Here is a 56540-nt window from a genome sequence, read left to right as displayed (position 1 = left end):
CGCGCAATGGCAGCCAGGTGTCGATGTGGCTGCAGAACGCCGGCTATGTGTGGGTGCCCTTCATCCTGCTGAGCACCGTGGCCTGCTGGTTCGGCATGAACGACCTGCGCGAGGCGCGGGCCTCCTTCGCCGACCAGGCCGTGATCTTCAAGCGCAAGCACAACTGGCTGATGTGCTGGCTCTACATCGGCACCTTCGGCAGCTTCATCGGCTACTCGGCCGGCTTCCCGCTGCTGATCCAGAGCCAGTTCGCCGGCATCAATGCGCTCAGCTATGCCTGGCTCGGGCCGCTGGTGGGCGCCCTCGTGCGCCCGCTGGGCGGCTGGCTGGCCGACCGCCTGGGCGGCGCCCGCGTGACCTTCTGGACCTTCCTGCTGATGGCCGCCGGCGTGTTCGCGGTGCTGCACTTCCTGCCGGGCGCCGGCCGCGCCGGCAACTTCACCGGCTTCCTGCTGTCCTTCCTGCTGCTGTTCGCTGCTTCGGGCATCGGCAACGGCTCCACCTTCCGCATGATCCCGGTGATCTTCCTCACCGAGCGCCAGCGCTCGGCCGGCCCGGGCGCCGCGGCGCAGGAGCAGGCCGTGCGCGAGGCCAACAAGGAGGCTGCCGCCGTGCTGGGCTTCAGCTCCGCCATCGGCGCCTATGGCGGCTTCTTCATCCCCAAGAGCTATGGCAGCTCCATCGCGATGACCGGCGGCCCGCAGGCGGCGCTGTACCTCTTCATCGCCTTCTATGCCACTTGCGTGCTGGTGACCTGGTGGTTCTATAGCCGCAAGAACGCCCCCATGCCCTGCTGAAAAAAAGAGAGCCCCGCCATGAGCCATTTCCTCGACCGACTGAGCTTCTTCTCGCAACCCACCGAGGGCTATTCCAACGGCCACGGCCTCACCACCGGCGAAGACCGGACCTGGGAGGACGCCTACCGCCAACGCTGGCAGCACGACAAGGTGGTGCGCTCGACCCACGGCGTGAACTGCACCGGCTCCTGCTCGTGGAAGATCCACGTCAAGGGCGGCATCGTCACCTGGGAGACGCAGCAGACCGACTACCCCCGCACCCGCGCCGATCTGCCCAACCACGAGCCGCGCGGCTGCGCCCGCGGCGCCAGCTACAGCTGGTACCTCTACAGCGCCAACCGGGTGAAGTACCCCATGGTGCGCGGGCGGCTGCTGCGCCACTGGCGCGAGGCCCGCACCCGCCTTGGCCCGGTGGAGGCCTGGACCGAGATCATGCAGGACCCCGCCAAGCGCCGCGACTACCAGGCCCAGCGCGGGCAGGGTGGCATGGTGCGCTCCAGCTGGGACGAGGTGAACGAGATCGTCGCCGCCGCCAACACCTACACCATCAAGCAGTACGGGCCCGACCGCATCATCGGCTTCTCGCCCATCCCGGCGATGTCGATGGTGAGCTACGCCGCCGGCAGCCGCTACCTGTCGCTGATCGGCGGCGTCTGCATGAGCTTCTATGACTGGTACTGCGACCTGCCGCCGTCCAGCCCGCAGACCTGGGGCGAGCAGACCGACGTGCCCGAATCGGCCGACTGGTACAACTCCACCTACCTCATCGCCTGGGGCTCCAACGTGCCGCAGACCCGCACGCCGGACGCCCACTTCTTCACCGAGGTGCGCTACAAGGGTGCCAAGACGGTCGCGGTGACGCCCGACTATGCCGAGGTCAGCAAGCTGGCCGACCTGTGGCTGCACCCCAAGCAGGGCACCGACGCGGCGCTGGCGATGGCGATGGGCCACGTGGTGCTGAAGGAGTTCTACTTCGAGCGCCGCTCGGCCTACTTCGACGACTACGCCCGCCGCTACACCGACCTGCCGATGCTCGTGATGCTGCGGGAGCACACGCTCGATGACGGCCGCACCGTGATGGTTCCCGACCGCTACCTGCGGGCCAGCGACTTCAACGGCCGCCTGGGGCAGGACAACAACGCCGACTGGAAGACGCTGGCGGTGGACGCGAGCGGCAAGGTGGTGCTGCCCAACGGCTCCATCGGCTTCCGCTGGGGCGCCGAGGGCCGCCCCGACGCCGGCAAGTGGAACCTGGAGGACAAGGAGGCCCGCCACGACCAGCCGGTGTCGCTCAAGCTGTCGGTGCTGGAAGGCCGCCAGGCCACCGAGGTGGCGACGGTGGGCTTCCCCTACTTCGGCGGCATCGAGACGCCGCAGTTCACCGCCAGCCCGCAGGGCGGCGAGGTGCTGCAGCGGCGCGTGCCCACGCTGCGGCTCACGCTGGGCAAGGACGGCGAGCCGCGCGAGGCGGTGGTGGCCACGGTGTTCGACCTGCTGGCGGCCCACTACGGCATCGACCGCGGCCTGGGCGACGACGACCTGCCGCAGGACTACGACGACGACAAGCCCTACACCCCCGCCTGGCAGGAGCGCATCACCGGCGTGCGGCGCGAGCAGGTCATCCGTGTGGCCCGCGAGTTCGCCGACAACGCCGACAAGACGCGCGGCAAGTCCATGGTCATCATCGGCGCGGCGATGAACCACTGGTACCACTGCGACATGAACTACCGCGGCATCATCAACCTGCTGATGCTGTGCGGCTGCATCGGCCAGAGCGGTGGCGGCTGGGCGCACTACGTGGGGCAGGAGAAGCTGCGCCCGCAGACCGGCTGGACGGCGCTGGCCTTCGCGCTCGACTGGCTGCGCCCGCCGCGCCAGCAGAACTCCACCAGCTTCTTCTACGCCCACACCGACCAGTGGCGCTACGAGCGCCTGGGCGTGGAGGAGGTGCTCTCGCCGCTGGCCGACCGCAGCCAGCACGGCGGCAGCATGATCGACTACAACGTGCGCGCCGAGCGCATGGGCTGGCTGCCGTCGGCCCCGCAGCTGCAGAGCCATCCGCAGCGGCTGGTGCGCGAGGCCGAGGCGCGCGGCGTGGACCCGAAGGAACACGTGGTGCGCTCGCTCAAGGACGGCTCGCTGCGCCTGAGCTGCGAGGACCCGGACCATCCCGACAACTGGCCGCGCAACATGTTCGTGTGGCGCTCCAACATCCTGGGCTCCTCGGGCAAGGGGCATGAGTACTTCCTGAGGCACCTGCTGGGCACCCGCCACGGCGTGCAGGGCGAGCCGCTGGGCGCAGGCGACGCCAAGCCGTCCGAGGTGGTGTGGTACGAGCAGGCGCCCGAAGGCAAGCTCGACCTGCTGGTGACGCTCGACTTCCGCATGAGCACCACCTGCCTCTACTCGGACATCGTGCTGCCCACCGCCACCTGGTACGAGAAGAACGACCTCAACACCTCGGACATGCACCCCTTCATCCACCCGCTGTCGACCGCGGTGGACCCGGCCTGGCAGGCCCGCAGCGACTGGGACATCTACAAGGGCTTCGCCAAGGCCTTCTCGCAGGTGTGCGTCGGCCACCTGGGCGTGGAGAAGGAGGTGGTGCTGACCCCGCTGATGCACGACACGCCGGCCGAGCTGGCCCAGCCCTTCGGCGTGCAGGACTGGAAGCGCGGCGAGGTCGACCTGATCCCCGGCCGCACCGCACCGCAGATCACGGTGGTGGAGCGCGACTACCCCAATACCTACCAGCGCTTCACCGCGCTCGGGCCGCTGCTGGAGAAGGCCGGCAACGGCGGCAAGGGCATCTCCTGGAACACCGACGACGAGGTGAACCAGCTCGGCGACCTCAACGGCCGCGTGCGCGAGGCCGGCGTGACACAGGGCCGCCCGCGCATCGAGACCGACATCGACGCCTGCGAGGTGGTGATGATGCTGGCGCCCGAGACCAACGGCCATGTGGCGGTGAAGGCCTGGGAGGCGCTCGGCCGGCAGACCGGCCGCGACCATGTTCACCTGGCGCTGCACCGCGAGGACGAGAAGATCCGCTTCCGTGACATCCAGGCCCAGCCGCGCAAGATCATTAGCTCGCCGACCTGGAGCGGGCTGGAGAGCGAGAAGGTCTCCTACAACGCCGGCTACACCAATGTGCACGAGCTGATTCCCTGGCGCACGCTCACCGGTCGCCAGCAGTTCTACCAGGACCATGCCTGGATGCTGAGCTTCGGCGAGGGCTTTGCCTGCTACCGGCCGCCGGTGGACCTGAAGACCATCGCCGACGTGGCTGGCCGCAAGCCCAACGGGCACCAGGAGGTGGTGCTGAACTTCATCACGCCGCACCAGAAGTGGGGCATCCACTCCACCTACAGCGACAACCTGATGATGCTGACGCTCAACCGCGGCGGCCCGGTGGTCTGGCTCAGCGAGGACGATGCCCGCGAGGCCGGCATCGAGGACAACGACTGGATCGAGCTGTTCAACACCAATGGCGCCATTGCCGCCCGCGCGGTGGTGAGCCAGCGCGTCAACCCCGGCATGGTGATGATGTACCACGCGCAGGAGAAGATCGTGAACACGCCGGGCTCCGAGATCACCGGCCAGCGCGGCGGCATCCACAACTCGGTGACCCGGGTGGTGCTCAAGCCGACGCACATGATCGGCGGCTATGCCCAGCTGAGCTACGGTTTCAACTACTACGGGACCATCGGCACCAACCGCGACGAGTTCGTGGTGGTGCGCAAGATGCGCCGGGTGGACTGGCTCGACGAGCCGCTGTCGCAGGCAGCCCCCGCTTGAGGCCGCCCCGCTGCGACGCACACCCCACGGAGAACGAGTCATGAAAGTACGCGCACAGATCGGCATGGTGCTGAACCTGGACAAGTGCATCGGTTGCCACACCTGTTCAGTGACCTGCAAGAACGTCTGGACCAACCGCAAGGGCATGGAATACGCCTGGTTCAACAACGTCGAGACCAAGCCGGGCATCGGCTATCCCAAGGCCTGGGAGGACCAGGACCGCTGGCATGGCGGCTGGGTCCGCAAGGCCGACGGCAGCATCGAGCCGCGCCAGGGCGGCAAGTGGAAGCTGCTGATGAAGATCTTCGCCAACCCGGCGCTGCCGCAGATCGACGACTACTACGAGCCCTTCACCTTCGACTACGAGCACCTGCAGTCGGCGCCCGAGATGAAGACCGCGCCCACCGCGCGGCCGCGCAGCCTGATCACCGGGCGGCGCATGGAGAAGATCGAATGGGGCCCCAACTGGGAGGAGATCCTCGGCGGCGAGTTCTCCAAGCGCTCGAAGGATCGCAACTTCGACGAGGTGCAGAAGGACATCTACGGCCAGTTCGAGAACACCTTCATGATGTACCTGCCGCGGCTGTGCGAGCACTGCCTGAACCCGGCGTGCGTGGCGTCCTGCCCGTCGGGCTCGATCTACAAGCGCGAGGAAGACGGCATCGTGCTGATCGACCAGGACAAGTGCCGCGGCTGGCGCATGTGCGTCTCGGGCTGCCCGTACAAGAAGATCTACTACAACTGGCAGACCGGCAAGGCCGAGAAGTGCATCTTCTGCTACCCGCGCATCGAGGCCGGCCAGCCCACCGTGTGCTCCGAGACCTGCGTGGGCCGCATCCGCTACCTGGGCGTGCTGCTGTACGACGCCGACCGCATCGAGGCGGCCGCCTCGGTCGAGCACGACCGCGACCTCTACCCGGCACAGCTGGGTCTCTTCCTCGACCCGAACGACCCGAAGGTGATCGCCCAGGCGCGGGCCGATGGCATCCCCGAGGCCTGGCTGGAGGCGGCCCGCCGCAGCCCGGTCTACAAGATGGCGGTGGAGTGGAAGGTGGCGCTGCCCCTGCACCCGGAGTACCGCACGCTGCCCATGGTGTGGTACGTGCCGCCGCTGTCGCCCATCACCGCGGCGGCCAATGCCGGCCAGCTGGGCATCAACGGCGAGATCCCGGACGTCAACGAGCTGCGCATCCCGGTGCGCTACCTGGCCAACCTGCTGACGGCCGGCGACACCACGCCGGTGGTGCGGGCGCTGGAGCGCCTGCTGGCCATGCGCGCCTACCAGCGCGAGAAGCACGTGGAAGGCCGCGAGAACCTGGCCCCGCTGCGCCAGGTGGGCCTGACGGTGGACGAGGTGCACGACATGTACCAGATCCTCGCCATCGCCAACTACGAGGACCGCTTCGTCATCCCCAGCAGCCACCGCGAGTACGCCGAGAACGCCTTCGACCTGCGGGGCGGCTGCGGCTTCTCCTTCGGCAACGGCTGCTCCGACGGCAGCAGCGAGGCCAGCCTGTTCGGCGCGGCCAGGAAGCGCACCATCCCCATCAAGGCCCAGCTGTGAAGGAGACCGGCATGACCCCCGACGCTGTTGCCTCCCCCGCGCCGCAGCGCGCCACCTGGCGCCTGCTGGCCCGGCTGCTGTGCTATCCCGATGCCGCGCTGCGCGAGGCCTTGCCCGAGCTGGGCCGCCGGCTGGCCGCCGAGGCGGCGCTCGACACGGCCCACCGCGACGCGCTGCAGGCGCTGGTCGACGAGCTGGCCAGCGGTGAAGCGCTGGACATCGAGGCCGCCTATGTCGAGCTGTTCGACCGCGGCCGCGCCACCTCGCTGCACCTGTTCGAGCATGTGCATGGCGAGTCGCGCGACCGCGGCGCGGCGATGATCGACCTCGGCCGGCTGTATGCCGAGGCGGGGCTGGACCTCGGGGCCGGCGAGCTGCCCGACTACCTGCCGGCCGCCCTCGAATTCGCGTCCACCCAGTCGCCGGAGATCGCGGCCGGCTTCGTCGGCGAGTTCGCCCACATCCTCAACGCCCTGCACGCAGCGCTCGCCGCGCGGGACAGCCGGTACGCCGCCGTCGTGGCCGCCGTGCTGGCCCTGGCCGGGCAGGTCGTCGAGCCGCAGGCGGTGCAGCGCGAGGAAGCGCTGGACGCCGCCTGGGAGGAGCCGGTGGCCTTCGGTGGCTGCTCCTCGCAGGGCCAGTCGCGGCCCGGCACGCCGCAACCCGTTCATTTCGTCCGGCCCGCCGCACGCGCGGTGGGGCCTGTTCCAGGAGTCTGACATGAGTTCCCTCGAGCACTTCCTGTTCGGCATCTATCCCTACATCGCGCTGTCCGTCTTCCTGCTCGGCAGCCTGCTGCGCTTCGACCGCGAGCAGTACAGCTGGCGCAGCGAGTCCAGCCAGATGCTCAGCCCCGGCCTGCTGCGCTGGGGCTCCAACCTGTTCCATCTGGGCGTGCTGGGGCTGTTCTTCGGCCATGCGGTCGGCATGCTGACGCCCAAGGCGGTCTTCCACGCGCTGGGCGTGACGGCGGCACAGAAGCAGATGCTGGCCATCGGCGCCGGGGGTGTGCTGGGCTCGCTGTGCCTGGTCGGCCTGCTGCTGCTGATCGTGCGGCGGCTGGGCAACGAGCGCCTGCGGGCGGTCTCGCGGCCGATGGACTACGTGGTGCAGTTCTGGCTGCTGGCCACCTTGCTGCTGGGCCTGTCCACGCTGCCGCTGTCGGTGCAGCACAGCGACGGTGCCACCATGCTGCAGCTGATGGGCTGGGCCCAGTCCATCGTCACCTTCCAGGGCGGCTCGGCCGGCTTGCTGCAGGGTGTGTCGGCGGTGTTCAAGCTGCACATGTTCATGGGCATGACGCTGTTCGCGATCTTCCCGTTCAGCCGGCTGGTGCACGTGTGGAGCGGCTTCGCCTCGGTGGGCTATGTGCTGCGGCCCTACCAGCTGGTGCGCAGCCGGCGCCTGAACCTGCCGCGTGAAGCGGCGCCGGCCGAAGCCGCGCCAGCGGCCGCTGCCCCCAGTGCGCCGCCTCTGGCGCCGGTGGGCTCGCGCAGCGTGCAGGGCGCCTGAAGGGCGGGGAGATGCAGATGGACAAGCACATGATCGAGCCACCGAGTGTCAACGGCGTGCTGTTGCTGGCCCCGGACGAGAGCCTGGATGTCGAGACGCTGCGGCAGCGCGCCTGCAGCGAGCTGCTGCGACAGGCCGCCATCGACGCCGGCCTGCTGGCCGCCGACGACCCGCCACCGAGCGCTGGCATCGCCAGCGAGGCGGCCTCCAGTGCGATCGAGCAGCTGCTGGCGCAGCAGGTGGTGGTGCCCGAGCCCTCGCAGGAGGCCTGCCGGCGCCACTACCTGGCCCAGCCCGGCCGCTGGCGGCAGGGCGAGCGGGTGCAGGCGCGCCACATCCTGTTCGCAGTGACGCCAGGGCTGGACGTGCAGCGGCTGCGCCGCCATGCCGAGCAGGCCCTGCTGGAGCTGCGCAGCGAGCCGCAGCGTTTCGGCGAGCGGGCACGCGAGCTGTCCAACTGCCCGAGCGCCGCCGATGGCGGCCAGCTCGGCTGGCTGGTGGCGGCCGACTGTGCGCCGGAGTTCGCGCGCGAGCTGTTTGGCCATGCCGAGGTGGGCGTGCTGCCGCGCCTGGTGCACAGCCGCTTCGGCCTGCATGTGGTGGAGGTGCTGGCGCGCGACCCGGGCCAGGTGCTGCCCTTCGAGGCGGTGCAGCCCGCGGTGGCGCTGGCGCTGCGCCAGCAGGTGGAGCTGGCCGGCGTGCGCCAGTACCTCGCCTTGCTGGCCGGCCAGGCCCGGCTGCAGGGCGTGGACCTGGCGCAGGCCGACACACCGCTGGTGCAGTAGCGATCGGCCTCGGCCATGGACGACGACCCGCTGCTGCAGCGCCTGCGGCGCTTCCACACCGACAGCTTCCCCTCGCATGCCACCCGGTTCCGCGAGCTGGTGGACCAGGGGCAGCACCCGAGCACGCTGTTCATCGGCTGCTCGGACTCGCGGCTGCTGCCCCACCTGCTGACCGGGGCCGGCCCCGGCGAGCTGTTCATCGTGCGCAACGTGGGTGCGCTGGTGCCGCCGCACGACGGCCTGCACGGGCTGCATGGCACCGCCGCGGCCATCGAGTTCGCGGTGCTCAACCTGGCGGTGCGCGACATCGTCGTCTGCGGCCACACCCATTGCGGCGCCATGCGGGCGCTCTACGAGGGGGTGCCCGAAGCGGCCCGCAACCTGCAGGCCTGGCTCGACATGGCACGCGAGGCGGCCCTGCCGGTGTGCGTGTCGCCCGAGGCGCTCAGGCGCACCGAGCAACGGGCGGTGGTGCTGCAGCTGGAGCGGCTGATGGGCTACCCGATGGTGCGCGAGCGGGTGCTGCAGCGGCGGCTGTTCCTGCATGGCTGGCACTATGTGATCGAGGACGGCGAGGTGCATGTCTTCGACGTGGCGTCCGGCCGCTTCCTGCCGGCCTCGCAGGCGACACACAGCGGCACCGGCCCCTACCGCGACCTGGACGGCGATGCAGGGGGCCTGTCGTTCAACGAGATCGACGCCGCCTTCGGCCCGATCGCGGCAGCGCCCTGAGCCACCGGCCTGCGGGGCACGCGCGCGAAGGACGTCGCGCCCGGCCTCCCCCGGGCGAGGGGCGCGGTCGCGCTGCGTTTGGCTGGAGAATGCGACCCGCGCGGCTCAGCGCCGCCAGCCCGGCAACGCCCGGGCCCCCGCAGACGCACCGCCAGCCGGCGACGGAGATGAAGATGAGCAGGACCGCAGCGACACCCACCCCGGCCGGCTGGCGCCGCCAGGCCCGGCCCCCACGCTTGAGCGCGACCTGGGCGGTGGCGGCACTGCTGGCGCTGCACGCCGCCGGGCCCGCCGCGGCGGCCCCGGCGGGCGCCGCCCAGCTGGTGCATGCCACGGCCGCAGGGCTGCCGGTGCTGGGCGAGCCCGCCGGCGAGGCCGGCGACTACCTCGCCCTGGCCTGCGACGACCAGGGCTGCGCCCTGGAGCGCAGCACGGTGGCGGTGGTGAAGTCACCGGCCCTCCGAGATGCCGAGGGCGAAGACCTCGGCCCCGGCTACCGGGTGCTGCTGAAGCACCCCAAGCCCGTGCTCGCGCTGCTGCGCGGGCTGCCGGGCCTGCAGGAAGGGCCGCTGCCCACCTGGCACCTGAACCGGCGCTTCCTGCGTTCGACGTCGAGCTTCGTGGACAGCGGCAAGCGGCTCTTCAAGGGATCGGTCAAGGTGCCAGGCCAGCCGCTGCTGCTGCAGGGGCACTGGGACAAGCCGGGCCACCAGCCGGGCGCAGCACCGGAGCAGCTGCGCTGGGAAGTGACCCATGGCGGATACGCCACCACCGTCTCGACCGTCGCGGTGGGCGGGCTGTTCGGCGCCGAGGGCATTCCCGGCGCGCAGGACTACCTGCTGTGGGTGGGCGACCTTGACCGCGACGGCCGGCCCGACCTGCTGGTGCGGCCACAGGAAGGCGCGGAGGGCAGCCTGCTGCAGCTGGACCTGCACCTCGGGCGAGACCGCCAGCCCGGCAAGGCCTGGAAGCCGGCCGCGAGCTATTTCTGGGCCGCGCCCGAAGGCATCAACTGAGCCAGGCCGCAGTGCCGGCGCGCTCGCGCTGGCGGGTGCCTGTCTGAATCCTCATTGCGCTACATCAAGGCCCTGCCCCTGGCAGGTCGTCAGCATGGCGGCAGCTTTACTGTGCCCGCTTGCCATGTCTTCGTCCCTGATGTCCGCCCCGTCCCGTTTCATCGATGCTGCGCTGCAGGCCCTGCTGCAGCGCAGCGGCCTGGCGCCGCTGAGCCTGGGCGGCCGCACGCTGCTGCCCATCGTGCAGGGCGGCATGGGGGTGGGCGTCTCGGCGCACCGGCTGGCGGGCAGCGTGGCCGCGCTGGGCGGCGTGGGCACCCTGTCGGCCGTGGACCTGCGCCGCCACCATCCCGACCTGATGGAGCAGACCCGCGGCCTCGGTACCGGCCAGGCGGCCAAGGATGCGATCAATGCCGCCAACCTGGAGGCGGTCGAGCGCGAGGTGAAGGCGGCGCGCGAGCGCTCGCAAGGCCGTGGCCTGATCGCCATGAACATCATGCGGGCGGTGAGCGACTATGCCGCCTATGTGCGGCGCTCGCTGGAAAGCGGTGTGGACGCCGTGGTGGTTGGTGCAGGCCTGCCGCTGGACCTGCCCGATCTGGCGCAGGACCATCCGCAGGCGCTGCTGGTGCCCATCCTGTCCGACGCACGGGGCGTGCAGCTGGTGGTGCGCAAGTGGGAGCGCCGCAAGCGCCTGCCGGACGCCATCGTCATCGAGCATCCGCGGCTGGCCGGCGGCCACCTGGGCGCGGCCAAGATCGCCGACCTGAACGACCCGCGCTTTGACTTCGAGCAGGCCATTCCCGCCTCGCTGGCCTTCCTGCGCAGCGCCGGCATCGAGCGGGAGATCCCGCTGGTGGCTGCCGGCGGCATCCGCAGCCACGAGGACATCCGCCGCGTGCAGGCACTGGGCGCAGCCGCGGTGCAGCTGGGCACGCCCTTCGCGGTCACCGAGGAAGGCGACGCGCATCCCGAGTTCAAGCGCGTGCTGGCCGAGGCACGCGACGAAGACCTGGTGGAGTTCACGAGCGTGGCCGGGCTGCCGGCGCGCGCGGTGGCCACGCCCTGGCTGAAGGCTTACCTGGCCATCGAGCAGAAGCTGCAGGCGGTGGCCCATGTGAAGGCCCGCTGCACCAAGGCCTTCGACTGCCTGGCGCAGTGCGGCCTGCGCGATGGCCTGCAGGGCTGGGGCCAGTTCTGCATCGACAACCAGCTGGCCGCCGCGCTGCGCGGCGACATCAAGAAGGGCTTGTTCTTCCGCGGCGCGGGGGCGCTGCCCTTCGGCTCGCAGATCCGCAGCGTGCGTGAGCTGCTGGAGCGCCTGTTGACGGCCGGCACGCCCGCGCAGCCCGCCTGAGCGCGGAGCCCCTGCGATGGCAGCCGCTGCCGGTCCCCTGCCGGCCCAGGCCCGCCCTGGCTGGCACCCGCGCTGGCTGCTCGCGTCACCGCACCGCCTGTGCTTCGCTGCCGGCTCGGCCATGCTGAGCGTGGCGGCGCTGTGGTGGCTGCTCGCCCTGGGCTGGCCATCGGCCTTGCCGGAGCGCTGGTACATCGCGCCCGGCCTGGCTCATGCGGTGCTGATGTGCTTCGGCTTCATGCCCTTGTTCTTCGCGGGCTTCCTGTTCAGCGCCGGGCCTCGCTGGCTGGCGCTGCCGGCACTGCGCGCGGCGGCCTTGCTGCCTGGCGTGCTGGCCTGCCTGCTGGGTTGGGCGGCCTTCCTGGCCGGGGTGCACCTGGCGGCGCCGCTGGCGGCGGCCGGCCTGGCCGGCGTGGCGCTGGCCTGGAGCCATTGGTCGCGGCGCTTCTGGCGGCTGCTGCGGTCCAGCACGCGGGCCGACCGCACCCACGCCCGGGTGATCGCCGCTGCCTGCAGCGTCGGCGGCGCGGCGCTGTGGGCGGTCAGCCTCGCCGTGGCACTCGGCTCGCCGGCCCTGGCCGAATCGGCCCTCGCGCTCGGGCTGTGGGGCTTCCTGGCGCCGGTCTACCTGGCCGTGCTGCACCGGCTGATCCCCTTCTTCACCACGCTGGCGGTGCCCTGGCTGGACGCCCGATGGCCGCGCTGGCTGTTGTGGAGCTGGCTGGCCCTGCTGGCGCTGCAGGCCCTGTTCGCACTCGGCCGGCAGGCCGGCTTGCCGGTGGCCGGGCCGGCGGTGCTGCTCGATGCGGCCGGCGGTGGCCTGCTGGTGGCGCTGGCGGTGCGGTGGAACCGGCTGCCCGGCGGCCGGCTGCGCCTGCCGCTGATGCTGCAGTCCGGCGTGTTGTGGCTGGGCCTCGGGTTGTGCCTGCAGGCGGGCTCCCTGCCGGTGGGGCACCTGCCGCCCGGCCGCCTGGGGCTCGCCCCGGCCGCGCTGCATGCGGTCACCATGGGCTTCTTCGGGTCGGTGTTGCTGGCCATGGTGAGCCGCATGGCCTGTGGCCTCGGTGGGCGCACCGTGGTGGCCGACGACCCGCTCTGGCTGTTGTTCAAGCTGCTGCAGCTGTCGGTGTTGCAGCGCCTGCTGGCCACCTGGGCCGGCCCGGCCTGGCTGCTTTGGGCAGCGGCGACCTGGGCGGTGGCGGTGTTCGCCTGGAGCATGCGCTACCTGCGCTGGTATGGCCGCCCGCGGGCCGACGGCCGGCCGGGCTGATGCTGCGCCGCAGGCCGGCGCTGCACGAGCCCACCGGCCCGGCCGGGGCGCGCGGGGCAGGTAGCGACGGCACCCGGCAGCCGCGCCGCCGGAGCTTGACCCCCCGCAATGCCGCCGGCCCGGGCGCTCACTACAGTCGCCGCATGCCAGAACAAGCCCCTCTCCGCGACACCGAGCGTGCGCCGCGCAAGCCGCAGCTGGTGTGCCCGGCCGGCTCCCTGCGTGCCCTGACCCTGGCGGTGGATGCCGGTGCCGACGCGGTCTACCTCGGCCTGAAGGACGCCACCAACGCACGCAACTTCGCCGGCCTGAACTTCGACCTTGGCCAGGCCCGCGAGGGCATCGCCCACGCCCACGCCCGCGGCGCCCATGTGCTGATGGCGCTCAACACCTTCGCCGATGCCCGCGAGCCCGAGCGCTGGTGGCGTGCGGTGGACCATGCTGCGGCCCTGGGCGCCGATGCCCTCATCTGCGCCGACGTGGCGGTGCTCGCCTATGCCCATCGCAAGCATCCGCAGCTGCGGCTGCACCTGTCGGTGCAGGCCTCCGCCACCACCTACGAGGCCATCGAGTTCTACCGCGAGCGCTATGCCATCCAGCGTGCCGTGCTGCCGCGGGTGCTGACGCTGTCGCAGGTGGGCCACCTGCTGCGCCACAGCAGCGTGGAGATCGAGGTGTTCGGCTTCGGCAGCCTGTGCGTGATGGTGGAAGGGCGCTGCGCCCTGTCCTCGTATGCCACCGGCCAGTCGCCCAACACGGCGGGCGTGTGCTCGCCCGCCTCGGCCGTGCGCTGGGAGGAGGGGCCGCAGGGTGTCGATGCCCGGCTCAACGGCGTGCTGATCGACGTCTACGCGCCGCACGAGCCGCGTGGCTACCCGACCCTGTGCAAGGGCCGTTTCGAGGTGGAAGGCCGGCGCGACTACGCCATCGAGGAGCCCACCAGCCTCAACACCCTGGCCGTGCTGCCCGAGTTGATGCGGCTTGGCGTGGCGGCCATCAAGATCGAAGGCCGCCAGCGCAGCCCGGCCTATGTGGAGCAGGTCACGCGGGTCTGGCGCGCGGCCATCGATCACTGTGCCAGCCAGCCCGGCCGCTTCAGCGTGCGTCCCGAATGGACCGCCACGCTGGGGCGTTTCGCCGAGGGCCAGCAGCACACCCTGGGGGCCTATGACCGGCCCTGGCGTTGATGAAGGCAGAAGCACCCCGATGACCCCGCGACAACAAGCCCCCCGTCTTTCCCTCACCGTCGGCCCGGTGCTGTACTACTGGCCGCGCAACAGCCTGGTGGCGTTCTATGCCGATATCGCCGATTCGCCGGCCGACACCGTGGTGCTCGGCGAGGTGGTCTGCTCGCGCCGCCACGAGATGAAGCCCGACGACTGGCTCGACCTGGCCCGCGACCTGCGCTCCGCTGGCAAGGAAGTGGTGCTGGCCAGCCAGGCCCTGCTCGAATCCGAGGCCGAGCTGCGGGCCACCCGCCGCCTCGCCGCGCAGGACGACTTCCTGGTCGAGGCCGGCGACGCCTCGGCCCTGCGCGCGCTGGCCGGCCGGCCCTTCGTGCTGGGGCCGCACATCAACATCTACAGCCACCCGGCCTTGCGCGAGTATGCCCAGCTGGGCGCGGTCCGCTGGGTCGCGCCGGTGGAGCTGTCGCTCGAGTCGCTGGCGCTCATCAATCCGCCCGGCGCACTGGCGGTGGAGACTGAGTGCTTCGGCTTCGGCCGCCTGCCGCTGGCCTTCTCGGCGCGCTGCTTCACCGCCCGGCACTACCGGCTGAGCAAGGACGAGTGCGCCTTCCGCTGCATCGAGCATCCCGACGGGCTGCTGCTGTCCAGCACCGAGGGCGAGCCCTTCCTGGCGCTCAACGGCATCCAGAGCCTGTCGGCGGCCCAGCACTGCCTGCTGGGCGACGGCCCGGCCCTGCGCGCGGCCGGCGTGACGCGCCTGCGGCTGTCGCCGTGTGCGCAGGGCTTCGGCCAGGTGCTGGACTGCTTCGACCGGGTGCTCAACCGTGGCGAGCCGCTCGCTCCCGCGCTGGAGACGCTCGACGCGCTGGCCTTGCCCGGCGGCCTGGTGAACGGCTATGCGCACCGGCGGCCCGGCCTCGAGTGGAGCCAGCGCACCGACCACGCGGAGGCTGCGCTGTGAGCGCCGCTTCGCTGCCCTCGGGCGCGGCCGGCCTGCCGGTGCCCCAGGTGGTGCGCCGCCTGGTGAGCCGGCTGCCGGTGCAGCCGCCCTCGCTGGTGCTGGCCGCGGCGCTGGACCGCCTGCTGCGCCCGCGGCTGCCTGCCGACGTGCTGCCGCTGTTGCAGGGGCGGGTGGTGGAGGTGGCGGTGACCGACCTCGGCCTGCGTTGCCGGGTGCTGCTGGCGCCGGGTGGCTTCCGGCCGGCTGCGGCCGGCGGCCCCTTCGTGCTGCGCATTGCCGCCAGCAGCACCAGCTACCTGCGCCTCCTGCGTGGCGAGGACGATGCCGACCGCCTGTTCTTCGAGCGCGCGCTGGTGATGGAGGGCGACACCGAGTACGGCCTGGTGCTGAAGAACACGCTGGACGCCATCGGGCCGCTGCTGGGCCCGCTGCCGCGCTGGTGGAGCGGCGCCGGCGGCTGAGCCGGCGGCCGGTCCTGCCGCTCAGGGGGCCGGCGCCGTCGCCAGGTTGGCCAGCCGGGCTTCCAGCGTGGCGTACAGCGCGTCGGCCTGCGCCGGGTCGAAGTCGGTGTGGTACTGCTTGCGCACGCCCTGGCGCCACAGCTCGACGTGCAGCGTGGGCTGCAGGCCACGCTGTGCCAGGCAACTGCGGGTGCAGGCGAGCACGCAGCCGTCCAGCGCGACGATGGGCCGTCCCTCGGCCGCTGCCTCGCGCGCCTTGCGCACCAGGCTGGGCACATCGCCGCCGATGCCGGCGATGCACGACATCTCGGCCCGGCCCGCGCGGTCGAGCCGCAGGGCCAGCGAGTTGCAAAGCTGGGCCGCGCTGGAGCAGCCCGAGCAGGCATAGACCAGGGGCAGGGCGTGGCGGTCGTCGGACATGTCGGTGCAGCGAGAGGGCAACGGTCGCCGAGCATCGCGCGCCGGAGGCCGCGGCGGGTTGCGCGAACGCAAGGGTGTGGCGGGCAGGCGCACCACCGTCAGGGACATCGGCGACCCTCCTTGCGGCAGGACAGGCACGAAGGTACACCTGTTCAGTGATGGCCGGGGCCGCCTGACCCAGGTCAACGGCCGCGGCGCCCCTGCCGCCTACGCTGCCGCCCCAGCACCACTCAGCCGCTTGCCACCTCATGATGCTCACCGACACCCCATCTTCCTCCACCACCACGCTGGCCCCGCAGCCCATCAGCGAAGAGGTGCTGATCGAGAAGTACGCCAAGGGCGGCGAACGCAGTGCCGACGAGGTGCGTGCCCGGGTCGCGCGCGCGCTGGCCGAAGCCGAGGCGCCCGAGGTGCGCGCCGAGTGGGAGCAGCGCTTCCTGCAGGCCCAGCAGCGTGGCTTCGTGCCGGCCGGTCGCATCAACTCGGCCGCCGGCACCGAGCTGAGCGCCACGCTCATCAACTGCTTCGTGCAGCCGGTGGGCGACTCCATCGCCCAGCACGAAGACGACCATCCCGGCATCTACACCGCGCTGACCGAAGCCGCCGAGACCATGCGCCGTGGCGGCGGCGTGGGCTACGACTTCTCGCGCATCCGCCCGCGCGGCGCCTGGGTCGGCAGCACTCAGTCCAGCGCCTCGGGGCCGGTGAGCTACATGCGGGTGTTCGACCGCTCCTGCGAGACGGTGGAGTCGGCCGGCTCGCGGCGCGGCGCCCAGATGGGCGTGCTGCGCTGCGACCACCCGGACATCGAGGAGTTCATCCATGCCAAGGACAGCGGCGACCTGCGCAACTTCAACATCTCCATCGGCGTCACCGATGCCTTCATGCAGGCTGTGCAGGCCGATGGCGATGTGGAGCTGCTGCACCGGGCCGAGCCCTCGGAGGCGCAGAAGGCCGCCGGTGCCTGGCTGCGCGGCGACGGCCTGTGGGTGTACCGCCGCGTGCGTGCCCGCGCGCTGTGGGACCAGGTCATGCGCTCCACCTACGACCATGCCGAGCCGGGCGTGCTGTTCCTCGACCGCATCAACGCGGACAACAACCTCAGCTACTGCGAGACCATCGCAAGCACCAACCCCTGCGCCGAGCAGCCGCTGCCACCCTATGGTTGCTGCTGCCTTGGCTCCATCGACCTGAGCCGCTTCGTGCAGCAGCCCTTCAGTGCCGAGGCGGCCTTCGACATGGCCGGCTTCGCCGAGGTGGCGCAGGTGGCGGTGCGCATGCTGGACAACGTGCTGGACGTGACGCACTGGCCGCTGCCGCAGCAGCAGGCCGAGGCCCGCAACAAGCGCCGGGTGGGCCTGGGCTTCACCGGCCTGGGCGACGCGCTGGTGATGCTGGGCCTGCGCTACGACAGCGAGCCGGCCCGCGCGATGGCCCGCCGCATCTCCGAGGCGATGCGCGACGCGGCCTACGAGGCTTCGGTGGCGCTGGCCCAGGAACGCGGGGCCTTCCCGCTCTTCAATGCCGACCTCTACCTGAGCCGCGGCACCTTCGCCTCGCGACTGCCGGCGGCGCTGAAGGAGCGCATCCGCAGCCATGGCCTGCGCAACTCGCACCTGCTGTCGATCGCGCCGACCGGCACCATCAGCCTGGCCTTCGCCGACAACGCCAGCAACGGCATCGAGCCCGCCTTCAGCTGGACCTACACGCGCAAGAAGCGCATGGCCGACGGCACCTTCAAGGAATATGCGGTGGAGGACCATGCCTGGCGCCTGTACCGCCACCTGCACGGCGGCGACGCACCGCTGACCGACGCCTTCGTCACCGCGCTGGAGATGAGTGCGCAAGCCCACCAGGAGATGGTGGCAGCGGTGGCGCCGTGCATCGACACCGCCATCTCCAAGACCGTCAACGTGCCGGCCGACTATCCGTATGCCGACTTCCAGGACCTGTACCTGCAGGCCTGGGCGTCGGGCCTCAAGGGGCTGGCCACCTATCGCCCGAATAGCGTGCTGGGCTCGGTGCTGAGCGTGGAGCCGGCGGCGCGGCCCGAGCCGCTGGGCAGCCAGGACCCCAATCGCCGGCTTGCACTGGAGCGGCTGCCAGCGCCGGTGCTGGCCTCACTGCGCTGGCCCGGCCGGCCCGACCTGCCGGCCGGCAACCCGGCCTGGAGCTACATGATCCGGCATGCCTTCGGCGACTTTGCGCTGTTCGTCGGCGAGCTGCCTGGCGAAGGCCCGCAGGCCGGCCGCATGCTGCCCTTCGAGGTCTGGGTCAACGGCGCCGAGCAGCCGCGCGGCCTGGGCGCGCTGGCCAAGACACTGTCGATGGACCTGCGCACCAACGACAGCGCCTGGCTGCGCCAGAAGCTCGATGTGCTGGCCACCGTGGCCGAGGAGCGCGCCTTCGACATGCCCTTCCCGCCGCACGGCGAGCTGCGCCGTTTCCCTGGCGTGGTGGCCGCGGTGGCGGCGGTGGTGCGCTGGCGTTGCGAGCAGCTGGGCGTGTGGCGCGACACCGGCGGCCCCGCCCCGGCCACGCCGGTGCTGGATGCGATGTTCAGCCGCGACGAGCCGCGCACCGGACCGTCCGGCACGCTGGCCTGGGCGGTGGACATCGACAACCCGGCCAGCGGCGAGAGCTTCACGCTCACGCTGAAGGAAATCACCCTGCCCGGTCCCGACGGCCAGCCGGTGACCCGGCCCTGCGGCATGGGGCTGTCCGGCAACTACCCGCGGGCACTCGACGGCCTGGCGCGGCTGCTGTCGCTCGACATGCGGGTGGTCGACCCGGCCTGGATCGGCATGAAGCTGCGCAAGCTGCTCAACTACGCGGAGCCGCTCGGCCACTTCCTGGCCTTCGTCCCCGGGCTGCCCCACGGCGAGCGCCGCCAGCAGGTGTGGCCGTCCACCGTGGCCTACCTGGCGCGGCTGGTGATCCATCGCTACGCGATGCTTGGCGTGCTGGACGAAGCGGGCTTCCCGGTGCGCGAGATGGGCATCCTGCAGGCCCCGCAGGCCGCCGTCGAGACCGGCGCCGGCACCCCGCCGCTGGCGGGCGCCGCCTGCCCGGAATGCGGTAACGCCACCGTCATCCACAAGGACGGCTGCGACTTCTGCACCGCCTGCGGCTACACCGGCAGCTGCGGCTGAGGCCACGGCCGGGGCGGGCGCCCCGGCGGCTCAGGCCAGCGCCGCTTCCGGCACCGCGGCGCTGGCGGCGGCCACCGGCTGCGCGGGCCGCTGCCGGAGCAGCAGCGGCGCCAGCTCTCCGGCCGGGCGGGCGCGACTGAACAGCCAGCCCTGGTACTGCTCGCAACCCACGTCGTCGAGGAAGGCCAGCTGCTCCTGGGTTTCCACGCCCTCGGCAACCACGGTGAGCCCCAGGCTGTGGGCCAGGCTGACGGTGGCGCGCACGATGGCGGCGTCGCCGGCGCTGTGGCACATGTCGTCGACGAAGGCCCGGTCGATCTTGAGCTTGTGCAGCTTGAAGGTGGTGAGCCGGCTGAGCGAGGAATAGCCGGTGCCGAAGTCGTCGATGGCCAGGCTCACGCCCAGGGCGGCGAGCTGGGCGAGCACGGCTGCGGCGGTCTGCGGATCCTGCATCACCGCGGTCTCGGTCAGCTCCAGCTCCAGCAGTTCGGGGGGCGCCCCGGCGTCGCGCAGCGCGGCGCTGACGCGCTCCACCAGGTCGTTGAGCCGGAACTGGTGGGCCGACAGGTTCACGCTGACCAGCACGGGGGTGCCGGCGGCACACCAGGCCGCCACCTGGCGGCAGGCCTCGCGCAGCACCCATTCGCCGAGCGGCAGGATCAGGCCGCTGGCCTCGGCCACCGGGATGAAGCGGGCCGGGCTGATGGGGCCCAGCGTGGGATGGGTCCAGCGCAGCAGGGCCTCGACGCCGAGCACCGCGCCGCTGGCCACGCTCACCTGCGGCTGGTAGTGCAGCTCCAGCTGCCCCAGCTCGATGGCCCGGGCCAGCCGCTGGCGCAGCAGCAGGTCGTCGTCCAGCCGCGCCTGCATGTCGTCGGAAAACACCCGATAGCTGCCGCGCGCATGTGCCTTGGCCTGGTACATCGCGATGTCGGCCTGCCGCAGCAGGGTGCCGTCGTCCTTGTCGGCGCCGTCGGCCGCCCACGCGATCCCCACCGACACGCCACCCGCCAGCTCGTAGCCGTCCACCGCCACCGGCGGCGCCAGCATCGCCAGCACCCGGCGCGCGGTGGCTTCGGCCTGTGCCAGGCCTTCGGCCGCGGGCAGCAGCAGCACGAACTCGTCGCCGCCCAGGCGCGCGGCCATCTCGCCGTCGCGGGCGGCCGCCTGCAGGCGGCGCGCGGTCTCCACCAGGAAGGCGTCGCCCACATGGTGGCCCAGGCTGTCGTTGATGTTCTTGAAGTTGTCGAGGTCGAGCAACAGCAGTGCGACGCCGCGGCCGTCCTGACGCGGTGCGGCCAGCGCCTCCTCGATGCGCTGGTGCAGCACCGTGCGGTTGGGCAGGTCGGTCAGCGCATCGTGGCCGGCCTGATGGCGCAATGCCGACTCGAGCCGCCGCCGGTCGGCCGCGTCGCGCACGAAAGCCAGGTACTGCGTGCCGCGGGCGCCGCGCACGACGCTCAGGCTGATGTCCACCGGCAGTTCCCGCCCGTCCTTGTGCTGGCCCACCAGGTTGGGCAGGTTCTGCATCGGCCGCGGCGTTGGGTGCGTGGCATAGGCGCTGCGGCGTTCCGCATGCGCGCGGCGCAAGGCCTGGGGCAGCAGTGTCTCGACCGGCTGGCCCAGCAGCTCGCTGCGGTCGTGGCCGAACAGCTGCTCCAGCGCCTGGTTGCCCAGCAGGATGCGGCCGTCGGCATCCGCCACCACGATCGCATCGGGCGCCGCTTCAAGCAGCTGCAGGTAGTGCTGCCGGCTTTCGTCCAGCTCGGCCTTGGCCTGGTGCAGACGCTGGATGGGGGCCTGCACGCTCTCGACGAACATGCCGCGGTAGAGGAAGAAGTAGCCGGCGATCTTGTACAGGTGGCCAAGCACGGCCGACAGGTCGGCACCCGGCGCATCGGCCAGGAAGAACAGCTGGCTGGCCAGCATCAGCCAGCAGGCCAGCGCGATGGTCGGCCGCTGCTGCCGGGTGTCGCCCGGCGCCTGGCGGCCCAGGCCGAACAGCGCCGCCACGATCAACAGGATGGACGTCGCCTCCACCGCCGACTCGATGCGTGAGGGGCCGTCGGCGGCACCCAGCAAGGCGGCCAGCGCCTCGGCCTGGGTGATGCCCAGCCACCAGCACAACCCGGCCCAGCCGAGCGCCACCGCCAGCACCAGGTGGCGATGCGCAATCAGGCATTCGCCGCGGCGCGGCAGCAGCACGTAGCACAGCACGGCGAGCGACAGCGTCATCCGCTCCGACAGCCAGAACGCCACGGTCTTGCCCGGCCCGTTGGGCGTGATGAAGTCGCTCATCCCCGGGTGGGACAGCAGGTGCGCGAAGTCGATCAAGCCCACCGCCAGGAAGGCACAGGCGAGCAGGACGGAGGCGCCGCGATGGTGGCCGTCGTGCACATGCCAGCCAGTGACGAAGATCATCATCGCCACCAGCACCGCAAAGCCTTCGGCCAGGCTGTGGAAGGGCAGGTAGCCGCTCGTCGACACGGGCAGCAGGCCCTGGCCGCCGAACTGCCACAGCAACAGCGGCAGGGCGAGCAGCACGCCCCAGGCGCCCCCCTGGAGCAGCCGGGCATCGAGGCGGCTTTCCGGCGCGTCGAGCGGCCGGGTCAAGATCAGGTTCTGCAGCCACTGGACGGCGTAGGGCATCGGCATCTTTCAAAGGGCAGGGCAGCCGACCCGGGGCACCGGCCGGTCACCATTGCGAGAGCCGCCGTGGCGGATACCTCGATATCGACGCCTTGCAGGAAAACCTGAATTGACCGTCTCGATCGCCGCGATAGGGGCCGTGCCCCACAAGCGAGGGATGGTTGCCGCCGTGGCATCGCGCCACCATGTGTGGGTACACGCTATCAAGGAGCGCGCTGCCATGCCTGTGACCCTCTCCACCTGCGGCCGCCGCCGGCCGCTGCCGCTTCGGCCGCTTGCCGGCGGGCGGCACGGCCGGCTGTGTTCGCCAGCGCACCGGGCGCGGCCTGGGCCGCTTCTACGGGCTCGATGTTGCACGGCATGGCCACGCAGTACCATCGCGGCGTGAGCCCCACCCTTTCTTCGCTGGACGAAGTGGTCCAGACCATCGACCTGCCGCGCGACGCCCGAAGCGTGCTGGAGCTCACTGCGCGCTCGATGTTCCAGCTCTTCGCCGAGACCGCCGAGGGCATGATGGTGGTCGACCGCTTCGGCCGCGTGGTGTGGATCAGCGAGGGCTACAAGCAGTTCCTGCCGGGGCTCGGCTTTGCGAATGAGTCGGATTTCGTCGGCCACTCGGTGGAGGAGGTCGTGCCCAACACGCTGATGCGCGAAGTCATCGAGACCGGCCGCCCGGTGTTGGTGGACCTCCTCACCAACAAGGCCGGCACCTTCCTGGTCAGCCGCATCCCGCTGCGGGACCCGGCCGGCCAGGTCATCGGCGCGCTGGGCCTCGTGCTGATGGCCCACCCGGAAAGCACGATGCAGCCGCTGATCCGCAAGTTCGCCCGCCTGCAGGGCGAACTGGACGACGCCCGCAAGCAGCTGGCGGAGCAGCGCCGACCCAAGTACACCTTCGCCAGCTTCATCGGGAACAGCCCGCAGGTGATGGAGGTGAAGCGCCAGGCCCGCCGCGTCGCGCAGACCGATGCTTCCGTGCTGCTGCTCGGCGAGACCGGCACCGGCAAGGAATTGCTGGCGCATGCCATCCATGCCGCTTCATCGCGGGCTGGCCGGCCCTTCATCGGCGTGAATATCGCGGCCGTGCCCGAGACCTTGCTGGAAGCCGAGTTCTTCGGCGTGGCGCCGGGCGCCTACACCGGCGCAGACAAGCGCAACCGGGACGGCAAGTTCAAGCTGGCGGATGGCGGCACCCTGTTCCTGGACGAGATCGGCGACATGCCGGGGCCCCTGCAGGCCAAGCTGCTGCGCGCGCTACAGGAGCAGGAGATCGAGCCGCTCGGCTCCAACCAGGTCATCAAGGTCGACGTGCGCGTGATTGCCGCCACCAGCCGGGACCTCAGCCAGCTGGTGGCCGACGGCCGCTTCCGCGAGGACTTGTACTACCGCCTCAATGTCGTGCCGATTCGCCTGCCGGCCCTGCGGGAGCGGCTGGGCGACCTTGAAGCGCTGGTGGAGGCGCTCGAGAACGACGTGGCACGCCGCAGCGGCATGCCGCACCGCGAGGTCACGCCCGAAGCGTTCGAGGTGCTGCGCCGCCACCACTGGCGCGGCAACATCCGTGAGCTTCGCAACGTGCTTGAGCAGGTGACGATGCTGTGCGACGACCTGCGCCTCGGAGCTCAGCACTTCAGGCGGGTGCTGCCCCACGAGCCGGAGGCCCTGCCGTCCAGCGCCGCCAACGACGCACCCCTTGGGCCGGCCAAGCAGGGCGGCAGCCGCCTGCTGCCGGCCGCCGAGCACATCCGCCCGCTGCCGGAGGCGATCGCCGAACTGGAGCGCCGCTCCATCGAAGCCGCCCTGCTTGCCACCGGCGGCAACAAGCTAGCGGCGGCGCGCCTGCTCGGCATCTCGCGCGCGACGCTCTACGAGAAGCTGAACACGCGCGGGTTCACGAAGACCTGAGCGCGGGCCAGCCGTGCGGCCCCGCCGGCTTCAACGCTGCCTGGCGTAAGGAGCCTCGCCGCGGTGGTGGCGGGTGTCCAGCGAACTGGGCGCATCCAGTCCGGCGTTGTCGGAGATCCCCACGCCCAGCCGGTCCACCAGCTCGCCACCCAGCCAGCCGGTCACCATGGCCAGCGCTGCGCCGGCAAAGGACAACAGGAAGGCGAGCAGGGACGGCGCACCGGGTGGCTCCGGACGCAGCAGCCAGCTGCCGAGGAAAAGCAGGGCCACCACCATGTTGCCGCCGCCGTGCAGCGCGCCGATGCGCTTGGCCCGGGTGCCGGGCGGAATGGCCAGCCAGTCCCGCGTGCCAAAGGGGGCAGCGACGACAGCGCCGACCAGCCCGGCGGCCACCAGCCAGTACGCCACGGCCGCCATGGTCGGGTCGCTGTTGGCCAGGTAGATCAAGTCAAAGATCACGGCCGTCGACAACAGGCCGAGGGGAAAGACCACCAGCACCTGATGCACCGGATGGCCCAGCAGTTTCGCGCGACTTTCCATGACGGTGTCCTTTCTTGTGGAGCGCGGCACCGGCCGGTCTGGCCTGCAGCCGCTCCTCAAGGATCAGCAAGCGCCACGCCCGCGATCGGGCCTTTTGGGCAGTGCCCGATTCGCATACAGCCGCGTGCCGCGAGCTCCGCACGAATGCACTTGCAATCGGGCCGGAGAAGGATCACAGGTGCTTGCGACGCCGAAATTCGGCCGAATCACGCGCGAGCCTTTCGCCCGTTGGCGGGTTGGGCGGTACAGCGGCCCGGAGAAGTGCCTGAACGCAAGACAGTTGTCTGAAGTTCAGGCACTTCCTTCGGGTTAACGCTGTGAGGATGCTGGTCAATACGACAGCCGTATTAACCCTGAGGGTTGAGGAAAAACGTAACGTTTTCAGTGGTTTGCCGACCCCCGACCCCCTTGGCACAGACCTTGCGGAACAAGGTCCGCTGCTCGGAGCGGCAGGGGCGGCCCACCCAGCCCCGTCGGGGGTCCAACCGGACCCCTTTCAAAACCATAGGAGACAACAGATGAGCTTCCGTGATGCACGCCGCACAGTGCTGGCCGGCCTGACCGCCCTGCTGCTCTGTGCCGTCGGCCCTGCCGTGGCCCAGGGCAAGGACCTGAAGGTGGCCCACATCTACAGCAAGACCGGTCCGCTGGAAGCTTACGGCAAGCAGTCCGCCGCCGGTTTCCTGATGGGCCTGGACTACGCCACCCGCGGCACCATGACGGTGGCCGGCCGCAAGATCGTCGTGATCGAGAAGGACGACCAGGGCCGTCCCGACGTTGGCAAGTCGCTGTTGGCGGCGGCCTATGCCGACGACAAGGTCGACCTTGCCGTGGGGCCGACGTCTTCCGGTGTGGCCCTGGCCATGCTGCCGGTGGCCGAGGAATACCAGAAGCTGCTGCTGGTCGAGCCGGCGGTGGCCGACTCCATCACCGGCGAGAAATGGAACAAGTACGTCTTTCGTACCAGCCGCAACAGCTCGCAGGATGCCATCTCGAATGCGGTGGCCCTCGACCGAGACGGCACCGTGATCGCCACCCTCGCGCAGGACTACGCCTTTGGCCGGGACGGCGTGGCTGCCTTCAAGGGGGCGCTCAAGCGGGCCAAGGTGGTCCACGAGGAATACCTGCCGACCAACACCACCGACTTCACCGCCGGCGCCCAGCGGCTGTTCGACAAGCTGAAGGACCAACCGGGCCGCAAGGTCATCTTCATCATCTGGGCCGGGGCCGGCAACCCGTTCAAGATCGCCGATCTCGACCCCAAGCGCTACGGCATCGAGATCGCCACCGGCGGCAACATCCTGCCGGCCATGACGGCCTTCAAGCAGCTGGCCGGGATGGAAGGCGCCACCTACTACTACTTCGGCATTCCGAAGAACCCGGTCAACGACTGGCTGGTCTCGAACCACTACAACAAGTTCAAGTCGCCGCCCGATTTCTTCACGGCCGGTGGCATGTCGGCAGCTATTGCGCTGGTGGAAGCCCTCAAGAAGACCGGTGGCGATAGCAGCTCCGACAAGCTGATCAAGGCCATGGAAGGCATGAGCTTCGAGACGCCCAAGGGCCGCATGAGCTTCCGCGCCGAGGACCACCAGGCCATGCAGTCGATGTACCACTTCCGCATCAAGTCCGACCCGGCTTTTGCCTGGGGCGTGCCCGAGCTGGTGCGCGAGATCAAACCCGAAGAAATGCAGGTGCCCATCCGCAACAAGCGCTGAGCACTGCCGCAGACCGGGCGCCCTGGCAAGGCGCTGTCCCTGATCGACCCGGAGCAACAAGCCGGGCTTCCCAAGCAGATGAGCTGTACCAGCCTCCCCAGCGGGGGGCTGTGATTGAACTCACCCTGAACGGAAACAAAGGGAGGGTCTTGGCCCTCACCAGATAGGAGACATACATGGGCTTGCATCGTGTGCAGTGCTTCAACTTCAACAAATCCTTGGTCCCTGCGGCAGCGCTGCTGCTCGCTGGATCTCTACAGGCGGCACCGCTGCCGCAATTGTCGATCGACCCTGCCCAGGTGGCGGTGTCGGGCTTGTCGTCGGGGGGGTTCATGGCGGTGCAACTGCACATCGCCTACTCGTCGACCTTCAAGCGAGGCGCCGGCGTCGTGGCGGGCGGACCCTTCTATTGCGCCCAGGGCAGCGTGCTCGATGCGACGGGTCGGTGCATGACCCATTCCACCGGCATTCCTGTCTCGTCGCTGGCCGACCTGACGCGGGACTGGGCGGCCAAGGGCTGGGTCGATCCAGTGGAGAACCTGGCGACCTCCAAGGTCTACATGTTCTCCGGCACCTTGGACAGCGCCGTGCGCACGGCCGTGATGAACGACCTGCTCAGCTACTACAAGACCTTCGTGCCGGCGCAGAACATCGCCTATCGCAAGGACGTCCAGGCCGAGCATTCCTTTGTCACCGATGACTACGGCAACGATTGTTCGACCAAGGCGTCCCCCTACATCAGCGACTGCAACTTCGACCTGGCCGGCCAGATCCTGCAGCAGCTGCATGGTCCCCTCAACCGCCGCAACGACGGCACGCTGAGCGGCACCTTCATCGAATTCGACCAGACGGCGTTCGTCACGGGCCATGCAATGGCGAACACCGGCTGGGCCTATGTGCCGCAGAGCTGCAGCCGTGGCACCCGCTGCAAACTGCATGTGGTGCTGCACGGCTGCTTGCAGAACACCGCGACGGTGGGGCAGCAGTACGTGCGCAACACCGGCTACAACCGCTGGGCCGACACCAACAACATCGTGCTGATCTACCCGCAGACCAGCATCCTGGCCACCAATGGTTGCTGGGACTGGTGGGGCTATGACAGCCCCGACTACGCCAAGAAGTCGGGCCCGCAGATGAAGGCCATCAAGGCCATGGTAGATCGGGTCAGCGCGGGAGCGCCCCCTGCCTCGCTGCCGGCACCGACCGGCGTGAGCACCTCGGCCGCGACCAACAGCAGCATGAAGATCTCCTGGTCGGCGGTGACCGGGGCCGAAGGCTACAACGTCTATCGCGGTGGCAGCCGCGTCAACGGCAGCCTGGTGAAGGGCACCGAGCATGTCGACACCGGCTTGTCGCCCGGCACCAGCTACCAGTGGACGGTCCGCTCGGTCGACGACAAGGGCGGAGAGAGCGAGCCGTCCAGCGTCGCCACCGGCAAGACCACTGGCGCCACCGCGAGCTGCACCACGGCCAGCAACTACGCCCATGTGGCGGCCGGCCGGGCCTACCAGGAGTTCGGCCTGGCCTATGCCAAGGGCTCGAAGCAGAACCTCGGGCTTTGGAGCATGTTCAGCAACACCACCCTCAAGCAGACCGCCCCGGACTACTACGTCCTGGGCAGCTGCTCCTGAGTCGATCTAGCGCAGTGAAAGGGAAACATCGATGAGCGCGATGCTCGAAACCCGGGATCTGACCATCCGCTTCGGCGGACATGTAGCGGTCGATCGCGTCAGTTGTACCTTCCAGCCCGGTACGCTGACCGCCATCGTCGGTCCCAACGGAGCCGGCAAGACGACTTACTTCAACCTCATCTCAGGCCAGCTCAAGGCGAGCAGTGGCTCGGTCTGGCTCGATGGGGAAGACATCACCGCCTTGCCTGCGGCGCTGCGGACCCGGCGCGGGCTGGGTCGGGCCTTCCAGCTCACGCAATTGTTTCCCAAGCTCTCGGTGCTCGAGAACGTGCGCCTGGCAGTGCAGTCCCGCCACGGCGGCGGGCTGCGCTTCCTCAGCGTCTGGCTGGACCATCGTGCCCTGATCGACGAGGCGCGGGCCGTGCTCGACACGGTGCGCCTTGCCGACAAGGCGGACGCGGAGGCCGCCAGCCTGCCCCATGGCGACCAGCGCAAGCTGGAGGTGGCGCTGATGATGGCGCTCGATCCCAAGGTCTATATGTTCGACGAGCCCACCGCCGGCATGAGCGTGGACGAAGTGCCGGTGGTGCTCGACCTGATCCGTGCACTGAAGCAGCGCCGCGACCGCACCATCCTGCTGGTCGAACACAAGATGGACGTGGTGCGCGAACTGGCCGACCGCGTCATCGTGTTGCACAACGGGCAGCTGCTGGCCGACGGCGAGCCGTCGCTGGTGATGGCGCTGCCGGTGGTGCAGAACGCCTACATGGGCAGCGTGCTGGAGACCGCCGCATGAGTGTGCAGCTGTTGAGCCCCGGTCGCTGCCGGCCGGCCGATCCCTTGCTTGTCCCGGGCCGTGCCGCTCATGGCCGGCCCGTCCTTGCCGACAGCACGGCAGGCGGCGTGTGCCGTCGCCGCCGCAACGCCCGACCGCACTCTGCCTGAGGACCGCCATGAGCCATCCCCCCCTGCTTTGCCTCGAAGCCGTGCACACCCATATTGACGCCTACCACATCCTCCACGGCGTGGACTTCGAGGTGCCGCGTGGCGAAGTCACCATGCTGCTCGGCCGCAACGGAGCCGGCAAGAGCACGACGCTCAGGACCATCATGGGTCTCTGGCAGGCCAGCCAGGGCCGCATCGTCTTCGACAGCCACGTCATCGCCGGCAGCGGGCGCCGCAGCGCCACACCGGACATCGCGCAGCGCGGCATCGCCTATGTGCCGGAGACGATGGGCATCTTCGCCGACCTGTCGGTCAAGGAGAACCTGCTGCTGGCTGCCCGGCACGCCCGCCACATCGACGACGTCGACACCCACCGGCTGGAGTGGATCTTCAGCTTCTTCCCGGCCCTCAGGAAATTCTGGCTCTACCCGGCCGGCAAGCTGTCGGGCGGGCAGAAGCAGATGCTCGCGGTGGCGCGCGCCATCGTCGAGCCACGCAAGCTGCTGCTGATCGACGAGCCGAGCAAGGGGCTTGCTCCGGCCATCGTGCAGAACCTGATTGCGGTCCTGCGTGAACTAAAGCGAACCGCCACCACCATCCTGCTGGTCGAGCAGAACTTTGCGATGGCCAAGGCGCTGGGTGACACGGTGGCCGTGATGGACGACGGCCGTGTGGTCCACCGTGGCCCGATGGCCGCGCTGGTCGAAGACCTGGGCTTGCAGCAGCGCCTCCTGGGCCTGTCCCTGCAGGCGCATCAATGACTTGAGGGAAGCACGTATGAACACTGCCACGGTCTCCACCTCCACCCCGCTGAACGCCGCAGGCGCCGGTGCGGTGCCGCGCAGCCGCTTCGATGCTGCGCCCCTGCTGCTGGTCGCGGTGCTCGCCGCACTGGCATTGCCCATGGTCGGCTCGGTGCCCACCTGGCTCACCCTGACGGTCGCCGGCCTGGCGATGGGCATGATCGTCTTCATCATCGCGTCCGGGCTGACACTGGTCTTCGGGCTGATGGACGTCCTCAACTTCGGGCACGGCGTCTTCATCGCGCTGGGGGCCTTCGTCGCCACCAGCGTGCTCGGCAGCATGGCCGGCTGGACGTCGGCCGATTCACTGCTGCTCAACCTGGGTGCCGTCTTCCTCGCCATGCTGGTGGCGATGTCGGTGGCCGGTGCGGTCGGCTTTGCCTTCGAGCGCATCGTGGTGCGGCCGGTCTACGGGCATCACCTCAAGCAGATCCTGATCACGATGGGCGGCATGATCATCGGCGAGGAGATCATCAAGCTGATCTGGGGCCCCCAGCAGATTCCGCTTGCCTTGCCAGAGGCCCTGCGCGGCTCCCTGGTGCTGGGCGACACGGCCTTCGAGAAGTACCGCCTGCTGGCGGTGGCGCTCGGGCTGCTGGTGCTGGCGGCCATGCTCTACGTGCTCAACAGCACCAAGATCGGTCTGCTGGTGCGTGCCGGCGTGCAGGACCGCGAGATGGTCGAAAGCCTCGGCTACCGCATCCGGCGTCTCTTCGTCGGCGTGTTCGTGGTCGGTTCGGCGCTGGCCGGGCTGGGTGGCGTGATGTGGGGGCTGTACCAGCAGATGGTGGTGCCGCAGATCGGCGCCCAGGTCAATGTGCTGCTCTTCATCGTCATCATCATCGGCGGGCTGGGCTCGACCTTCGGTTGTTTTGTCGGGGCGGTGCTGGTCGGGCTGATGGCCAACTACACCGGCTTCCTGTTTCCCAAGATCGCCCTGTTCTCGAACATCGGCCTGATGGTGCTGATCTTGCTGTGGCGGCCGCAAGGCCTGTATCCGGTCACCAACCGCTGAGGAAGGTCCCATGCTCAAGCAATTGCTGTCTCACGACCTGCCGCGCAGCCGCTGGCTGGCCCTGCTGCTGGTCCTGATCGTCCTGGGCCTGCTGCTGGTGCCGTTTGTGCTGCCGGGCAGCCGGTCGCTCAACGTTGCGGCCAAGATCCTGGTCTTCATCGTGCTGGTGGCCAGCTACGACCTGCTGCTGGGCTACACCGGCATCGTCAGCTTCGCGCACACCATGTTCTTTGGCATCGGCGCCTACGGGGTGGCCATCGCCTCCAGCCGGATGGGGGCCGACTGGCTGGCGCTGGGGACCGGCGCTGGCCTGGCGTTGCTGCTGTCGCTGGTGCTGTCGCTGGTGATCGGGCTGTTCAGCCTGCGCGTGAAGGCGATGTTCTACGCCATGATCACGCTGGCCGTGGCCTCGGCGTTTCAGACCTTTGCCTCCCAGCTGTCGCATTTCACTGGCGGCGAGGACGGCTTGAGCTTCCGGGTGCCGGAATGGCTGACGCCAAGCTTCGAGCCCTTGGCGCAACCGCTGTTCGGTGTCACCGTCGATGGCCGCTTGATCACCTACTACCTGGTGTTCGCTGTCGCCCTGGGCTTGGTGTTGTTGATGCTGCGCATCGTCAATTCGCCTTTCGGACGTGTGCTGCAGGCGATCCGCGAGAACGACTTCCGGGCCGAGGCCATCGGCTATCGGACGGTGGTCTACCGCACCCTGAGCAATGTGCTGTCGGCCTTGTTCGCGACGCTGGCGGGCTGCCTGCTCGCGCTCTGGCTGCGCTACAACGGCCCGGACACCTCGTTGAGTTTCGAGATCATGCTCGACATCCTGCTGATCGTCGTCATCGGCGGCATGGGCACGATCTACGGTGCGGTGGTCGGCAGTGCCCTGTTCGTGCTGGCCCAGAACTACCTGCAGGACCTGATGCGCGCCGCCTCGGGCGCGGTGGAGGGGGTGGGGCTGCTGTCACAGCTCATCTCGCCAGACCGCTGGCTGTTGTGGCTCGGCGTGCTGTTCGTGCTGTGCGTCTACCACTTCCCGTCCGGCATTGTCGGCCGGCTTCGCCAGGCGGCGCGGGCCGCGTCCATGGCGCCTCCCGCCTCGACTCCGACCCCGGTGCAAGCCGCCGAGACTGCACCGGTTCGCTAAGGACCCACTGAACCGCTTCTGCGTGGCAAGGAAGATGTCATGAGCTTTACTTCGCACTACCTGGTCTGCGAAGGTCGAGAGATCCACTACACCGAATGGGGCGCGCGACACCGCGAGACGGTGATTGCCTGGCACGGATTGGCCCGCACCAGCCGGGACATGGACGAGGTGGCCGAGTACCTCTCCTCGCGCTACCGTGTCATCTGTCCGGACACGATCGGTCGGGGCCTGTCGCAATGGAGCCCGGACCCGGTGCGCGAGTACCAACTGTCCTTCTATGTGAAGCTGGCCGCCTCCCTGGTGGACCAGCTGGGCATCGATCGTTTCCATTGGCTGGGCACCTCGATGGGCGGTGCCATTGGCACCCTGGCGGCGGCGACGCTGCTGCGGGGCCGAATTCGGCGCCTGATCCTCAACGACAACGGGCCGCGGCTGGCGGAGGCGGCGATCGCCCGCATCCGGGACTATGCCGGCAACCCGCCGTGTTTTGCCCGCATCACCGAGCTGGAGGAGTTCCTGCGCACCGTCTACAAGCCCTTTGGCTGGTTATCGGAGGCGCAATGGCGGCGCCTGACCGAAACCTCCGCCCGCCGCCTGCCCGGTGGCGGGGTGACGACGCACTACGACCCGGCGATGGCGCTGCAGTTCACCCACCATCCGCGCGACTACGACCTGTGGGAGGCCTACGACAGTCTCGACATCCCGGTGCTGTGCCTGCGCGGTGAGCAATCCGACTTGCTGCTGGCCGAGACGGTGGAAGAAATGCGGCTGCGCGGGCCCTGCGCGGTGGCCGTCACCATTCCCGGCTGCGGCCATGCGCCGGCACTCAACGTGCCTGAGCAGTGGGAGATGGTCGGGCGCTTCTTCTCGGCAGACGAGATGCGCGCCGCTTGCTATGCCTAGACACGGCCCGTGGAGCCTGCAGGCATGAGGCCCACCGGCTATGCGCACCGGCTATGAGGCGCGGGGCGGTGAGCCGGCAGGAAAACGCGGAGGGCAACTGGCGCCGCGAGGCGCAGGAGAAGTGGCGACAGGCCACGACAGGCCACGACAGGCCACGACAGGCCACGACAGGTCACGACAGGGGGCCGTAGACGCGGGCGGGGCCGCTTCGCCTGGCTTGAGCCCGTTCGCCTGGCTTGAGCCGTGGGTCCCTGCGCTCGGGCGGTGTCGCTCGAGCCGCCGACCCTCAGCCTTGCTGCGTCCCGGGCCAGGGTGGGCCGGTGCAGGGCACGGGCGGAGGAGTCGGCTGCGCCGGCCATCGGCGCCGCGCCTGCCCGTCGCCCCGGCGCATCAGCGGCGGAAGCGGCCGCTGTCGTCGATGATGGACAGGTCGGCGTAGTCCAGGCCGGAATGGTCGCCCGGGGTGTAGCTGATCTCCATGCCGCCGAGGTCGAACTTGCGCAGGCTGTGCAGCGCGGTCACGATCTTCTCGCGGGTCGGCGAGGGGCCGGCACGGCGCAGCGCCTCGACCAGCACCTTGGCGGAAGCGAAGCCCTCCATCATGGCCGGCGAGATGTCGCTGCCGCCCTTGCTGCGCACCAGGTCCAGCGCCTCCTTCACGATGGACGCCGAGATCGAGCGCTCATAAGGAAACACCTGGGCCACGATGGTGCCGCGGGCCTGGTCGCCCATGGCCTTCACGAAACCGGCCGAAGCGTTGTTGGACAGCGTGACGATCTGGGCCCGGGAGCCGAGCGCCCGCAGCGCCCGGGTGCCGTCCACGACCGCGGCGCTGGACCCCACGATCAGCAGGGCTTGCGCATTCACGGCATTGGCCTTCTGCGCGATGGGCGCCAATTCGGGCTTGGTGCGGTCGAACTTCTCCACCAGCACCGGTTGCTTGCCGACGCCGGCAAAGCCCTTGAGGGCGCCGTTCATGGCGTCTGCACCGAACGAGTCGTCCACATGCGCGACCGCGATGCGGTCCATGCCGATCAGGCTCAGGTGTCGCACCGCTCGCTCGGCTTCCCGCTGGTAGGTGGCGCGCACGTTGAAGACGAAGGGATGCACCGGCTCGTGCAGCACCACCGCGCCGGTGGACGGGCCCACCAGCGGCACCTTGTGCTCGGTCAGCAGCGGCATCACCGCCTGGGTGTGCGGCGTGCCGCGGGTCAGGAAGAGGGCGACCGCCTTGCGCTCGACGATCAGTTTGCGGGCGTTTTCGGCGGCCAGCGGCGGTTCGAACTTGTCATCCAGCGAGACCAGCTCCACCTTCTGGCCATGGATGCCGCCGCGCTCGTTGACGCTGTCGATGTACAGGCGGGCCCCGTCGGTGGTCTCCTTGACGCCGGCCGACACCGGGCCCGAGAAGCCGGCCGTCTGGCCGATCACGATCTGGGCATGGGCACCGGCCGCAGCCAGCTGACCCAGGACAAGAGCCGCCCAGGCGGCGAGTCGTTTGCAGTTCATGCGGTTTCTCTGTGAAGGCGCCGGACGGCGCCGGCTGAGGGGGGCACGGTGGGCTGCACGACCGGCGCCCGGCTGCGCGGCCGCGGCGAGGCGGGCAGGGCGCAGGCGCGCGCGTTGCCGGTCAACGCTTCACCTTGAAATCAACTGCCTCAGTGTCACCGATTGATTCCAATCTTCAATGTGAAGAATCTCAAGGTTTAGGCGGTTTTTACACAAGAGAAGCGTGGAGTTGATCACCGCACAAGGCGGAAGTTTGTGGACATGCGCAAGCCGGCGGGCACCCGGCCGCCGCTTCCCTAGAATCCTTGGCCACCCGGCCCTGCCACCCCCCGAGAAAGTCCCGCCACCATGACTTCAGGCGTCATTCGCATTCGCGGCGCACGACAACACAACCTCAAGAACCTCGACCTGGACATCCAGACCGGCGAACTGACCGTGGTCACCGGCCCGTCGGGCTCGGGCAAGTCCAGCCTGGTGTTCGACACGCTGTATGCCGAGGGCCAGCGGCGTTATGTCGAGACCTTCAGCGCGTATGCGCGCCAGTTCCTCGACCGCATGGACCGTCCGGCGGTCGACAAGGTGGAGGGCGTGCCGCCGGCCATCGCCATCGACCAGACCAATCCGGTGCGCACCTCGCGCTCCACGGTCGGCACGATGACCGAGCTGAACGACCACCTGAAGCTGCTGTACGCCCGTGCCGCCCAGCTGTTCGACCGGCAGAACGCCAAGCCGGTGCGCGAGGACAACCCGGAGTCGATCTACGCCGAGCTGCTGCTGCGCAGCGCGGCGGCGGCGCCTCGCCTGGTGGTCACCTTCCCGGTGGAGCTGCCAGGCGGCACCACGCCCGAGGAGATCGAGCAATGGCTGTCGGCCAGCGGTTTCACCCGGGTGCAGGCCGAGCGCGAGGTGGCCACCCCCACCGGCCCGCGCAAGGTGCTGGACGTGGTGGCCGACCGCTTCCGCCTGGCCGGCACCGAGAAGGCCCGGGTGGTCGAGGCGCTGGAGGTGGCGCTCAAGCGCGGCAGCGGCCGGGTGAACGTCTATGCCTTGCAGGACGAGGGCGAGCCCGAGGTGTGGCGCTTCTCGGCCGGCCTGCACAGCCCGGACAGCGAGCTGCGCTACAGCGCGCCCAGCCCGGCCATGTTCTCCTTCAACTCGGCATTTGGCGCCTGCGAGACCTGCCGCGGCTTCGGCCGCGTGATCGGGGTCGACTGGGGCCTGGTCATCCCGGACCAGCGCAAGACCCTGCGCTCGGGCGCCATCAAGCCGCTGCAGACGCCGGCATGGAAGGACTCGCAGGACGACCTGCTCAAGTACGCCGGCGAGGCCGGCATTCCGCGCGACACCGCGTGGAACCAGCTCAGCGAGGCCCAGCGCCACTGGGTCATCGAGGGCTCGCCGCACTGGAGCGGCAACTGGAACAAGCAGTGGTACGGCATCCGGCGCTTCTTCGAATACCTGGAGAGCAAGGCCTACAAGATGCACATCCGGGTGCTGCTGTCCAAGTACCGCAGCTACACGCCCTGTGGCGCCTGCGGCGGCGCCAGGCTGAAGCTCGAGTCGCTGCTGTGGCGGCTGGGCTCCAAGGCGGATGCAGATGCCGTGCTGCCGCCCGCGCAGCGCCACCTGCCGGTGGGCGCCGCCTGGTCGCGCGAGCAGCTCGAAAGCCTGCCGGGGCTGAGCCTGCATGACCTGATGATGCTGTCGATCGAGCGGCTGAAGCGCTTCTTCGACAGCCTGAGCCTGCCCAGCTCCATGCTGGACGAGGCGCTCAAGCTGCTGCTCGATGAGATCCGCACCCGCCTGAAGTACCTCTGCGACGTGGGTCTGGGCTACCTCACGCTGGACCGCCAGAGCCGCACCCTGTCGGGCGGCGAGGTGCAGCGCATCAACCTCACCACCGCGCTCGGCACCTCGCTGGTGAACACCCTGTTCGTGCTGGACGAGCCGAGCATCGGCCTGCACCCGCGCGACATGAACCGCATCGTCGAGGCCATGCACCGGCTGCGCGACGCCGGCAACACGCTGGTGGTGGTGGAGCACGACCCGGCCGTGATGCTCAATGCCGACCGGGTGCTCGACATGGGCCCCGGCCCCGGCGAGCGCGGCGGCTCGGTGGTGTTCGACGGCACGCCCGAGGCGCTGCGCCAGGCCGACACCCTGACCGGCGCCTACCTGGGCGCGCGCAAGCGCATCGGCATGGGCATGCGGCGGCTGGTGGACGAGGCCACACCCCGGCTCGCCATCGAGGGCGTGCGGGAGCACAACCTGCGCAACGTCAGCGTCGAGTTCCCGCTGCAGCGGCTGGTGTGCGTCACCGGGGTCAGCGGCTCGGGCAAGTCGACCCTGATGCAGGACGTGCTGTTCCCGGCACTGGCCCGCCATTTCGGCAAGGCCACCGAAAGCCCCGGCGAGCACGACCGCCTGCTCAACGCCGACCGCATCGCCGACGCGGTGTTCGTCGACCAGTCGCCCATCGGCAAGACGGCCCGCTCCAACCCGGCCAGCTATGTCGGCGCCTTCGACGAGATCCGCGTGCTGTTCGCCGCCGCCCCGCTGGCGCAGCAGCGCGGCTACGGCGCGGGCATGTTCAGCTTCAACGCTGGCGACGGGCGCTGCCCGACCTGCGGCGGCTCGGGCTTCGAGCATGTGGAGATGCAGTTCCTGAGCGACGTCTACCTGCGCTGCCCCGACTGCGACGGCAAGCGCTACCGTGCCGAGGTGCTGGAGGTGCGCATCGACCGCGAGGGCCCGCAAGGCTGGCGCAGCCTGAGCGTGTCCGACGTGCTGGAGCTCACGGTGAGCGAAGCCGCCCAGCTCTTCAAGGACGATCGCGATGTGCTGCGCGTGCTGCAGCCGCTGGTGGACGTGGGGCTGGAATACGTCAAGCTGGGCCAGCCGGTGCCGACCCTGTCGGGCGGCGAGGCGCAGCGCCTGAAGCTGGCCGGCTTCCTGGCCGAGGCGGCCAAGAACGCCACCGCCAGCCGGCAGGCGCTCGCCAAGAAGGGCACGCTGTTCCTGTTCGACGAGCCGACCACCGGGCTGCACTTCGACGACATCGCCAAGCTGATGCGGGCCTTCCGCAAGCTGCTGGACGCCGGCCATTCGCTGATCGTGATCGAGCACAACCTGGACGTGATCCGGGCGGCCGACTGGATCGTGGACCTCGGCCCCGAGGGCGGCGAGCAGGGTGGCGAGCTGGTGTGCACCGGCACGCCGGACGATGTGAAGGCGCATGCCACCTCGCACACCGGGCAGGCGCTGCGCGAGTACGAGGCGGCGCTGGGCCTGGAGGCGCCGCGCGCCGAGGAGGGCCGGCCGCTGCAGTCGCTGGTGAAGGCGCGGCGCGCCGCCGGCGCGCGGCAGGCCGGGGAGGAGGCCATCCGCATCGTCAATGCGCGGGAGCACAACCTCAAGTCGATGAACGTGGACATCCCGCGCGGCAAGTTCAGCGTGGTGACCGGGGTGTCGGGCTCCGGCAAGTCGACGCTGGCCTTCGACATCCTGTTCAACGAAGGCCAGCGGCGCTACCTTGAGTCGCTCAATGCCTATGCCCGCAGCATCGTGCAGCCGGCGGGCCGGCCGGAGGTGGATGCGGTCTACGGCATCCCGCCCACGGTGGCCATCGAGCAGCGGCTGTCACGCGGCGGCCGCAAGAGCACGGTGGCCACCACCACCGAGGTCTACCACTTCCTGCGCCTGCTGTACGTGAAGCTCGGCGTGCAGCACTGCGTGCACGACGGCGCCGAGGTGCGGCCGCAGACGCCCGAATCGATCACCGCCCAGCTGCTGCGCGACCACAAGGGCCAGCATGTGGGCATGCTCGCGCCGCTGGTGATCAACCGCAAGGGCCTGTACACCGACCTGGCCAAGTGGGCCAAGGCCCGGGGCCATACGCACCTGCGGGTGGACGGCCACTTCGTGCCGGTGGAACCCTGGCCCAAGCTCGACCGCTTCAAGGAGCACACCATCGAGCTGCCGGTGGGTGACATCGACATCCGGCCCGACAACGAGGCCGAGCTGCGCGCGCTGCTGGCCCGCACGCTGGAGCTGGGCAAGGGCGTGATGCACCTGCTGGCGCCGCTCGACGGCCTGCGTGCCGCGATGCTGGCCGGCACACCGACCGATGGCATCGGCAAGACCAAGGTGTTCTCCACCAAGCGCGCCTGCCCGGTGTGCGGCACCAGCTATCCGGAGCTGGACCCGCGCATGTTCTCCTACAACTCCAAGCACGGCTGGTGCACCGACTGCGTGGGCACCGGCGTGGAGCTGACGCGCGAGCAGCGCAAGGCCTACGACGACACCCAGCGCGAGGACAACAAGGGCCGTGAGCAGACCTTTGCCGAACCCGAGGTGGAAGACGTCACCGACCAGCCCTGCTCCGGCTGCGAGGGCGCGCGGCTCAACCCGGTCTCGCTGGCGGTGCGTTTCCGTGGCGAATCCATCGCCCAGATCGCAGCGCGCGCGGTGGGCGATGCCGCTGCCTGGGTGGCCGGGCTGCAGCTGGACGGGCGGGAAGCCGCCATCGCACGCGACCTCATCGTCGAAATCCGCAGCCGGCTGGAGTTCCTGGGCGAAGTGGGCCTGGGCTACCTGACGCTGGACCGGGCCGCGCCCACGCTCAGCGGTGGCGAGGCCCAGCGCATCCGGCTGGCGGCGCAGCTGGGCTCCAACCTGCAGGGCGTGTGCTATGTGCTGGACGAGCCGACCATCGGCCTGCACCCGCGTGACAACAACATCCTGCTGGACGCGCTGCACAAGCTGGGCGAACAGGGCAACACGCTGGTGGTGGTGGAGCATGACGAGGACACCATCCGGCGGGCCGACCACATCATCGACATCGGCCCCGGTGCCGGCAAGCGCGGCGGGCGGCTGATCGCCCAGGGCACCGCCGAGGAGCTGCGGGCGCATGCCGATTCGCTGACCGGCCGCTTCCTGGCCCGGCCGCTGGTGCACCCGCTGCAGCCGCGGCGAGCGGTGGCCAAGGAGGCGCCGGCGCTGACCGTGCGCGGCGCCCACCTGCACAACCTGCGGCAGGTGGACGTGCGGGTGCCGCTGCAGCGGCTGGTGGCGGTGACGGGGGTGAGCGGGTCCGGCAAGTCCACACTCGCGCGCGACGTGCTGCTGGCCAATGTGCAGGCCATCGTCGCCAACCGCGGCAAGGGCCTGCCGGCCTGGAGCGGCTGCACCGGCATCGAGGGCTGGGAACGGGTGGACCGGGTGCTGGAGGTCGACCAGACCCCCATCGGCAAGACGCCACGCTCCTGCCCGGCCACTTATGTGGGCTTCTGGGACACCATCCGCAAGCTGTTTGCCGAGACGCTGGAGGCCAAGGCGCGCGGCTATGCGCCGGCCCGCTTCTCGTTCAACACCGGCGATGGCCGCTGCCATGCCTGCGAGGGGCAGGGCATGCGCACCATCGAGATGAGTTTCCTGCCCGACGTGAAGGTGCCGTGCGATGTCTGCCATGGGCAGCGCTTCAATGCCGAGACGCTGGCCGTCACCTGGCGCGGCAAGAGCATCGGCGACGTGCTGAACATGGAGGTGGACGAGGCGGTCGAGTTCTTCGCCTCCATGCCCAACATCTCGCATCCGCTGCAGCTGCTGAAGGATGTCGGCCTGGGCTACCTGACGCTGGGACAGCCCTCGCCGACGCTGAGCGGCGGCGAGGCCCAGCGCATCAAGCTCGTCACCGAGCTGAGCAAGGTGCGTGACGACGTGACGCGGCGCGGCCAGAAGGCGCCGCACACGCTCTATGTGCTGGACGAGCCGACGGTGGGCCTGCACATGGCCGATGTCGAGAAGCTGATCCGCGTGCTGCACCGGCTGGTGGATGGCGGCCACAGCGTGGTGGTGATCGAGCACGACCTCGACGTGATCGCCGAGGCCGACTGGATCGTCGACCTGGGCCCGGACGGTGGTGTCAACGGCGGCCGGGTGGTGGTGAGCGGCACGCCCGAAACGGTGGTGGCGGCCGGCAGCCATACCGGCGTGGCCTTGCGGCCGGTGCTCGCGCGGCAGGCCGAGGACGCGACAGTGGGCGGCTGATGGCCAGGGCCGCTCTCCGTCGCGCGGCGGTGCTGGCGGCTGGCCCACCGCCCGCCGCCAATTCGTCATCGGCCAGTGGCGGGCTCGGCGCCAAGGGCCCGCGAGGCCCTGGTCCTTGCCGGGCGCCACCGCCATTTCGACAGCACCGACCCGGTCTGCGGCAACAGCCAGGTGCCGGACGCAATGCCGAAGGCCGGAGCCCAGCCCCGCCCGCAGGAGGAAGGTGCGCATTCCAGCCTGCGGTGTCCTTTCCCCGCGGCAGAGAATGCCCGCGTCCAGAACAACCACAGTGCTCCTGACTCGGGCTGCCGCATGAGCCGCCATCTCCACCCCGCCCTGCTCAGCCTCAGCCTGCTGGTCCTGCTCCCCGGCGATGCCGGCGCGAGGCCGCCGCTGACCGTCGCCCCCCTCAGCCCCGCGGAAGCTGCCGCTGAAGGCATTCCCACCGCGGAAGGCGACGTTCACGGCCTCAAGATCCACGACCGAGCCGGGGAACACCGGCTGGTGCTGACCCGGGTGGCATCCGCCACCACCGCCGGCAGCGTGGACGGCCGCACCGACCTCATCCAGCTCAGGGCCACCAGCTATCGCCGCGCCAAAGGCGGCTGGTCCCCGGAATGGGTCATCCGGGACGAAATCCAGTGCCCGGGGCTCGACATCGCCGCTGCCTTTTTCACCGACCAGCTCACTGTCACCGACCTCGATGGCGACGGCCACTATGAAGCCACCGTGCCGTACCGGCTGTTCTGCGGCGGTGGCGTCGACTCCTCGGTGATCAAGGTGATCCTCCGATCCGGCGAGAAGAAGCTCGCCATCCGGGGCGAATCACGCATCAAGAGTGGCCCCAACGAGTGGTATGGCGGCAGCCACCAGCTGGACAAGGCGCTCGACGCCAAGGAGAACCGCGTCTTCAAGCAGCACTTGCTGAAAGTGTGGCAACGCGTCTATATCGAGCAGCCCGGCGACTGAGCGGCAATGCCCGCCGACGCCCGTAAGTGCGGGCACTGCGCCCGGCGGGCACACCGTCGCCCGTCGCGGTGGCCGCCGGTGGCGCCTCGTCACCCCGCCGCGCGCCGGCGCCTGCCGCCTTGCGCACCCTTTGTCGCCCGGCCTTGCGCGGGCGCAGGAGACAGCCGCCACCATGCGCTACAGTGCCCCTCCGCACCCGCCCACGCCACGCCACATCCCTCGTCGGAGAGCCCCATGATCGTCCGCATCCTCATCGAGCGCATCGGCTCGGCCCTCTACGCCTACCAGGTGAGCGCGGACGCCGCCGAGCTGTTCGCCGACGACGGGCTGGCGTCGGTCGCCGAATGCCTGCGCGCGGCGATCGACGGCTGCGGCGGCACCATTGCCGCGGCCGAGGTCTGGTACGGCGGCATCGTGTCCGGGACCTACCCCCTCGCCACCATCGAGGACAACGCGGAGCAGGTCGCCGAGCATGCGGTCAACACCACCTCCGCCGTTGCCGAGGCCTTGCTGGCGGCCGCTCCGCGCAGCGCCGGCTGAGACGGCCGCCAGCCACCCGGTCGGGCCGCTGGAGGGGCGGGCGCCTGCACCGCCGCACCGTGCAGTGAATCACGGCCGGGCCCGGTGCGGCAGCGGCTGGCACCGGCGCTGAGGGCCGCCGCGAGTCGCGCACGGTACAGTGGGGGCTGCCCACCCGATGGTCCGTGTCCGGGATGTTTTCCTTCGCTGCGATGTACACCTGCCCCCACTGCCGCGGCCGCGGCATCTCCCTCCGGGGCAAGCTGCTTTCCACTCCTGCCGTGGCCGCTGGCTGCCGGCTCTGCCAAGGCAGGAGCTACCGCGCGCCGACGCTGCCCGGGGCCCCGCTGCTGGCCGGCGTGCTCCTGTGTCTCGGGCTGGTCGGCCTGGGGGTGTGGCAGCAGTCGGTGGCCTGGGCCGGCATCGGCCTGCTGATGCTGCCGCTGGGCGTGGCAACGGGCGACGATGCTGCCGCTCGCGCACGGCACCGAGGCGCGGCTCCTGCCGGAGGCTGTTGAGTGGGGGCTCAGCGTGCTCTTGGCGTGGTGGACGCTGCGCTGAGCTTTGCAGGGTCGAGGGACTCGCTCGCCCCGGTGCCCGGGAGCCTCCCGCAACGAGAGTGCCGGCGGGGGCCGCGCGCCGGCCGCCGCCAGCCCGGGCCGGCTGCCCCTCACATCGCCAGGTAGCGTCCCGGCCGGTGATTCACGGCCAGCACTGCGTTCAGGGCCACCGCGCCCAGCAGCGAATACATCACCTGCCGCGGCTCGACCACGGTGAAGGCCATCGCCACGATGCCGCAGTCGATAGCCATCTGCACCTTGCCGGCTCGCCAGCCGCGCGTGTCCTGCAGGTAGAGCGCCAGGATGCCCACACCGCCCAGGCTGGCCCGGTGGCGAAACAGCATCAGGAAGCCGGTGCCCATCAGCAGCCCGCCCAGCACCGCGGCATAGGCCGGCTCGACCGTACCGAAACGCAGCACCAGCGGATGGCACTCGGCGAACACCGACAGCAGCAGCACCGAGGCAAAGGTCTTCACCGTGAAGGGCCGCCCCATGCGGCGCAGCGCAAGCCAGTAGAAGGGCAGGTTGATGACGAAAAACACCTGGCCGAAACCAATGCCGGTGGCGTAGTGCAGCAAGAAGGCCAGCCCGGCCGTGCCGCCTGTCAGCAGCCCGGCATGCTTGAACAGCGCCACCCCCAGCGAGATGAACAGCGTGCCGACCAACAGGGCCTGCACATCCTCGAAAGCGGTATGGGGCTCGGCAGCAAACGGCGGGGAAGCGGACATGTCGATACGGCAGGTGGGCGCGGTCCAGTGTAGGCAGCGGTGCCAAGCGTGGCGTTGATGCTGCTCAAGGCCGCTGCCACCTCCGATGCACCACGCATCGGCACGTCCTTGCGGGCAGGCCTGGGCTGCCAGGCGCCGCCGGCTCCTGCCGCCTCACTCCTCCTCGAGCACCGAGCGCGCGCACTCCACGTCCAGCCGCTCCATGGCGTCCATCGGCTGGCAGGCCGCCGCGGCCTCGTACAGGGCCTGCACCTCGGGCTGCTGGCCGTCGCCGTCCAGCATCGCCAGACCCATCGCATATTCCAGCCGGGCGATCGGCGAGCTCGGGTTCAAGCGCAGCGCGGTGTCGAACATCCGCAGCCCGTCGTCCTTGCTGGCGCCTTGTGTGCGGCCCAGCAACTCGCCGAGCTTGTCGATCACCTCGGCATGGAAGACGCCCAGCGCCACATGGGCGTCGGCATGCCGTGGCGCGAGCGCCAGCGTGCGCTCCAGCGCACGCTTGACCCGCCCGCCCAGTCCCTGCGACAGGGCCTGCGTGATGCTGATGCCCTGTGCATAGCGCCCGAGCGCAAAGGCCTGCCAGAACCAGGCATTGGCCAGCTCCGGGCAGCGGGCCTGCTGGGCCTCGGCCCGCTCCGCCACCTCCAGCAGCAATTCCAGCTTGCGGCGCTCGTTCTCCTCCAGCCGGGCGGCGTAGATGGCCTGCGCCTTGTTCGCCACGGTGGTGCCGGCGTCGCCCGCCGCCAGGCCGGCGGCGGTGGCCTGCTCGAACTGGCCTGCGTGGAAGAGGCACCAGGCCTGCATCACCCGCGGGTCGTCGGGCAGCGGTTCAGCATCGCCGGCATGCAGCCGGCCCCAGTGCCGGGCCAGCGCCTCGGGGTCGTAGCGGTAGTCCGAGGGGTCGTAGGGAAACGGTGTCCAGCGGGTCATCGGCTCACCTCCGTACGGCGCGGGCGCTTCGTCAAGCCTTGCGATAGCCGGCCACCAGGCCCAGCAGGTGCGCCTTCTCGCCGGCCTCGAGGTAGGGCACCAACAGGCTAAGCACATGGTGTGCCCCCCGCGCCAGTGCCGCCGAGGCGCTTTCCGGCTCCAGGGCCTTGCGCGGGTCGCGCACGTACTCGTAGCTCAGCCAATAGGTGAGCACCACCACCATCGCGGTGGCCACTGTCTCCGCTTCCGGCGGATCGATGCAGACCGACTTGTGCCGGCACAGTCCGTCGAGCACCGATTGCACGGCGCGTGCCTTGTTTTTCAGCAAGAACTGGAAGTGGGTCTCCAGCCGGCGGTTCTTGCTCAGCAGGTCGTTCAGGTCGCGGTAGAGGAAGCGGTACTGCCAGATCAGCTCGAACAGCATGTGGAAGAACAGCCAGGCGTCTTCCACGTTCTTGACGTTGTCGGCCGCTGCCAGCAACTCGTCCAGCGCCCGCTCGTAGCGGTCGAACAAGGAGTTGATCAGCTCGTCCTTGGCCGGGTAGTGGTAGTAGAGGTTGCCGGGGCTGATGTTCAGCTCGGCCGAAATCAGCGTGGTCGAGACGTTGGGCTCGCCGAAGCGGTTGAACAAGTCCAGCGTCACTTCCAGGATGCGCTCGGCCGTGCGGCGCGGCTTCTTCTGTTGCATGGCGTCTCCGGTGCCCCGGCCCGCTCCCCCCGTGTCGCCGGTGAGCAGGCAATCTAGCAAAAAGCGGCCGGGGCGCAAACCGCGAAGACCCCGCTGCGGCAGCCACGGCCGCTCCTCCCTACAATGCGCCGCCATGCCAGCCGTCAGCTTCCAGCAGGTTTCCAAGTCCTATGCCGGGCCGCGGGGTGCCCTGCAGGCCCTCAAGGACGTCAGTTTCGACATCGAGCCGGGCGAGTTCTTCGGCCTGCTGGGGCCCAACGGCGCCGGCAAGACCACGCTCATCAGCATCCTGGCCGGCCTGTCGCGTGCCAGCGGCGGGCGCGTGCTCGTCAACGGGCACGACGTGGTGGCCGACTACCCGCAGGCCCGCCGCCAGCTGGGCATCGTGCCGCAGGAGCTGGTCTTCGACCCCTTCTTCAGCGTGCGCGAGGCGCTGCGCATCCAGTCCGGCTATTTCGGCGTCAAGCGCAATGACGACTGGATCGACGAGCTGCTGGCCCACCTCGGCCTGGCTGACAAGGCCGACGCCAACATGCGCCAGCTTTCCGGCGGCATGAAGCGCCGGGTGCTGGTGGCCCAGGCGCTGGTGCATCGCCCGCCGGTCATCGTGCTCGACGAGCCGACCGCCGGCGTCGACGTGGAGCTGCGCCAGACGCTGTGGCAGTTCATTGCCCGGCTGAACCGCGAAGGCCACACCGTGCTGCTGACCACCCACTACCTGGAGGAGGCCGAAGCGCTGTGCCACCGCATCGCGATGCTGAAGGCCGGCCGCATCGTCGCGCTCGACCGCACCTCGGCGCTGCTCAGCGGCACCGCCAGCACCATGCTCAGCTTCAAGCTCGACGGCCCGCTGCCAGCGGCGCTGGCGCAGCAGGCGCGCCACATCGGCCGCATCGTGCAGCTCAAGGCGCATGACGCGCAGGAGGTCGAAAGCCTGCTGGCCACCCTGCGGCAGGCCGGCTGCAAGGTCGAAGACCTGGAAATCGGCCGGGCCGACCTGGAGGACGTGTTCCTCGAAATCATGCAATCCGACCCGCCGCCGCCCGCCGCCGCGCCGGCGGCCGCACGGGAGGCCCGATGAAAGCCGTCACCACCCGCTTCGCCGGTGTGCGCACGCTGCTCTACAAGGAGGTGCTGCGCTTCTGGAAGGTCAGTTTCCAGACCGTGGCCGCGCCGGTCCTCACCGCGGTGCTCTACCTGCTGATCTTCGGCCATGTACTGGAAGATCACGTCAAGGTCTACGACTCGGTCGGCTACACCAGCTTCCTCATCCCGGGCCTGGTGATGATGAGCGTGCTGCAGAACGCCTTCGCCAACAGCTCCTCCTCCCTCATCCAGAGCAAGATCACCGGCAACCTGGTGTTCCTGCTGGTCACGCCGCTGTCGCACTGGGCCTGGTTCACCGCCTATGTGGGCGCCTCGGTGCTGCGCGGCCTCGCGGTCGGCGTGGGCGTTTTCCTGGCGACCGTGTGGTTCGCGCCGCCCAGCTTCGCGCAGCCGGCCTGGATCATCGTTTTCGCGGTGCTGGGGGCCGGCATGCTGGGCTCGCTCGGGCTCATCGCCGGGCTGTGGGCCGAGAAGTTCGACCAGATGGCCGCCTTCCAGAACTTCATCATCATGCCGATGACCTTCCTGTCGGGCGTCTTCTACTCGGTGCATTCGCTGCCGGCGCTGTGGCAGGGCGTGAGCCACCTGAATCCCTTCTTCTACATGATCGACGGCTTCCGCCGCGGCTTCTTCGGCGTCAGCGACGTCTCGCCCTGGCTCAGCCTGGCGGTGGTGGGCAGCAGCTTCCTGGTGGTCTCGGGCCTGGCGCTGCAGCTGCTGCGCTCGGGCTACAAGCTGCGGCACTGAGTGGCGCATGCCCGGTCGCGGGCCGGTCCACGCTTGCAGGTCGGCGGCTGTCCACTCGACGCCCCGCGTGCCGCCGGGCCTCGGCTGGCGCGCCCGGGCCGGGCGGCGCGTGGCATGGACGGCCGTTGGCCGCCGCGGTCCGCGCCAGATGGGACGGGCCGCCTGCAGCGGCCCGCCGGCCGCAACTGCGTCACGGATAGGCGAGCGGTGTCCTTGGCCATCGGTGGCGGCGCCAGCGCAAGCCTGGCGCCTGGGCCATAATGGCGTCCTTATGGCCGATCCCACCCCCCAAGAGGTCCGCGACTACATCGCCCAGGGGCTCCCTTGCGAGCACCTGGCGGTGGAAGGGGATGGCCGTCATTTCTTCGCCACCATCGTCTCGGCCGAGTTCGCCGGCAAGAACCGGGTCGCCCGCCACCAGATCGTCTATCGGGCACTGGGCGATAGAATGCGCGAGCAAATCCACGCCCTGTCGATGAAGACGCTGACCCCCGCCGAGTGGGCTGAGACCTCGGCCAACCACCACCATCATTGATCGGCAACCGCTGCTGCGGCGCGGTTGCGGGCTCTGCGCGTGCGCTCCTGCACCGCGCCAGGGGGCCTGACAACAGCGTGGCGCGGGGCGGTCCACCACCCCCCACACCATGGACCAACTCCTCATTCGCGGTGGCCGCCGGCTTCACGGTGAAGTCACGATTTCCGGCGCCAAGAACGCTGCCCTGCCCGAACTCTGTGCCGCGCTGCTGAGCGCCGAGCCGGTCACGCTGCGCAACGTGCCGCGGCTGCAGGACGTCAACACCACCCTCAAGCTGCTGCGCAACATGGGCGTCGCCGCCGAGCGCTCCGAGGCACGGCCCGATGAGGTGGTGCTGGACGCCGGCCGCCTCGCCAACCCGGAAGCGCCCTACGACCTGGTGAAGACCATGCGGGCCTCCATCCTGGTGCTCGGGCCGCTGCTGGCCCGCTTCGGCCGGGCCACCGTGTCCCTGCCCGGCGGCTGCGCCATCGGCTCGCGGCCGGTGGACCAGCACATCAAGGGCCTGCAGGCCATGGGCGCCGACATCAAGGTGGAGCACGGCTACATCGTGGCCACCGCCAAGCGGCTCAAGGGCGCCCGCATCACCACCGACATGGTCACCGTCACCGGCACCGAGAACCTGCTGATGGCCGCCACGCTGGCCGAAGGCGAGACCGTGCTGGAAAACGCCGCCCAGGAGCCCGAGATCCCCGACCTCGCCGAGATGCTGATCGCCATGGGCGCGAAGATCGAAGGCCTCGGCACGAGCAAGATCCGCATCCAGGGCGTCGACTCGCTGCGCGGCTGCAGCCACGACATCATCCCCGACCGCATCGAGTGCGGCACCTTCCTGTGCGCGGTGGCCGCGGCCGGCGGCGAGGTGGTGCTGCGCCATGCCCGCGCCAGCCACCTGGACGCGGTGATCGAGAAGCTGCGCGAGGCCGGCGTGAGCATCGAGGCCGGCGAGGACCACATCCGGGTGAAGGGCGACGGCCGTGTGAAGGCGGTGTCCTTCCGCACCAGCGAGTACCCGGCCTTCCCGACCGACATGCAAGCCCAGTTCATGGCGCTCAACTGCGTGGCCGACGGTGCCGCCAAGATCACCGAGACGATCTTCGAGAACCGCTTCATGCACGTCAACGAGCTGGTGCGCCTGGGCGCCCGCATCGAGGTGGACGGCCACACCGCGGTGGTGCAGGGCGTCGAGAAGCTGTCCGGCGCCACCGTGATGGCGACCGACCTGCGGGCTTCGGCCAGCCTGGTCATCGCCGGCCTGGTGGCCGAGGGCCAGACGGTGGTGGACCGCATCTACCACCTCGACCGAGGCTACGACCAGATGGAAGCCAAGCTGCGCGGCATCGGCGCGGACATCGAGCGAGTGAAGGCGTCATGATCACGCTGGCGCTGTCCAAGGGACGCATCTTCGAAGAGACCCTGCCGCTGCTGAAGGCTGCCGGCATCGAGGTGACCGAAGACCCCGAGAAGTCCCGCAAGCTCATCCTGCCCACCAACCGCGACGATGTGCGGGTGGTGCTGGTGCGCGCCACCGACGTGCCCACCTATGTGCAGTACGGCGGCGCCGACCTCGGCGTGGCCGGCCGCGACGTGCTGCTGGAGCACGGCGGCCAGGGCCTGTACCAGCCGCTGGACCTGCGCATCGCCCGCTGCCGCATGAGCGTGGCCGCGCGTGCCGACTTCGACTACGCCGCCGCCGTGCGGCAGGGCTCGCGGCTGCGGGTGGCCACCAAGTACACGACCGTGGCGCGCCAGCACTTCGCCGACAAGGGCGTGCACGTCGACCTCATCAAGCTCTACGGTTCCATGGAGCTGGCGCCGCTGACCGGCCTGGCCGACGCCATCGTTGACCTGGTCTCCACCGGCAGCACGCTCAAGGCCAACCACCTGGTCGAGGTGGAGCAGATCATGGAGATCTCCTCCCGCCTCGTCGTCAACCAGGCCGCGCTCAAGCTCAAGCGCGAGCCCATCCGTCGACTCATCGACGTCTTCTCCAACGCCATCGTGCAGGGGTGAACCAAATGAAGGTCCAGATCCGTCAACTCGCCACCACCGCGCCGGACTTCGAAGCTGAATTCCATCGCGCGCTGCATTGGTCGGCGGAGACGGATCATGCGATCGAGCAGCGCGTGGCCGACATCCTGGCCGACGTGCGGGCCCGCGGCGATGCCGCGGTGCTGGAGTACACCCACCGCTTCGACGGCCTGGCCGCCGGCTCGGTCTCCGAGCTGGCGCTGAGCCAGCAGGAACTGCAGGCGGCACTCGAGCAGATCACCCCGGCCCAGCGCGAGGCGCTGCAGGCTGCCGCCCGTCGGGTACGGCTGTACCACGAGCGCCAGCTCGAAGCCTGCGGCCGCTCCTGGCGCTACCGCGACGAGGATGGCACCCTGCTGGGGCAGAAGGTGACACCGCTGGACCGGGTGGGCATCTACGTGCCCGGCGGCAAGGCGGCCTATCCGTCCAGCGTGCTGATGAACGCCATCCCGGCCCAGGTGGCCGGTGTTGGCGAGATCGTCATGGTGGTGCCCACGCCGCGCGGCGAGAAGAACCCGCTCGTGCTGGCCGCCGCGGCGGTGGCCGGCGTGCACCGGGCCTACACCATCGGCGGTGCGCAGGCGGTGGCGGCGCTCGCCTACGGCACGGCCGCGGTGCCCAAGGTCGACAAGATCACCGGCCCCGGCAATGCCTATGTGGCCAGCGCCAAGAAGCGGGTCTTCGGCACGGTCGGCATCGACATGATCGCCGGCCCGAGCGAGATCCTCGTGCTGGCCGACGGCAGCACGCCGGCCGACTGGGTGGCCATGGACCTGTTCAGCCAGGCCGAGCACGACGAGCTGGCGCAGAGCATCCTGCTGTGCCCGGACGCCGGCTACATCGAGCAGGTGCGCGAGGCCATCGACCGCCTGCTGCCCGGGATGCCGCGGCGCGACGTCATCCGCGCCTCGCTGGAAGGCCGCGGCGCGCTGATCCTCACCCGCAGCATGGATGAGGCCTGCGAGATCAGCAACCGCATCGCGCCCGAGCACCTGGAGGTGTCCTCGCGCGAGCCGCATCGCTGGGAGCCGCTGCTGCGGCACGCCGGCGCGATCTTCCTTGGGGCCTACACCAGCGAATCGCTGGGCGACTACTGCGCCGGTCCCAACCACGTGCTGCCGACCTCCGGCACCGCCCGCTACTCGTCGCCGCTGGGCGTCTACGACTTCCAGAAGCGCTCCAGCCTCATCGAAGTCAGCGAAGCCGGCGCCCGCACCCTGGGCGGCATCGCCGCCGAACTGGCCTACGGCGAAGGCCTGCAGGCCCACGCCCGCGCCGCTGAACTGCGCATGACGACCGGCAAGAAGGAAAACTGAGCATGAGCACCCTCGAACAACGCCTGCAGCAGGTCGTGCGCGACGACGTGCGCAGCATGCAGTCCTACGTCGTACAGCCGAGCACCGGCATGATCAAGCTCGACGCGATGGAGAACCCCTTCACCCTGCCGCCCGAGCTGCAGCGCGCGCTCGGCGAGCGCCTGGGCGCGGTGGCGCTCAACCGCTATCCCGGCGACTGCACCGCCCGGCTGCGCGAGGCGCTGGCCCGCCATGCCCGGCTGCCCGAGGGCTTCGAGCTGATGCTGGGCAACGGCTCCGACGAGCTGATCTCGATGCTCGCGGTGGCCTGCAGCGTGCCGGGTGCGGCCATCGTGGCGCCGATGCCAGGCTTCATCATGTACCCGATGTCGGCCCAGCTGCACGGACTGAAGTACGTCGGCGTGCCGCTGGTGCCCGGCAGCCTGGAGCTGGACGAGGCGGCGATGCTGGCTGCCATCGCCGAGCACCGCCCGGTGCTGGTCTACATCGCCTACCCGAACAACCCAAGTGGCAACCTGTTCGACGACGCCATCATCGAGCGCATCGTGCAGGCCGCCCCGGGCCTGGTGGTGATCGACGAGGCTTACCAGCCCTTCGCCAGCAAGAGCTACATCGACCGCCTGGCCCGCCACGAGCACGTCGTGCTGATGCGCACCATGAGCAAGTTCGGCCTGGCCGGCGCGCGCATCGGCTACATGATGGGCCGTCAGGCCCTGATGGCGCACATCGAGAAGGTGCGCCCGCCCTACAACGTCAGCGTGCTGAACTGCGAGGCGGCGCTCTTCGCGCTGGAGCACGAGGCCGAGTTCGCCCGCCAGGCCGCCGTGCTGCGCGCCGAGCGCGAGCGGCTGATCGACGCGCTGCGCGGCATGCCGGGTGTGCACCCCTATCCCAGCGAAGCCAACATGGTGCTGGTGCGGGTGCCCGACCCCGACCGCAGCCTGGCCACGCTGCGCGAGCGCCGCGTGCTCGTCAAGAAGCTGGCGAAGGTGGCGTCGGTGGGCGATTGCCTGCGCCTGACCGTCGGCACCCCGGAGGAAAACGACGTGATGATCGCCGCCCTGCGCGAGAGCCTGCAATGAGCACCCCCTGCACCCCCGACCGCGTGGCCGAAGTCACGCGCAACACCGCCGAGACCCAGATCCGCGTGGCCGTCAACCTCGACGGCACCGGCCAGGCCCGGCTGTCCACCGGCATCGGCTTCTTCGACCACATGCTGGACCAGATCGCCCGCCACGGCCTGATCGACCTCGACATCGACGCCAAGGGCGACCTGCACATCGACGGCCACCACACGGTGGAGGACGTCGGCATCACGCTGGGCCAGGCGGTGGCCCGGGCAGTGGGCGACAAGAAGGGCCTGCGCCGCTACGGCCACGCCTACGTGCCGCTGGACGAGGCGCTCTCCCGCGTGGTGATCGATTTCTCCGGCCGCCCGGGCCTGACCATGCACGTGCCCTTCAAGTCCGGGATGATTGGCGCGTTTGACACACAGTTGGCCTATGAGTTCTTCCAGGGTTTCGCCAATCACGCACTCGTGACCCTTCACATCGACAACCTGCGTGGCGAGAATGCCCATCACCAATGTGAAACCGTGTTCAAGGCCTTTGCCCGGGCCCTGCGCATGGCCCTCGAACTCGACCCCCGCATGACCGGCATCATCCCCTCCACCAAAGGATCGCTCTGAGCCATGCCGACACTTGCTGTGGTGGACTACGGGATGGGCAACCTGCGCTCGGTGTCGCAGGCGGTGCTGCATGTCGCGCGGGGCACCGGCATCGACGTGCAGGTGACCTCGCGCCCCGAGGACGTGATGGCCGCCGAACGCGTGGTGCTGCCCGGCCAGGGCGCCATGCCCGACTGCATGCGCGAGCTGCGTGACTCCGGCCTGCAGGAGGCCGTGCTGCACGCAGCCGCCCACAAGCCCCTGATGGGCGTCTGTGTCGGCATGCAGATGCTGCTCGAGCGCAGCGAGGAAGGCCCCACCGATGGCCTCGGCCTGATCCCCGGCGAGGTGCTGCGCTTCCAGCTGGATGGCCAGCTGCAGCCCGACGGCAGCCGCTACAAGGTGCCGCAGATGGGCTGGAACCGCGTCTTCCAGGCCCGCCCGCATGCCCTGTGGCAGGGCGTGCCCGACGGCGCCTGGTTCTACTTCGTGCACAGCTACCATGCCCGCACCCGGCAGCCCGAGCACAGCACCGGGGAAACCGAGTACGGCACCCGCTTTACCTGTGCTGTGGCGCGGGATAATATTTTCGCCACGCAATTCCACCCGGAGAAGAGCGCAGAGCACGGCCTGGCCCTGTACCGCAACTTCCTGACCTGGAAGCCCTGACGGCTGCTCACTTCCTCGCTTCTCCGTCCCAACCTCCTTTCCACACCCATCGCTTCGGCTATGTTGCTGATCCCTGCCATCGACCTGAAAGACGGCAAGTGCGTGCGCCTCAAGCAAGGCGACATGAACGACTCCACCACCTTCGGTGAAGACCCTGCCGCCATGGCGCGCCGCTGGCTCGAAGCCGGGGCCCGCCGCCTGCACCTCGTTGACCTCAACGGGGCCTTTGCCGGCAAGCCGGTCAACGAAGCGGCAATCAAGAGCATCCTGGCCGAAGTGGGCGACGAGATTCCCGTCCAGCTTGGCGGCGGCATCCGCGACCTCGACACCATCGAACGCTACCTGGACGACGGCCTGAGCTACGTCATCATCGGCACCGCGGCGGTGAAGAACCCGGGCTTCCTCCAGGATGCCTGCACCGCCTTCGGCGGCCACATCATCGTTGGCCTCGACGCCAAGGACGGCAAGGTCGCCACCGACGGCTGGTCCAAGCTGTCCGGCCACGAGGTGGTCGACCTGGCCCGCAAGTTCGAGGACTACGGCGTGGAGGGCGTCATCTACACCGACATCGGCCGCGACGGCATGCTGACCGGCATCAACATCGACGCCACCGTCAAGCTCGCGCAGGCGCTCAGCATCCCGGTGATCGCCTCCGGCGGGCTCAGCAACCTGGCCGACATCGAGCGCCTGTGCGCGGTGGAAAGCGAGGGCGTGGAAGGCGTGATCTGCGGCCGCGCGATCTACAGCGGCGACCTCGACTTCACCCTGGCGCAGAAACGCGCCGACGAACTCAACGGCGGCGCCTGAATGCTGGCCAAGCGCATCATCCCCTGCCTGGACGTGACGGGTGGCCGGGTCGTCAAGGGCGTCAACTTCGTCGAGCTGCGCGATGCAGGCGATCCCATCGAGATTGCCGCTCGCTACAACGACCAGGGCGCCGACGAACTCACCTTCCTCGACATCACCGCCACCAGCGACGGGCGCGACCTGATCCTGCCCATCATCGAGGCGGTGGCCAGCCAGGTCTTCATTCCATTGACCGTGGGCGGGGGCGTGCGCACCGTGGCCGACGTGCGCCGGCTGCTGAACGCCGGTGCCGACAAGGTGAGCTTCAATTCCGCCGCGGTGGCCAACCCGCAGCTGATCCGCGACGCCTCCGCCAAGTACGGCGCGCAGTGCATCGTGGTGGCCATCGACGCCAAGGCCCGCCCCGGCGGCGGCTGGGACGTCTACACCCATGGCGGGCGCAAGAACACCGGGCTCGACGCGGTGGAATGGGCCCGACGCATGGCCGAGCACGGCGCCGGCGAGATCCTGCTGACCAGCATGGACCGTGACGGTACCAAGAGCGGCTTCGACCTCGCCCTGACCCGCGCGGTGAGCGACGCGGTGCCGGTGCCGGTGATCGCTTCCGGCGGCGTCGGCTCGCTGGAGCACCTGGCCGCCGGCATCCAGGAAGGCCATGCCGACGCGGTGCTGGCCGCCAGCATCTTCCACTACGGCGAGTACACGGTGGGCCAGGCCAAGGACCTGATGGCCTCCCGCGGCATCCCGGTGCGCCACTAGCCGCGCAGTGTCCGGCGGGCCGTCACAAGGCGTTGCTACACTGCCGGAATGAACTGGCTGGATCAAGTGAAGTGGGACGAGCAGGGGCTCGTGCCCGTGATTGCGCAGGAAGTCGGCAGCAACGACGTGCTGATGTTCGCCTTCATGAACCGCGAGGCCCTGGGCCAGACGGCCGAGCTGGGCGAGGCGGTCTACTGGAGCCGCTCGCGGCAGCGCCTGTGGCACAAGGGCGAGGAGTCCGGCCACATCCAGAAGGTGCACGAGATGCGGCTCGACTGCGATGCCGACGTGATCCTGCTCAAGGTCGAGCAGGTCGGCCACCAGCCCGGCATTGCTTGCCACACCGGACGCCATTCCTGCTTCTTCCGCCGCCTGCAGGACGGGCAGTGGGAGACGGTCGAGCCGGTGCTCAAGGACCCCGAGCGCATCTACAAGTGAGCAGCGGCATGACATCCAACCACACCCTGGAGCGCCTGGCGGCCGTGATCGAGTCGCGCAAGGGCGGCGACCCCGAGGCCTCCTACGTCGCCCGCCTGTTCCACAAGGGCACCGACACCATCCTGAAGAAAGTGGGCGAGGAAGCCGTCGAGACGGTGATGGCCGGCAAGGACGGCGACCCGGCCAAGATCGTCTACGAAGTGGCCGACCTGTGGTTCCATTCGATGGTGGCACTGGCCCACTTCGGCCTCGGCCCGGCCGAGGTGCTGGCCGAGCTGGAGCGCCGCGAGGGCCTGTCCGGTCTGCAGGAGTTCGCGGCGCGCAAGGGCTGAGAGGCCTTGCGTCCCACCCCACCACCCCAGGGAGGCAACCGAGATGAGCGAGATCCTCGACACGAGCGAGCGCGAGCGCAGCCTGAAAACCATCGGCGTGGTCAGCTACCTGCTGCATGCCATCGTCGCGGTGGCCGCGCTGGTGCCCGGCTTCCAGGTGGGGGCCGGCCTGCTGGTGGTGGCCTTCATCATCGACCTGGTCAAGAAGGACGACGCGGCCGGTACCTGGCAGGAGTCGCATTTCCGCTGGCGCATCCGCTCGGTGGTGGTCGCGATGGTGCTGTACGCGCTGACCTCACCGCTGTGGCTGCTGCTGCTCGCGCCCGGCTGGCTGGCCTGGGGATTGATCTCGATCTGGTTCCTCTACCGCATCGTGCGAGGCTGGCTCTGCCTGAACGACAACCGGCCCGTTGCCTGAGGCCGCCCGAAACCCGACGTCCACCGACACCATGACCCACGACCCGAACTGCATCTTCTGCAAGATCGTCGCCGGCCAGATCCCGGCCAAGAAGGTTTTCGAAGACGAGCAGCTGCTCGCCTTCCACGACATCCGGCCGCATGCGCCGGTGCATTTCCTCATCATTCCCAAGCTGCACCTGGCCTCGCTGGAGGAAGTGCAGCCCGAGCACGAGGCCCTGCTGGGCCGCATGCTGGGCCTGGCGCCCCGGCTGGCCCGCGAGCAGGGGGCCGACAATGGCTTCCGCACCGTGGTGAACACCGGAATTGACGGCGGACAGGAAGTCTTTCACCTCCACGTCCATGTCATGGGCGGCCCGCGGCCGTGGAAGATCGGCTGAACTTAAAATTCGATTCTGTCGTTAGGAGAACATCATGGGTTCCTTCAGCATCTGGCACTGGTTGATTGTGCTGTTGATCATCGTGCTGGTGTTTGGCACCAAAAAGCTCAAGAACATCGGTTCCGACCTGGGCGGGGCCGTCAAGGGCTTCAAGGACGGCATGCGCGACGGTGCGTCCGACGCCCCGGCCGCGCCTGCGCAGCAGGTGGCGTCGGATCGCTCGGCCGAGCGGCCGACCATCGACGTCGAAGCCAAGAACAAGTCCTGAGTCCCCCGTTCCTGCCGGCCTGAGGGCCGGCGGGGCACTTTTGCCTGCGGGCGCTGCATCTCTTCATGATCGACCTCGGTTTCGACAAGTTGGCCCTCATCGGGGCGGTGGCGCTGGTCGTCATCGGGCCCGAGCGGCTGCCGCGCGTGGCGCGCACGGTGGGGCACCTCCTGGGCAAGGCGCAGCGTTATGTCGCCGACGTCAAGGCCGAGGTCAATCGCTCCATCGAGCTGGAAGAGCTCAAGAAGATGAAGACCGAGTTCGAAGATGCCGCGCGCAACGTCGAACAATCGGTGTCCCAGGGCGTCAGCGACCTGGGGGGTGACCTTCAGAATGCCTGGGACGAGGCCACCAGCCGCCACGACCCACCGCCTGGCAGCGGCTGGGAGCCGGCGCCGCCGCAGTACCGTCACCCGAAGAAAAACTGGCGCCTGAAGCGCGGCGCGGTGCCGCAGTGGTACAAGCAGCGCCATGGCGTGCGCACCCGCACCCAGTCCGGCGCTGCGCGCGTTGCGCGCTTCCGCCCGCCGAAAGCCCGTTCGTGAGCCAGAATTCCGACAACAACCGTCCAGACGAGCTGGACGGAACCGAGCAGCCGTTCGTCTCTCACCTGGTGGAGCTGCGCGACCGGCTGATTCGCGCCGTGCTGGCAGTCGCCGTCGTGTTTGGCGTGCTGGCCTTCTTCCCGGGGCCCGCGCAGCTCTACGACCTGCTCGCCGCGCCGCTGGTGGCGCAGTTGCCGCAAGGCAGCAAGCTGATCGCCACCAATGTGATCTCGCCCTTCATCGTGCCGCTGAAGATCACGCTGATGGCGGCCTTCCTGATTGCCCTGCCGGTCGTGCTCTACCAGGCATG

At 69.6% G+C, this 56540-nt stretch carries 50 protein-coding genes (2 of these 50 running past the window's edge); 43 read left to right on the top strand and 7 right to left on the bottom strand.

The annotated features are described in order from the left end of the window. The 13 genes from N7L95_RS10700 to ubiT all read left to right on the top strand — a co-directional run. On the top strand, positions 1-797 hold the 3' portion of the coding sequence (locus tag N7L95_RS10700; RefSeq protein ID WP_301259809.1) for a NarK family nitrate/nitrite MFS transporter. It extends 589 nt beyond the left edge of the window; 797 of the gene's 1386 nt are visible here — the last part of the coding sequence; the start codon falls outside the window, past its left edge; it ends in the stop codon at positions 795-797. Positions 798-815: 18 nt separating this feature from the next. Further along, positions 816-4595: a nitrate reductase subunit alpha gene (locus N7L95_RS10695; RefSeq protein ID WP_301259808.1), complete on the top strand. Its 3780-nt coding sequence runs from the start codon at positions 816-818 to the stop codon at positions 4593-4595. Positions 4596-4635: 40 nt separating this feature from the next. Beyond that, positions 4636-6159: a nitrate reductase subunit beta gene (gene narH / locus N7L95_RS10690; RefSeq protein WP_301259806.1), complete on the top strand. Its 1524-nt coding sequence runs from the start codon at positions 4636-4638 to the stop codon at positions 6157-6159. Between the two features lie 11 nt (positions 6160-6170). After that, positions 6171-6878 carry a nitrate reductase molybdenum cofactor assembly chaperone gene (gene narJ / locus N7L95_RS10685; RefSeq protein ID WP_301259805.1) on the top strand — a complete coding sequence of 236 codons (708 nt, stop codon included), beginning with the start codon at positions 6171-6173 and terminating at the stop codon, positions 6876-6878. Position 6879: 1 nt separating this feature from the next. After that, positions 6880-7671, top strand: a complete 792-nt coding sequence (gene narI / locus N7L95_RS10680) for a respiratory nitrate reductase subunit gamma (protein ID WP_363324868.1) — start codon at positions 6880-6882, stop codon at positions 7669-7671. A 17-nt stretch (positions 7672-7688) separates the two neighbouring features. Continuing rightward, positions 7689-8456, top strand: coding sequence for a peptidylprolyl isomerase (locus N7L95_RS10675; protein WP_301259804.1), 768 nt, complete (start codon positions 7689-7691; stop codon positions 8454-8456). 15 nt (positions 8457-8471) lie between these two features. After that, entirely contained in the window at positions 8472-9188 is a 717-nt protein-coding gene (locus N7L95_RS10670; protein WP_301259803.1) for a carbonic anhydrase, read from the top strand. A gap of 173 nt (positions 9189-9361) precedes the next feature. Then, positions 9362-10204, top strand: coding sequence for a hypothetical protein (locus N7L95_RS10665; protein WP_301259802.1), 843 nt, complete (start codon positions 9362-9364; stop codon positions 10202-10204). 124 nt (positions 10205-10328) lie between these two features. Further along, entirely contained in the window at positions 10329-11561 is a 1233-nt protein-coding gene (locus tag N7L95_RS10660; RefSeq protein WP_435870075.1) for an NAD(P)H-dependent flavin oxidoreductase, read from the top strand. Between the two features lie 16 nt (positions 11562-11577). Next, entirely contained in the window at positions 11578-12831 is a 1254-nt protein-coding gene (locus N7L95_RS10655; RefSeq protein ID WP_301259801.1) for an NnrS family protein, read from the top strand. 143 nt (positions 12832-12974) lie between these two features. Then, positions 12975-14018, top strand: coding sequence for a ubiquinone anaerobic biosynthesis protein UbiU (gene ubiU, locus N7L95_RS10650; RefSeq protein ID WP_301259800.1), 1044 nt, complete (start codon positions 12975-12977; stop codon positions 14016-14018). Between the two features lie 19 nt (positions 14019-14037). Next, the gene (locus tag N7L95_RS10645) at positions 14038-14979 is read left to right on the top strand and encodes a U32 family peptidase (RefSeq protein ID WP_301259799.1); all 942 of its coding nucleotides are present in this window, start codon (positions 14038-14040) and stop codon (positions 14977-14979) included. Continuing rightward, complete coding sequence (gene ubiT / locus N7L95_RS10640) at positions 14976-15440, top strand: ubiquinone anaerobic biosynthesis accessory factor UbiT (RefSeq protein ID WP_301259798.1); 465 nt, start codon at positions 14976-14978, stop codon at positions 15438-15440. Before N7L95_RS10645 ends, ubiT begins: the two co-directional genes overlap by 4 nt. 21 nt (positions 15441-15461) lie before the next feature. Here ubiT and N7L95_RS10635 read toward each other — a convergent pair whose 3' ends face one another. Then, positions 15462-15860 (bottom strand): putative zinc-binding protein, encoded by a 399-nt coding sequence (locus tag N7L95_RS10635; RefSeq protein ID WP_301259797.1) that lies wholly within the window; start codon positions 15858-15860, stop codon positions 15462-15464. Between the two features lie 251 nt (positions 15861-16111). On the opposite strand from N7L95_RS10635, the gene N7L95_RS10630 reads away from it, so the two are divergent. Beyond that, a complete protein-coding gene (locus N7L95_RS10630; protein ID WP_435870097.1) occupies positions 16112-19012 on the top strand; it encodes an adenosylcobalamin-dependent ribonucleoside-diphosphate reductase in 2901 nt (966 codons plus the stop codon). A gap of 30 nt (positions 19013-19042) precedes the next feature. Here N7L95_RS10630 and N7L95_RS10625 read toward each other — a convergent pair whose 3' ends face one another. Beyond that, positions 19043-21661, bottom strand: a complete 2619-nt coding sequence (locus N7L95_RS10625; RefSeq protein WP_301259795.1) for a bifunctional diguanylate cyclase/phosphodiesterase — start codon at positions 21659-21661, stop codon at positions 19043-19045. A 384-nt stretch (positions 21662-22045) separates the two neighbouring features. Between N7L95_RS10625 and N7L95_RS10620 the strand changes: the two genes are divergently transcribed. Further along, positions 22046-23566 (top strand): sigma-54 interaction domain-containing protein, encoded by a 1521-nt coding sequence (locus N7L95_RS10620; RefSeq protein WP_301259794.1) that lies wholly within the window; start codon positions 22046-22048, stop codon positions 23564-23566. A gap of 30 nt (positions 23567-23596) precedes the next feature. Here N7L95_RS10620 and N7L95_RS10615 read toward each other — a convergent pair whose 3' ends face one another. Continuing rightward, complete coding sequence (locus tag N7L95_RS10615) at positions 23597-24106, bottom strand: DUF2231 domain-containing protein (RefSeq protein WP_301259793.1); 510 nt, start codon at positions 24104-24106, stop codon at positions 23597-23599. A gap of 518 nt (positions 24107-24624) precedes the next feature. Here N7L95_RS10615 and N7L95_RS10610 point away from each other — a divergent pair. The 7 genes from N7L95_RS10610 (at position 24625) to N7L95_RS10580 (ending at position 32262) form a co-directional block, all read left to right on the top strand. Beyond that, entirely contained in the window at positions 24625-25824 is a 1200-nt protein-coding gene (locus tag N7L95_RS10610; RefSeq protein WP_301259792.1) for a substrate-binding domain-containing protein, read from the top strand. A 176-nt stretch (positions 25825-26000) separates the two neighbouring features. Continuing rightward, entirely contained in the window at positions 26001-27455 is a 1455-nt protein-coding gene (locus N7L95_RS10605; protein WP_301259791.1) for an extracellular catalytic domain type 2 short-chain-length polyhydroxyalkanoate depolymerase, read from the top strand. A gap of 40 nt (positions 27456-27495) precedes the next feature. Next, a complete protein-coding gene (locus tag N7L95_RS10600; protein ID WP_301260120.1) occupies positions 27496-28251 on the top strand; it encodes an ABC transporter ATP-binding protein in 756 nt (251 codons plus the stop codon). A 157-nt stretch (positions 28252-28408) separates the two neighbouring features. After that, the gene (locus N7L95_RS10595) at positions 28409-29161 is read left to right on the top strand and encodes an ABC transporter ATP-binding protein (protein ID WP_301259790.1); all 753 of its coding nucleotides are present in this window, start codon (positions 28409-28411) and stop codon (positions 29159-29161) included. Between the two features lie 16 nt (positions 29162-29177). Next, complete coding sequence (locus tag N7L95_RS10590; RefSeq protein ID WP_301259789.1) at positions 29178-30218, top strand: branched-chain amino acid ABC transporter permease; 1041 nt, start codon at positions 29178-29180, stop codon at positions 30216-30218. A 10-nt stretch (positions 30219-30228) separates the two neighbouring features. Continuing rightward, positions 30229-31359 carry a branched-chain amino acid ABC transporter permease gene (locus tag N7L95_RS10585; protein WP_301259788.1) on the top strand — a complete coding sequence of 377 codons (1131 nt, stop codon included), beginning with the start codon at positions 30229-30231 and terminating at the stop codon, positions 31357-31359. 39 nt (positions 31360-31398) lie between these two features. Next, positions 31399-32262, top strand: a complete 864-nt coding sequence (locus N7L95_RS10580) for an alpha/beta fold hydrolase (RefSeq protein WP_301259787.1) — start codon at positions 31399-31401, stop codon at positions 32260-32262. Positions 32263-32652: 390 nt separating this feature from the next. Here the strand turns inward: N7L95_RS10580 and N7L95_RS10575 are convergent, their stop codons facing one another. Beyond that, a complete protein-coding gene (locus N7L95_RS10575; RefSeq protein ID WP_301259786.1) occupies positions 32653-33771 on the bottom strand; it encodes an ABC transporter substrate-binding protein in 1119 nt (372 codons plus the stop codon). Positions 33772-34119: 348 nt separating this feature from the next. Between N7L95_RS10575 and uvrA the strand changes: the two genes are divergently transcribed. The 3 genes from uvrA (at position 34120) to N7L95_RS10560 (ending at position 41328) form a co-directional block, all read left to right on the top strand. Next, positions 34120-39819 carry an excinuclease ABC subunit UvrA gene (gene uvrA / locus N7L95_RS10570; RefSeq protein WP_301259785.1) on the top strand — a complete coding sequence of 1900 codons (5700 nt, stop codon included), beginning with the start codon at positions 34120-34122 and terminating at the stop codon, positions 39817-39819. Between the two features lie 312 nt (positions 39820-40131). After that, positions 40132-40788, top strand: coding sequence for a M949_RS01915 family surface polysaccharide biosynthesis protein (locus tag N7L95_RS10565; RefSeq protein ID WP_301259784.1), 657 nt, complete (start codon positions 40132-40134; stop codon positions 40786-40788). Between the two features lie 234 nt (positions 40789-41022). Further along, a complete protein-coding gene (locus N7L95_RS10560; protein ID WP_301259783.1) occupies positions 41023-41328 on the top strand; it encodes a hypothetical protein in 306 nt (101 codons plus the stop codon). A 649-nt stretch (positions 41329-41977) separates the two neighbouring features. Here the strand turns inward: N7L95_RS10560 and N7L95_RS10555 are convergent. The 3 genes from N7L95_RS10555 to N7L95_RS10545 form a co-directional block, all read right to left on the bottom strand. Then, positions 41978-42595 carry a YitT family protein gene (locus N7L95_RS10555; RefSeq protein ID WP_301259782.1) on the bottom strand — a complete coding sequence of 206 codons (618 nt, stop codon included), beginning with the start codon at positions 42593-42595 and terminating at the stop codon, positions 41978-41980. A gap of 153 nt (positions 42596-42748) precedes the next feature. Next, positions 42749-43525 carry a tetratricopeptide repeat protein gene (locus tag N7L95_RS10550; protein ID WP_301259781.1) on the bottom strand — a complete coding sequence of 259 codons (777 nt, stop codon included), beginning with the start codon at positions 43523-43525 and terminating at the stop codon, positions 42749-42751. A 31-nt stretch (positions 43526-43556) separates the two neighbouring features. Continuing rightward, complete coding sequence (locus tag N7L95_RS10545) at positions 43557-44213, bottom strand: TetR/AcrR family transcriptional regulator (RefSeq protein ID WP_301259780.1); 657 nt, start codon at positions 44211-44213, stop codon at positions 43557-43559. 133 nt (positions 44214-44346) lie between these two features. On the opposite strand from N7L95_RS10545, the gene N7L95_RS10540 reads away from it, so the two are divergent. The 18 genes from N7L95_RS10540 to tatC all read left to right on the top strand — a co-directional run. After that, positions 44347-45294: an ABC transporter ATP-binding protein gene (locus tag N7L95_RS10540; RefSeq protein ID WP_301259779.1), complete on the top strand. Its 948-nt coding sequence runs from the start codon at positions 44347-44349 to the stop codon at positions 45292-45294. After that, positions 45291-46067, top strand: a complete 777-nt coding sequence (locus N7L95_RS10535; protein WP_301259778.1) for an ABC transporter permease — start codon at positions 45291-45293, stop codon at positions 46065-46067. Before N7L95_RS10540 ends, N7L95_RS10535 begins: the two co-directional genes overlap by 4 nt. A gap of 271 nt (positions 46068-46338) precedes the next feature. Continuing rightward, positions 46339-46602, top strand: coding sequence for a BolA family protein (locus N7L95_RS10530; protein WP_301259777.1), 264 nt, complete (start codon positions 46339-46341; stop codon positions 46600-46602). A 109-nt stretch (positions 46603-46711) separates the two neighbouring features. After that, positions 46712-47977 carry a UDP-N-acetylglucosamine 1-carboxyvinyltransferase gene (murA, locus tag N7L95_RS10525; protein ID WP_301259776.1) on the top strand — a complete coding sequence of 422 codons (1266 nt, stop codon included), beginning with the start codon at positions 46712-46714 and terminating at the stop codon, positions 47975-47977. Beyond that, complete coding sequence (gene hisG, locus N7L95_RS10520; RefSeq protein ID WP_301259775.1) at positions 47974-48615, top strand: ATP phosphoribosyltransferase; 642 nt, start codon at positions 47974-47976, stop codon at positions 48613-48615. The genes murA and hisG overlap by 4 nt, the downstream gene beginning before the upstream one ends. Positions 48616-48620: 5 nt before the next feature. Continuing rightward, positions 48621-49949: a histidinol dehydrogenase gene (hisD, locus tag N7L95_RS10515; RefSeq protein ID WP_301259774.1), complete on the top strand. Its 1329-nt coding sequence runs from the start codon at positions 48621-48623 to the stop codon at positions 49947-49949. A 2-nt stretch (positions 49950-49951) separates the two neighbouring features. After that, positions 49952-51031, top strand: coding sequence for a histidinol-phosphate transaminase (hisC, locus tag N7L95_RS10510; protein WP_301259772.1), 1080 nt, complete (start codon positions 49952-49954; stop codon positions 51029-51031). Continuing rightward, positions 51028-51636, top strand: coding sequence for an imidazoleglycerol-phosphate dehydratase HisB (hisB, locus tag N7L95_RS10505; RefSeq protein WP_301259771.1), 609 nt, complete (start codon positions 51028-51030; stop codon positions 51634-51636). The genes hisC and hisB overlap by 4 nt, the downstream gene beginning before the upstream one ends. A gap of 3 nt (positions 51637-51639) precedes the next feature. Continuing rightward, positions 51640-52284 carry an imidazole glycerol phosphate synthase subunit HisH gene (gene hisH, locus N7L95_RS10500; RefSeq protein ID WP_301259770.1) on the top strand — a complete coding sequence of 215 codons (645 nt, stop codon included), beginning with the start codon at positions 51640-51642 and terminating at the stop codon, positions 52282-52284. Positions 52285-52344: 60 nt separating this feature from the next. Further along, on the top strand, positions 52345-53091 hold the full coding sequence (hisA, locus tag N7L95_RS10495) for a 1-(5-phosphoribosyl)-5-[(5-phosphoribosylamino)methylideneamino]imidazole-4-carboxamide isomerase (protein ID WP_301259769.1): 747 nt from the start codon (positions 52345-52347) through the stop codon (positions 53089-53091). After that, positions 53092-53850: an imidazole glycerol phosphate synthase subunit HisF gene (gene hisF / locus N7L95_RS10490; protein ID WP_301259768.1), complete on the top strand. Its 759-nt coding sequence runs from the start codon at positions 53092-53094 to the stop codon at positions 53848-53850. Positions 53851-53898: 48 nt separating this feature from the next. Further along, positions 53899-54288 carry a phosphoribosyl-AMP cyclohydrolase gene (hisI, locus tag N7L95_RS10485; protein ID WP_301259767.1) on the top strand — a complete coding sequence of 130 codons (390 nt, stop codon included), beginning with the start codon at positions 53899-53901 and terminating at the stop codon, positions 54286-54288. Between the two features lie 8 nt (positions 54289-54296). After that, the gene (locus tag N7L95_RS10480) at positions 54297-54620 is read left to right on the top strand and encodes a phosphoribosyl-ATP diphosphatase (RefSeq protein ID WP_301259766.1); all 324 of its coding nucleotides are present in this window, start codon (positions 54297-54299) and stop codon (positions 54618-54620) included. A 43-nt stretch (positions 54621-54663) separates the two neighbouring features. Continuing rightward, the gene (locus N7L95_RS10475; protein WP_301259765.1) at positions 54664-55038 is read left to right on the top strand and encodes a DUF4870 family protein; all 375 of its coding nucleotides are present in this window, start codon (positions 54664-54666) and stop codon (positions 55036-55038) included. 31 nt (positions 55039-55069) lie between these two features. Beyond that, the gene (locus N7L95_RS10470) at positions 55070-55417 is read left to right on the top strand and encodes a histidine triad nucleotide-binding protein (RefSeq protein ID WP_301259764.1); all 348 of its coding nucleotides are present in this window, start codon (positions 55070-55072) and stop codon (positions 55415-55417) included. 34 nt (positions 55418-55451) lie between these two features. Continuing rightward, a complete protein-coding gene (tatA, locus tag N7L95_RS10465) occupies positions 55452-55685 on the top strand; it encodes a Sec-independent protein translocase subunit TatA (protein ID WP_301259763.1) in 234 nt (77 codons plus the stop codon). A 65-nt stretch (positions 55686-55750) separates the two neighbouring features. After that, entirely contained in the window at positions 55751-56230 is a 480-nt protein-coding gene (gene tatB, locus N7L95_RS10460) for a Sec-independent protein translocase protein TatB (protein ID WP_301259762.1), read from the top strand. Beyond that, positions 56227-56540, top strand: the 5' portion of a protein-coding gene (gene tatC, locus N7L95_RS10455) for a twin-arginine translocase subunit TatC (protein ID WP_301259761.1). The gene runs 484 nt beyond the window's last position; 314 of the gene's 798 nt are visible here — the first part of the coding sequence; the start codon lies at positions 56227-56229; its stop codon lies off the right edge, out of view. Before tatB ends, tatC begins: the two co-directional genes overlap by 4 nt.

It is taken from the genome of Eleftheria terrae, assembly GCF_030419005.1.
GTDB lineage: Bacteria > Pseudomonadota > Gammaproteobacteria > Burkholderiales > Burkholderiaceae_C > Caldimonas > Caldimonas terrae.
This window is presented reverse-complemented; position numbering and strand designations above follow the sequence as displayed.

Bases quoted from the DNA above. Each gene is read 5' to 3' on its own strand.
- N7L95_RS10695 (WP_301259808.1), top strand. From the start codon at position 816: ATGAGCCATTTCCTCGACCGACTGAGCTTCTTCTCGCAACCCACCGAG.
- narH (WP_301259806.1), top strand. From the start codon at position 4,636: ATGAAAGTACGCGCACAGATCGGCATGGTGCTGAACCTGGACAAGTGC.
- narJ (WP_301259805.1), top strand. From the start codon at position 6,171: ATGACCCCCGACGCTGTTGCCTCCCCCGCGCCGCAGCGCGCCACCTGG.
- narI (WP_363324868.1), top strand. From the start codon at position 6,880: ATGAGTTCCCTCGAGCACTTCCTGTTCGGCATCTATCCCTACATCGCG.
- N7L95_RS10675 (WP_301259804.1), top strand. From the start codon at position 7,689: ATGGACAAGCACATGATCGAGCCACCGAGTGTCAACGGCGTGCTGTTG.
- N7L95_RS10670 (WP_301259803.1), top strand. From the start codon at position 8,472: ATGGACGACGACCCGCTGCTGCAGCGCCTGCGGCGCTTCCACACCGAC.
- N7L95_RS10665 (WP_301259802.1), top strand. From the start codon at position 9,362: ATGAGCAGGACCGCAGCGACACCCACCCCGGCCGGCTGGCGCCGCCAG.
- N7L95_RS10660 (WP_435870075.1), top strand. From the start codon at position 10,329: ATGTCTTCGTCCCTGATGTCCGCCCCGTCCCGTTTCATCGATGCTGCG.
- N7L95_RS10655 (WP_301259801.1), top strand. From the start codon at position 11,578: ATGGCAGCCGCTGCCGGTCCCCTGCCGGCCCAGGCCCGCCCTGGCTGG.
- ubiU (WP_301259800.1), top strand. From the start codon at position 12,975: ATGCCAGAACAAGCCCCTCTCCGCGACACCGAGCGTGCGCCGCGCAAG.
- N7L95_RS10645 (WP_301259799.1), top strand. From the start codon at position 14,038: ATGACCCCGCGACAACAAGCCCCCCGTCTTTCCCTCACCGTCGGCCCG.
- N7L95_RS10635 (WP_301259797.1), bottom strand. From the start codon at position 15,860: ATGTCCGACGACCGCCACGCCCTGCCCCTGGTCTATGCCTGCTCGGGC.
- N7L95_RS10630 (WP_435870097.1), top strand. From the start codon at position 16,112: ATGCTCACCGACACCCCATCTTCCTCCACCACCACGCTGGCCCCGCAG.
- N7L95_RS10625 (WP_301259795.1), bottom strand. From the start codon at position 21,661: ATGCCCTACGCCGTCCAGTGGCTGCAGAACCTGATCTTGACCCGGCCG.
- N7L95_RS10615 (WP_301259793.1), bottom strand. From the start codon at position 24,106: ATGGAAAGTCGCGCGAAACTGCTGGGCCATCCGGTGCATCAGGTGCTG.
- N7L95_RS10610 (WP_301259792.1), top strand. From the start codon at position 24,625: ATGAGCTTCCGTGATGCACGCCGCACAGTGCTGGCCGGCCTGACCGCC.
- N7L95_RS10605 (WP_301259791.1), top strand. From the start codon at position 26,001: ATGGGCTTGCATCGTGTGCAGTGCTTCAACTTCAACAAATCCTTGGTC.
- N7L95_RS10600 (WP_301260120.1), top strand. From the start codon at position 27,496: ATGCTCGAAACCCGGGATCTGACCATCCGCTTCGGCGGACATGTAGCG.
- N7L95_RS10595 (WP_301259790.1), top strand. From the start codon at position 28,409: ATGAGCCATCCCCCCCTGCTTTGCCTCGAAGCCGTGCACACCCATATT.
- N7L95_RS10590 (WP_301259789.1), top strand. From the start codon at position 29,178: ATGAACACTGCCACGGTCTCCACCTCCACCCCGCTGAACGCCGCAGGC.
- N7L95_RS10585 (WP_301259788.1), top strand. From the start codon at position 30,229: ATGCTCAAGCAATTGCTGTCTCACGACCTGCCGCGCAGCCGCTGGCTG.
- N7L95_RS10580 (WP_301259787.1), top strand. From the start codon at position 31,399: ATGAGCTTTACTTCGCACTACCTGGTCTGCGAAGGTCGAGAGATCCAC.
- N7L95_RS10575 (WP_301259786.1), bottom strand. From the start codon at position 33,771: ATGAACTGCAAACGACTCGCCGCCTGGGCGGCTCTTGTCCTGGGTCAG.
- uvrA (WP_301259785.1), top strand. From the start codon at position 34,120: ATGACTTCAGGCGTCATTCGCATTCGCGGCGCACGACAACACAACCTC.
- N7L95_RS10565 (WP_301259784.1), top strand. From the start codon at position 40,132: ATGAGCCGCCATCTCCACCCCGCCCTGCTCAGCCTCAGCCTGCTGGTC.
- N7L95_RS10560 (WP_301259783.1), top strand. From the start codon at position 41,023: ATGATCGTCCGCATCCTCATCGAGCGCATCGGCTCGGCCCTCTACGCC.
- N7L95_RS10555 (WP_301259782.1), bottom strand. From the start codon at position 42,595: ATGTCCGCTTCCCCGCCGTTTGCTGCCGAGCCCCATACCGCTTTCGAG.
- N7L95_RS10550 (WP_301259781.1), bottom strand. From the start codon at position 43,525: ATGACCCGCTGGACACCGTTTCCCTACGACCCCTCGGACTACCGCTAC.
- N7L95_RS10545 (WP_301259780.1), bottom strand. From the start codon at position 44,213: ATGCAACAGAAGAAGCCGCGCCGCACGGCCGAGCGCATCCTGGAAGTG.
- N7L95_RS10540 (WP_301259779.1), top strand. From the start codon at position 44,347: ATGCCAGCCGTCAGCTTCCAGCAGGTTTCCAAGTCCTATGCCGGGCCG.
- N7L95_RS10535 (WP_301259778.1), top strand. From the start codon at position 45,291: ATGAAAGCCGTCACCACCCGCTTCGCCGGTGTGCGCACGCTGCTCTAC.
- N7L95_RS10530 (WP_301259777.1), top strand. From the start codon at position 46,339: ATGGCCGATCCCACCCCCCAAGAGGTCCGCGACTACATCGCCCAGGGG.
- murA (WP_301259776.1), top strand. From the start codon at position 46,712: ATGGACCAACTCCTCATTCGCGGTGGCCGCCGGCTTCACGGTGAAGTC.
- hisG (WP_301259775.1), top strand. From the start codon at position 47,974: ATGATCACGCTGGCGCTGTCCAAGGGACGCATCTTCGAAGAGACCCTG.
- hisD (WP_301259774.1), top strand. From the start codon at position 48,621: ATGAAGGTCCAGATCCGTCAACTCGCCACCACCGCGCCGGACTTCGAA.
- hisC (WP_301259772.1), top strand. From the start codon at position 49,952: ATGAGCACCCTCGAACAACGCCTGCAGCAGGTCGTGCGCGACGACGTG.
- hisB (WP_301259771.1), top strand. From the start codon at position 51,028: ATGAGCACCCCCTGCACCCCCGACCGCGTGGCCGAAGTCACGCGCAAC.
- hisH (WP_301259770.1), top strand. From the start codon at position 51,640: ATGCCGACACTTGCTGTGGTGGACTACGGGATGGGCAACCTGCGCTCG.
- hisA (WP_301259769.1), top strand. From the start codon at position 52,345: ATGTTGCTGATCCCTGCCATCGACCTGAAAGACGGCAAGTGCGTGCGC.
- hisF (WP_301259768.1), top strand. From the start codon at position 53,092: ATGCTGGCCAAGCGCATCATCCCCTGCCTGGACGTGACGGGTGGCCGG.
- hisI (WP_301259767.1), top strand. From the start codon at position 53,899: ATGAACTGGCTGGATCAAGTGAAGTGGGACGAGCAGGGGCTCGTGCCC.
- N7L95_RS10480 (WP_301259766.1), top strand. From the start codon at position 54,297: ATGACATCCAACCACACCCTGGAGCGCCTGGCGGCCGTGATCGAGTCG.
- N7L95_RS10475 (WP_301259765.1), top strand. From the start codon at position 54,664: ATGAGCGAGATCCTCGACACGAGCGAGCGCGAGCGCAGCCTGAAAACC.
- N7L95_RS10470 (WP_301259764.1), top strand. From the start codon at position 55,070: ATGACCCACGACCCGAACTGCATCTTCTGCAAGATCGTCGCCGGCCAG.
- tatA (WP_301259763.1), top strand. From the start codon at position 55,452: ATGGGTTCCTTCAGCATCTGGCACTGGTTGATTGTGCTGTTGATCATC.
- tatB (WP_301259762.1), top strand. From the start codon at position 55,751: ATGATCGACCTCGGTTTCGACAAGTTGGCCCTCATCGGGGCGGTGGCG.